At 48.7% G+C, this 57,671-nt stretch carries 38 protein-coding genes (1 of these 38 running past the window's edge); 18 read left to right on the forward strand and 20 right to left on the reverse strand.

The features are described from left to right. Positions 1 to 212 precede the first annotated feature (212 nt). The 3 genes from ACN4EG_RS12170 to ACN4EG_RS12180 all read right to left on the reverse strand — a co-directional run bounded on the left by ACN4EG_RS12170 (position 213) and on the right by ACN4EG_RS12180 (position 3,421). Positions 213 to 674, reverse strand: a complete 462-nt coding sequence (locus ACN4EG_RS12170) for a TM2 domain-containing protein (RefSeq protein WP_431629763.1) — start codon at positions 672 to 674, stop codon at positions 213 to 215. A 186-nt stretch (positions 675 to 860) separates the two neighbouring features. After that, the gene (locus ACN4EG_RS12175) at positions 861 to 1,151 is read right to left on the reverse strand and encodes a hypothetical protein (protein ID WP_431629764.1); all 291 of its coding nucleotides are present in this window, start codon (positions 1,149 to 1,151) and stop codon (positions 861 to 863) included. Between the two features lie 95 nt (positions 1,152 to 1,246). Then, positions 1,247 to 3,421, reverse strand: coding sequence for a protein kinase domain-containing protein (locus ACN4EG_RS12180; RefSeq protein WP_431629765.1), 2,175 nt, complete (start codon positions 3,419 to 3,421; stop codon positions 1,247 to 1,249). A 518-nt stretch (positions 3,422 to 3,939) separates the two neighbouring features. Here ACN4EG_RS12180 and ACN4EG_RS12185 point away from each other — a divergent pair. From ACN4EG_RS12185 to ACN4EG_RS12195, 3 genes are all read left to right on the forward strand, one after another. After that, entirely contained in the window at positions 3,940 to 4,254 is a 315-nt protein-coding gene (locus tag ACN4EG_RS12185) for a MoaD/ThiS family protein (protein WP_431629766.1), read from the forward strand. Between the two features lie 129 nt (positions 4,255 to 4,383). Next, positions 4,384 to 5,691: a threonine synthase gene (gene thrC, locus ACN4EG_RS12190; RefSeq protein ID WP_431629767.1), complete on the forward strand. Its 1,308-nt coding sequence runs from the start codon at positions 4,384 to 4,386 to the stop codon at positions 5,689 to 5,691. A 94-nt stretch (positions 5,692 to 5,785) separates the two neighbouring features. Further along, positions 5,786 to 6,061, forward strand: coding sequence for a MoaD/ThiS family protein (locus tag ACN4EG_RS12195; RefSeq protein ID WP_431629768.1), 276 nt, complete (start codon positions 5,786 to 5,788; stop codon positions 6,059 to 6,061). 330 nt (positions 6,062 to 6,391) lie between these two features. On the opposite strand, the gene ACN4EG_RS12200 is transcribed toward ACN4EG_RS12195, so the two are convergent. From ACN4EG_RS12200 to cysS, 3 genes are all read right to left on the reverse strand, one after another. Next, positions 6,392 to 7,774: a TldD/PmbA family protein gene (locus ACN4EG_RS12200; protein ID WP_431629770.1), complete on the reverse strand. Its 1,383-nt coding sequence runs from the start codon at positions 7,772 to 7,774 to the stop codon at positions 6,392 to 6,394. Beyond that, positions 7,771 to 9,210 carry a TldD/PmbA family protein gene (locus ACN4EG_RS12205; RefSeq protein ID WP_431629772.1) on the reverse strand — a complete coding sequence of 480 codons (1,440 nt, stop codon included), beginning with the start codon at positions 9,208 to 9,210 and terminating at the stop codon, positions 7,771 to 7,773. Before ACN4EG_RS12205 ends, ACN4EG_RS12200 begins: the two co-directional genes overlap by 4 nt. An 877-nt stretch (positions 9,211 to 10,087) precedes the next feature. Next, positions 10,088 to 11,551 carry a cysteine--tRNA ligase gene (gene cysS, locus ACN4EG_RS12210; RefSeq protein ID WP_431629773.1) on the reverse strand — a complete coding sequence of 488 codons (1,464 nt, stop codon included), beginning with the start codon at positions 11,549 to 11,551 and terminating at the stop codon, positions 10,088 to 10,090. A gap of 518 nt (positions 11,552 to 12,069) precedes the next feature. On the opposite strand from cysS, the gene ACN4EG_RS12215 reads away from it, so the two are divergent. From ACN4EG_RS12215 to dtd, 3 genes are all read left to right on the forward strand, one after another. After that, positions 12,070 to 13,299 (forward strand): CobW family GTP-binding protein, encoded by a 1,230-nt coding sequence (locus tag ACN4EG_RS12215; protein ID WP_431629775.1) that lies wholly within the window; start codon positions 12,070 to 12,072, stop codon positions 13,297 to 13,299. A gap of 91 nt (positions 13,300 to 13,390) precedes the next feature. Continuing rightward, the gene (locus ACN4EG_RS12220; protein WP_431629776.1) at positions 13,391 to 13,702 is read left to right on the forward strand and encodes a (2Fe-2S) ferredoxin domain-containing protein; all 312 of its coding nucleotides are present in this window, start codon (positions 13,391 to 13,393) and stop codon (positions 13,700 to 13,702) included. A gap of 98 nt (positions 13,703 to 13,800) precedes the next feature. Continuing rightward, complete coding sequence (dtd, locus tag ACN4EG_RS12225) at positions 13,801 to 14,268, forward strand: D-aminoacyl-tRNA deacylase (protein WP_431629777.1); 468 nt, start codon at positions 13,801 to 13,803, stop codon at positions 14,266 to 14,268. A 57-nt stretch (positions 14,269 to 14,325) separates the two neighbouring features. On the opposite strand, the gene cpdA is transcribed toward dtd, so the two are convergent. From cpdA to ACN4EG_RS12245, 4 genes are all read right to left on the reverse strand, one after another. Beyond that, positions 14,326 to 15,126, reverse strand: coding sequence for a 3',5'-cyclic-AMP phosphodiesterase (gene cpdA, locus ACN4EG_RS12230; RefSeq protein WP_431629778.1), 801 nt, complete (start codon positions 15,124 to 15,126; stop codon positions 14,326 to 14,328). Between the two features lie 886 nt (positions 15,127 to 16,012). Continuing rightward, positions 16,013 to 20,152, reverse strand: a complete 4,140-nt coding sequence (locus tag ACN4EG_RS12235; protein WP_431629780.1) for a CHAT domain-containing protein — start codon at positions 20,150 to 20,152, stop codon at positions 16,013 to 16,015. 71 nt (positions 20,153 to 20,223) lie between these two features. After that, a complete protein-coding gene (locus tag ACN4EG_RS12240) occupies positions 20,224 to 23,562 on the reverse strand; it encodes a hypothetical protein (protein ID WP_431629781.1) in 3,339 nt (1,112 codons plus the stop codon). A 116-nt stretch (positions 23,563 to 23,678) separates the two neighbouring features. Then, on the reverse strand, positions 23,679 to 24,098 hold the full coding sequence (locus ACN4EG_RS12245) for a hypothetical protein (RefSeq protein WP_431629783.1): 420 nt from the start codon (positions 24,096 to 24,098) through the stop codon (positions 23,679 to 23,681). Positions 24,099 to 24,517: 419 nt separating this feature from the next. Between ACN4EG_RS12245 and ACN4EG_RS12250 the strand changes: the two genes are divergently transcribed. The 3 genes from ACN4EG_RS12250 (at position 24,518) to ACN4EG_RS12260 (ending at position 29,286) form a co-directional block, all read left to right on the forward strand. Continuing rightward, on the forward strand, positions 24,518 to 26,125 hold the full coding sequence (locus ACN4EG_RS12250; RefSeq protein WP_431629784.1) for a ShlB/FhaC/HecB family hemolysin secretion/activation protein: 1,608 nt from the start codon (positions 24,518 to 24,520) through the stop codon (positions 26,123 to 26,125). Positions 26,126 to 26,543: 418 nt separating this feature from the next. Next, entirely contained in the window at positions 26,544 to 28,466 is a 1,923-nt protein-coding gene (locus tag ACN4EG_RS12255) for a CHASE2 domain-containing protein (protein WP_431629786.1), read from the forward strand. Between the two features lie 115 nt (positions 28,467 to 28,581). Next, positions 28,582 to 29,286 (forward strand): DUF928 domain-containing protein, encoded by a 705-nt coding sequence (locus ACN4EG_RS12260; RefSeq protein ID WP_431629787.1) that lies wholly within the window; start codon positions 28,582 to 28,584, stop codon positions 29,284 to 29,286. Between the two features lie 40 nt (positions 29,287 to 29,326). On the opposite strand, the gene ACN4EG_RS12265 is transcribed toward ACN4EG_RS12260, so the two are convergent. Both ACN4EG_RS12265 and ACN4EG_RS12270 read right to left on the reverse strand, forming a co-directional pair. Next, positions 29,327 to 30,427: a hypothetical protein gene (locus ACN4EG_RS12265; protein WP_431629788.1), complete on the reverse strand. Its 1,101-nt coding sequence runs from the start codon at positions 30,425 to 30,427 to the stop codon at positions 29,327 to 29,329. Positions 30,428 to 30,561: 134 nt separating this feature from the next. Next, entirely contained in the window at positions 30,562 to 31,275 is a 714-nt protein-coding gene (locus ACN4EG_RS12270) for a Crp/Fnr family transcriptional regulator (RefSeq protein WP_431629790.1), read from the reverse strand. 518 nt (positions 31,276 to 31,793) lie between these two features. Between ACN4EG_RS12270 and ACN4EG_RS12275 the strand changes: the two genes are divergently transcribed. Further along, positions 31,794 to 32,687: a hypothetical protein gene (locus ACN4EG_RS12275; protein ID WP_431629791.1), complete on the forward strand. Its 894-nt coding sequence runs from the start codon at positions 31,794 to 31,796 to the stop codon at positions 32,685 to 32,687. Between the two features lie 242 nt (positions 32,688 to 32,929). On the opposite strand, the gene ACN4EG_RS12280 is transcribed toward ACN4EG_RS12275, so the two are convergent. From ACN4EG_RS12280 to ACN4EG_RS12290, 3 genes are all read right to left on the reverse strand, one after another. Further along, positions 32,930 to 33,799: a Cof-type HAD-IIB family hydrolase gene (locus ACN4EG_RS12280; RefSeq protein WP_431629792.1), complete on the reverse strand. Its 870-nt coding sequence runs from the start codon at positions 33,797 to 33,799 to the stop codon at positions 32,930 to 32,932. 78 nt (positions 33,800 to 33,877) lie between these two features. Continuing rightward, on the reverse strand, positions 33,878 to 34,726 hold the full coding sequence (locus ACN4EG_RS12285) for a DUF928 domain-containing protein (RefSeq protein WP_431629793.1): 849 nt from the start codon (positions 34,724 to 34,726) through the stop codon (positions 33,878 to 33,880). Positions 34,727 to 34,902: 176 nt separating this feature from the next. Continuing rightward, entirely contained in the window at positions 34,903 to 36,012 is a 1,110-nt protein-coding gene (locus ACN4EG_RS12290; protein ID WP_431629795.1) for a hypothetical protein, read from the reverse strand. Between the two features lie 110 nt (positions 36,013 to 36,122). Between ACN4EG_RS12290 and ACN4EG_RS12295 the strand changes: the two genes are divergently transcribed. Both ACN4EG_RS12295 and ACN4EG_RS12300 read left to right on the forward strand, forming a co-directional pair. Continuing rightward, positions 36,123 to 37,034, forward strand: a complete 912-nt coding sequence (locus ACN4EG_RS12295) for a metallophosphoesterase family protein (RefSeq protein WP_431629797.1) — start codon at positions 36,123 to 36,125, stop codon at positions 37,032 to 37,034. 757 nt (positions 37,035 to 37,791) lie between these two features. Next, complete coding sequence (locus tag ACN4EG_RS12300; protein WP_431629799.1) at positions 37,792 to 39,936, forward strand: lectin-like protein; 2,145 nt, start codon at positions 37,792 to 37,794, stop codon at positions 39,934 to 39,936. Positions 39,937 to 40,189: 253 nt separating this feature from the next. Here the strand turns inward: ACN4EG_RS12300 and ACN4EG_RS12305 are convergent, their stop codons facing one another. Beyond that, the gene (locus ACN4EG_RS12305) at positions 40,190 to 40,642 is read right to left on the reverse strand and encodes a single-stranded DNA-binding protein (RefSeq protein WP_431629800.1); all 453 of its coding nucleotides are present in this window, start codon (positions 40,640 to 40,642) and stop codon (positions 40,190 to 40,192) included. 251 nt (positions 40,643 to 40,893) lie between these two features. Next, positions 40,894 to 42,279: a phosphomethylpyrimidine synthase gene (gene thiC, locus ACN4EG_RS12310; RefSeq protein ID WP_431629802.1), complete on the reverse strand. Its 1,386-nt coding sequence runs from the start codon at positions 42,277 to 42,279 to the stop codon at positions 40,894 to 40,896. Between the two features lie 430 nt (positions 42,280 to 42,709). On the opposite strand from thiC, the gene ACN4EG_RS12315 reads away from it, so the two are divergent. From ACN4EG_RS12315 to ACN4EG_RS12325, 3 genes are all read left to right on the forward strand, one after another. Continuing rightward, positions 42,710 to 43,081, forward strand: coding sequence for a VanZ family protein (locus ACN4EG_RS12315; protein WP_431629803.1), 372 nt, complete (start codon positions 42,710 to 42,712; stop codon positions 43,079 to 43,081). A 128-nt stretch (positions 43,082 to 43,209) separates the two neighbouring features. Then, a complete protein-coding gene (locus ACN4EG_RS12320; RefSeq protein ID WP_431629805.1) occupies positions 43,210 to 45,336 on the forward strand; it encodes a DEAD/DEAH box helicase in 2,127 nt (708 codons plus the stop codon). A 3-nt stretch (positions 45,337 to 45,339) separates the two neighbouring features. Further along, the gene (locus ACN4EG_RS12325; protein WP_431629807.1) at positions 45,340 to 45,999 is read left to right on the forward strand and encodes a DUF2290 domain-containing protein; all 660 of its coding nucleotides are present in this window, start codon (positions 45,340 to 45,342) and stop codon (positions 45,997 to 45,999) included. Between the two features lie 178 nt (positions 46,000 to 46,177). Here the strand turns inward: ACN4EG_RS12325 and ACN4EG_RS12330 are convergent, their stop codons facing one another. From ACN4EG_RS12330 to ACN4EG_RS12340, 3 genes are all read right to left on the reverse strand, one after another. Then, positions 46,178 to 47,464 carry a hypothetical protein gene (locus tag ACN4EG_RS12330; protein ID WP_431629808.1) on the reverse strand — a complete coding sequence of 429 codons (1,287 nt, stop codon included), beginning with the start codon at positions 47,462 to 47,464 and terminating at the stop codon, positions 46,178 to 46,180. A 70-nt stretch (positions 47,465 to 47,534) separates the two neighbouring features. Further along, the gene (locus tag ACN4EG_RS12335) at positions 47,535 to 50,111 is read right to left on the reverse strand and encodes a hypothetical protein (protein ID WP_431629809.1); all 2,577 of its coding nucleotides are present in this window, start codon (positions 50,109 to 50,111) and stop codon (positions 47,535 to 47,537) included. Between the two features lie 209 nt (positions 50,112 to 50,320). Then, positions 50,321 to 50,899 (reverse strand): hypothetical protein, encoded by a 579-nt coding sequence (locus ACN4EG_RS12340; RefSeq protein ID WP_431629810.1) that lies wholly within the window; start codon positions 50,897 to 50,899, stop codon positions 50,321 to 50,323. 630 nt (positions 50,900 to 51,529) lie between these two features. Here ACN4EG_RS12340 and ACN4EG_RS12345 point away from each other — a divergent pair. From ACN4EG_RS12345 to ACN4EG_RS12355, 3 genes are all read left to right on the forward strand, one after another. Continuing rightward, complete coding sequence (locus tag ACN4EG_RS12345; protein ID WP_431629811.1) at positions 51,530 to 52,003, forward strand: hypothetical protein; 474 nt, start codon at positions 51,530 to 51,532, stop codon at positions 52,001 to 52,003. A gap of 84 nt (positions 52,004 to 52,087) precedes the next feature. Continuing rightward, positions 52,088 to 53,956, forward strand: coding sequence for a PhoX family protein (locus ACN4EG_RS12350; RefSeq protein WP_431629812.1), 1,869 nt, complete (start codon positions 52,088 to 52,090; stop codon positions 53,954 to 53,956). 119 nt (positions 53,957 to 54,075) lie between these two features. After that, positions 54,076 to 57,671: the 5' portion of an esterase-like activity of phytase family protein gene (locus ACN4EG_RS12355; RefSeq protein WP_431629814.1), read on the forward strand. It continues 481 nt past the right edge of the window; the window shows 3,596 of its 4,077 coding nt (coding positions 1–3,596); it begins with the start codon at positions 54,076 to 54,078; its stop codon lies beyond the right edge, outside the window.

The raw sequence follows: 57,671 nt of genomic DNA on the forward strand, positions 1-57,671 counted from the left end.
CCAGTTCTTGCTCGGCCATCGTTTGTCCGCCAATGCCTAATCCTTGCACCACTTTTGCCATGAATTGACGTCGGGCACTGCCCTGTAACTGCTCGGATGTTTCCTTGAACAGCGATTTGAGTGCTGCCGTCAGTTGAATGCTGCCTGCTTCCATTGCTTGCTTTTGGGAACTCGCCCTCTATATTATAGGATGATTTATTCCGTGGAATGCTCTAAATGTCAAAGTGATAGCGAATCGCGCCTGTTTGTGGATCATTAGCAATCTCCGCACAACCCACCCGCACCGCTTCCAGCAACAGTTCCTTGACCTGTTCCGGCTCTAGCTCGGTATAAATCGCAGCTTGGGCGATCGACAGTTGGCCTTGGTGATGTTTTGCAGCTTGTAGAAGCTTCTGCATAGGCGTGACCATGGGCACAGCGGGTTGAACTGCCCGCTCTAGCTCATGGGCGACTAAATGCCGAATTTTTTGCTGTTGAAGCACAGCGTTGCGATCGGCCACTAATTTGGGAATCAAGACGAGATCAACCAATTGCCCAATACCAAATAGCCCGAAGGTGAACAAATAAATTAATCCACTAATCGGACGGTTGGTATAGAACCGCTGTACACCACAGATCCCTAAAAAACAAAGGAGCCAGAGTAAATAAGCGGTTCCTGAATTCACGGTTTCCATAGACTCACCTTCCCATCTCACCTAGTGGCTGATCTCGGGTCACGATCGTTCCGTTACCTCATCCGATCGGCCCATTACCAAATCGTCCCAGTACAGTCCTAACGCACTGCAATGATCTACATCAGTCCAACCCCTCAATTCGCAATTAATCTTTGAAGTTGTTGATTGCAATTGTTGCTTGAAGCTTTACAGATCTGCTTGCCAATCGGGACAGGAAGAATTCTGTTGCCAACCCATGGGATGGAAACCACAGACCAACAACGATCGCTGCGCCCGATCCAAGCCATAGGCCACACCGTGGTAGTGCATGCAACCTTGACAGACGATCGGCTGCACAAAAAACGTCGGCGACTCCGGGTCTGGATCCTGGGAAAATCCCTGCTGCGATCGTAAAATGTGCTGCTGGCGATAGTGTCGAGCCCAGGCTCGATAGCCAGAGCGACGATAAAGATAGTCAAACGAACGAGCGGCGTTCATAGCACCTCCAGGAAATTCAATCCCTTTTTGGGTGAGGTCGTTTGGGTGAGGTCGTTGTGGGTGAGGTTGTTGTGGGTGAGGTCGTTGACTCAATCCTAAAACTTCATCGACCAAATCCGCACCGTACTATCCGAACCCGCCGAGGCAAACCAGCGTTGATTGGGACTAATGGCGATGGCATTCACGGGACTAGTATGATCCATCAACGTCACCACAGGATCCCCCGTCGATAATCGCCACACTCGCACGCTTTTATCACTACTACCACTGATTAAAAATCGTCCATCGGGACTCATGGCAACTGCATTGACCGTATCCATATTGCCTTGCAGCGATCGAATTAACTCCCCAGTTTGCGTATTCCAAATTTTGATCGATCGATCCTTACTACCACTGGCCAAAAATCGCCCATTTTCGCTCATCGTGACCGAAATAACGGAATTCACATGTCCGGTGAGGGTTTGCACCAGCGTCCCTGCATTCAAATTCCAGACTTTAATTTGATTATCCAGTCCTCCACTAGCAATGAATTGACCATTGGCACTAATGCAAACAGATTTCACCATGGCCGCAACCCCTGGAAAACTCCGCAGCAGTTCCCCCGTACTCAGTCGCCAAATACAGACAGTGCGATCCTCAGAACCACTGGCAATAAATTGACCATTGGGACTCACCGCAATTGAGGTCACATCCCGGATATGCCCCTTTAAGACCCGCAGCAACCGACCGGACGAGGTATCCCATAATTTAATCGTCGTATCATCACTACAACTAACGATCGTTTTGCCATCGGGGGTAAAGGCTAAGCCATTGACGGGTTTGTGATGCCCTTCCAGCACCATCATTTGGTTGCCACTCACCAAATCCCAAACAATAATGCGATTGTCTAACCCAGCACTAACCAAGACCTGTCCATTGGGACTCGCGGCTAGGGCCAAAATCCAGGAGGAATGCCCCTTCAGCACATTAATGCACAATGAATCGCTATCTCCCCCCGTCGCCCGAGGGCCAGAAGCAGCCTGGGCATTCGAAAATCGCTCCGGCAGAGATTGAGGCGACTTGGGTACACCAGACGGTCGGCTCGGAGGAATTGAGGGACTGTTAGACGGGAGATTGGATAGGGGGGGGCCGCTACTAATCCGTTGGAAAGATGGGGGCGTTCCTGAGACACCTGTCGTTCCCGGTTGCGAAGGAGAACCAGTCAGGGGATGAACACGAAACCCCGTCGTTGGTAGATCACTAATACTATCCGAGAGAAGATCGCCGGAAGTTGGTTGCCCACTCGAGGCTTGTTGGGAAAGGGGCAACTGCGTCACATTTGACGAGGATTGGGAGGTCGATGACCTTTTCTCAGAATTAATCAAGGGTTGAGAAAGCGCGACCCGCAAGTCTTGCATCACTTCTGCAGCGGATTGGTATCGCTCTCCTACGAGATCCTTCAGCATGCGATCGAGGATGCGCCCAATCCCTTCGGTAAAGGTGACGCCCCGCTGTTCCAAACTCTCCCGCCATAGCCATCGCCCCCGCAGGGGATCGTAGAGTTCCTCTGGCTTGGTTTGGGTCATCAAATATAGGCAAGTTGCACCCAAGCTGTAGATATCGCTGGCGGGATAGGCACAACCGCTGCGGAGTTGTTCGATCGGTGCATACCCTTCCGTGCCAATTTTGGTGCCGGGTTGAATAGAAGTCCCGCTCTCTTGCAGTAATTTAGCCACCCCAAAGTCAATCAGGACGAGGCGATGATCTAATTTTCGACGAATAATATTTGCGGGGGTAATGTCCCGGTGAATCACATTGCGATCGTGGACAAATTTTAAAATCGGCAGTAGCCCCGCTAGGACTTCCCGAATTTTCTGCTCGCCAAAGCACCCTGTTTTAGCTAACTCCTGAGCTAGGGTCGGCCCTTCAATGAATTGCTGAACTAAGTATAGGCGACTATCCTGCTCAAAGTAGGCCAACAGGGCAGGAATATGAGGATGTTCCCCCAACTCATAGAGACGCATCGCCTCCTGCTCGAACAACTGAATAGCCTTTTCCAGCGCCTTAGTCCCCTTAAGTTGGGGTGAAAACTGTTTAATGACACATTTTGCCTTGAGCCGATCCTCATCCACTGCCAAAAAGGTCTTACCAAATCCCCCCTGTCCTAAGGTACGCAAGACACGATAGCGGGCTCGAAGCAGAGGCACCAACTTCTTACCACAGCTTTCGCAGTGCTCAACACCGTCGGGATTGAGCGGTTGCTTACAGTCAGGATTCAAACAGTAAATCATAGGGAAGGAGCACTCTGGAAATCAGGAGAAGGACGGATTCAAAAAATCCGATCGGCAACGGTCAACAACAAGTTAGGGAACTACCCGTTATTGGCAACGGTCGGCAACGGTCAGCAACAAATTTCAGCAACAGATTAGGCACCATCTCTAGTCATTCTACTTCCGATACCTCCGACGATATTGAATGCCGCTACAGAAAACTGTGGAGAAGTTGAGGGGATGATGGACGATCGACTGAAAATAGTGTCAACCCCAGCATAGTATTAACCCCAGCTTTGCAGCTCTAGGGTACTGGGTAGAGATCTAGATGATGTAGATCTAGATTACTGGAGCACCAGCCTCCGTGGCTCAAGCACCCACAAATAGCCTACACAGGGCTCAAGCACGTGAGTCCATCACTGAAAGCATCGCGTAATCGATATCGCCCCCCTGAGCATCCTGGGACGAAGATCGCGTGACAATGAGAGCTAAGAGGTCAGACAAACTCAGAAATATCAAGGCATACCGAGAGGTTGATTATGCCTGAAATGAGTCAGTTTGAAACAAAACAGCCGAAAATTCACCCCGTTGAGACAGCAGACACTATGATTCACATCACGATTAAGCTCTTTGCGGTGTATCAAGAAGCCTACGGTTGTGCCGAACTCCATTGGCAGCTCCCGCAAGGTCTGACCGTGGGAGATCTGTTCGATCGTGTCCTTACCGAACAACCGCAGTTGGAAGCTTGGCGCAGCTTCACTCAATTTGGGGTAAATTGCGCCTTTGTTTCCCCAGAAACCTTGCTTCAGGAAGGTGACGAAGTGGTTCTCATCCCCCCCGTTAGTGGGGGTTAAGCAGACAGTCAAATCAATCCCGACCAAAAAAGTCGGCTATATTTGACGTGCGTAAAAACCCCGTGATACTATCAGTGCTCAAATACAGTGAAAAACCGCAAAGCCCTTACCTAACGGGAGTTTTAAGCCATGACCACCACCGTTTCCCTAAACAATACGCAAACCTTTACTGCGGCCTTTGAATCACTCAAGTGTAAAGAGTGCGGGGCTGAATACGAAGCCAAAGCAATTCACGTGTGCGAACTGTGCTTTGGCCCGTTGGAAGTGAAGTATGACTACGAAAAGCTCAAGCAGACCGTTAGCCGCGAAACGATCGAGGCTGGCCCCAACTCCATCTGGCGGTACCGGGCCTTTCTACCCGTGGCCACCGAGAACTACATTGATGTGGGAACGGGGATGACTCCTCTGCTAGAGGCGAACCGTCTTGCCCGTCGTTTGGGGTTGAAAAAGCTTTACATCAAGAACGATGCCGTCAACATGCCGACCCTCAGCTTCAAGGATCGGGTGGTTTCGGTAGCACTCTCCCGGGCTCGTGAATTGGGTTTCACCACGGTTTCCTGCGCCAGCACCGGAAACTTGGCTAACTCCACCGCTGCGATCGCAGCCCATGCCGGATTAGACTGCTGCGTCTTCATTCCTTCTGATCTGGAAGCGGGAAAGGTGTTGGGAACGCTGATTTATAACCCCACCGTGATGGCGGTGCATGGTAACTACGACCAGGTCAACCGTCTCTGCTCAGAAGTGGCCAATACCCACGGTTGGGGCTTTGTGAATATTAACCTGCGGCCCTACTACTCCGAAGGTTCTAAGACCCTGGGCTACGAAGTCATTGAGCAACTGGGTTGGCAACTGCCTGACCACATCGTCGCACCGTTGGCCTCGGGATCGCTCTACACCAAGATTTACAAAGGTTTCCGTGAGTTCGTAGAAGTGGGCTTAGTGGAGGACAAGCATGTTCGTTTCAGCGGGGCTCAGGCTGAGGGTTGCTCCCCCATTGCCAGCGCCTTCCGCGAGAACCGCGACTTCATTTCTCCGGTGAAACCTAACACCATTGCCAAATCCATTGCGATCGGGAATCCTGCTGATGGCGTTTATGCCCTTGATATTGCCAAGAAAACCAATGGCAACATCGAGTCGGTCACTGACGCCGAAGTGGTAGATGGCATCAAGCTGCTGGCAGAAACGGAAGGCATTTTCACGGAAACAGCGGGCGGTACCACGATCGCCACCCTGAAGAAGCTGGTAGAAGCAGGCAAAATTGATCCCGAAGAAGTCACGGTTGTCTACATTACGGGTAATGGCCTCAAGACCCAAGAGGCCGTTCAAGGCTACATCGGCGAACCCCTGACGATCGAACCCAAGTTAGATAGCTTTGAGCGTGCCCTGGAGCGGTCTCGCACCTTGGATCGTTTAGAGTGGCAGCAAGTTCTGGTGTAAGTTAAGAGGTTGAGTTTGAGGTTCTGGGTTCCACTACGGTTGCCCAGAATCTAAGTTTGTCCATCTATCCTTCCTAGCAGTAATTTTTCGAGACATGGCAATCAAGGTTCTAATTCCCACCCCTTTGCAAAAGTTTGTTGGCGACCAAGCCGCGATCGAATGTAATGCTGACACGATCGCTCAACTGGTTGATGAACTGGAAAGCAAGCATCCCGGCATCAAGGCTCGGCTGTGCGATGACAGCGGTAAGCTACGTCGCTTCGTCAACTTCTACCTCAACAGCGAAGATATTCGCTTTATGGAGAATGAAGAAACGGCTTTGAACGATGGCGATGAAGTGAGCATTGTTCCTGCGATCGCAGGGGGTTGACTCCCTGGCCAACGCTCAAGGGATGGGGTTTCGGAGTTAGGAGATTAGTCGATGCCTTCGAGCATTTCTATCGAGGCTCAGCTCCCCACCTCAGTTCAGCCCTAGGGTAACAACAGAATTAAAAGCTGCACGAACGCGGCACAACCGATGCATATCCGTTCAGCAGTTTATAACAAGTGGTTTTCACTGTACTTTAGGACTTGGAAGGTCATGCTTCCAGTCCTTTTTTTTATGAGGGGAGCAGGGCTGCTTCTGCCGACGGTTTGCCCGCTCCCCATAACCCATCCATCTAAGACATTTCCCCGCTTGCTGCTCCTTGCAGCCTCCGATCTATAACGTATAGGTCAGGTCTTCAATCAACATCCCCGGTGCCCAAGTGCCCCCCATCGATCGGTGCCCATAGGTACCCACTTCGGGCATATACAACTGATGCGCAGTCAGTGCCAGCAAATTATCTCCCCAAAACGTATAAAAACTATCGTCAAAGCGCAGATTTTCGATCGGAGCTACGAGTTCCCCCCCTTCAACCCAGAAACAGGCATAGCGGGTCATCCCCGTCATCCGGCCCGTGGGTCGATCGCTCCAGTTGAGATAGTGCAGGTTGGAAATATACAACCCCGTATCTAAGGCCGATAAAATTTGATCTTCTGCGAGATCCCCAGGAGCAATATCCGGCGATCGTAGATTTTCGCCCTCTGCTGCGCCATTGGCCACCAGTTGATACTCCTTAGCCGTTTTTGCAGAAATCAGCGTATTGGTCAACACCCCGTTCTGAATAATGGGAAGCACCGCTGGCGCAATTTCTCCAAATTCGTTAAAGCGAGGAACCGAGCCATGGGAGAAATTCTCCCGTAGTGTAAATTTTGGAGATAATCGCTTCTCGCCGCTGCGCATCACCCCAAAGCAACTATTGCCTTGTTGGATATCGGCTTCACTCACTCCTCCCCAGGACATCATATAGACCATTTCGGCGATCGCCGCAGGGGCTAAGTAGGTGCGATACTGCCCCCGATCGATCCGGCGGGGCGATCGGGAAAGGCGCTGGAGCTGACGCCGAGAATTTTGAATGGTTTCCCAATAGGCCGCTTGATCCCAATCCCGTCCCGCAAAGGTTCCCTTGACAGCCATGCCCGCTGCCGTAAACATCGAATAATCCAGGGAAAACGTTTCCGTCGCGAACCAATGGAACTGTCCCTGGGAATCCGCATAGGCCCGAACCATCAGCCCTCCAGCATAGATGCCTGCAAAATCCACCTCCGCAACGGCGGGCAGAATTTCCGTCACTAATTTCTGAATGGGTAAGACCGTTCCAAAGTGGACTTCATAGCTATGCTGATTCCCCTGAGGCAAAACGAGGTAGGGATTTTCGGGTAATTGGGGTAATTCCCAACGTAAAAACTCGAGGGTCGCTGAAACAGTTGCTTGATCGGTCAGCCAATCCCCAGTTAATGGAAATTCTCGAGAACTACTGCGTTGATTCGCGATCCAGCCCAGGCGAAGAATCGCATCCTCAACCTGACCTGTTTGTCGAACTTTCGCTTGATTAAACCGTGTAAATTGACTCTTTTCCGCAATTAATGTAAGGGTAAAGTGCTCCTGGCCTTGTCGCTGGTGGTTTAAATACTCGACAATCCGCTGAAAAGCAGTTTCCAAATTGTACGCAAGATCAATAGACTGACGCGACACTAGCCGCTGGGGCATTACCAAATTCATGCGCCTCCTCCAAACACCTCAACATTTGCAAACGCCGCTGCCGGAGAACCATGGCCAACGGAAATAATTTGATTGGGTTCTCCTTTGCCACAACTGGGAGTTCCATACATTTGCCAAGACTGCCGATCGCCCACTTGCACCAAACTGTTCCAAAATTGAGGCGTGATGCCTCGATAGTTGGGATTGCGCAGCGTTCTTGTGAATTGCCCATTTTCAATCAGCTTGGCATATTCACAACTGAACTGAAATTTGTGGCGTTGGTCATCGATAGACCACGATCGATTCGCTTCCATGTAAATGCCACGCTCAATTCTGGCAATCATATCGGCAAAGGCGGTTTCTCCTGGTTCTAGGTTGAGATTGGCCATCCGATCGATTGGAGGACGGTTCCAAGTACTCGCGCGGGCACAGGCAACCCCCGGTACACCAAGACGATTTTGACTTTCCAGACTGCCTAATCCCCGTTGTAAAATGCCATCCCGAATCAGGAATTCCCGCTCCGCAGGCACCCCAGTATCATCAAAGGCATAGCTGGCATATTCTCCAGCGATCGTGGGATCAAACGTAATATTCATCAACGGTGATCCATAGACCAAGTGACCAAAGTCCTCAGGCTTCACAAAACTGCCGCCTGCATAATTGCGTTCATCACCCAGAATACGATCGAGCTCCAACGGATGCCCCACACTCTCATGGATTTGCAATAGCATTTGGTCTGGTGCCAACACTAGCGTTGTCGTTTCCGTTGGACATTCTTCTGCCGTTAGCAATTCAATCGATTGCTCGCCAATACTTTGAACTCGTTGCCATAAGTCATCCTCGACAAAAAATTCTAACCCGCCTTGATAACACCGCGCAAACCAGCCATGATCCGATCGGCGCTGTACACACAGTCCCTCCTGAGCCGTGGCGGCATAATCGGTTCCCACACGAAAGAAGCGTTGATAAACTTGGGAACCATTGCTACTGACGAACCAGGCTTCGGTTTCCGTGGTCATGGTAGCGGCACTGGTTTGCACAACTTGGTCGCTGACCCGTAGCCGTTGGCAAATTTGCATCAGAACAGCATAGAGTTCGCTAGGAGCCAGCGCATCAAAGTCTGTGATTAAGGGTGACACATACTGCCCGACCACTTTTGGGCGAGCAGCAACTGTGATGGGATAAAGATTCCAGTCACTCGCCGCGATCGCCTGATAGTAGGCATCCCAAAGGGCCGATCTCACCCGATCGGGATGCAGGGAATTGGTTGCCGCATAGCCCAGTTGGCCTTTCACCAAAACTTCCACCATGATGCCTTGGCTCAAGGTGCTGCCATTGCTTTCTGGTAGGCCATCCCGAACGGTACGGGTGGTGATCGTTTCTTTAACCGATCGTAGACCTATCCAGTCCACGGGTAAATCAACGGATTGGATCAGAGATTCAAGTTCAGCAATCATGCCTGTGGTAGACGCTCACTGAGGTAACGATTTTCAGCTAGACTCGGATGCCAGTTTCCCTATCAAAAATTAATTGACAGGAATTTAATTCTAATCGCAGAATTACACAGGCGAGGTGGGTAGAAACTCGGCTTGTAGGTTGATTCATAGAATTGCTTCTCCTGCAAAGGCAGTGACACATACTATGAATCAAATCATTAACTTGACCAGCAATCGCCCGTCAAATTAAGACTGAGAAGTCTCCATATTCTACGCCAAACCCTTTCCTAGGCAAGCCTCTGTCGGTAGAATCTGGTATTTCGATCAACCAGAAGTGCAAAATTTTTCTGGCTAATAATTTAGAAAAAGCAGTGTAGAGATTAGTTTAAATTTAATTATTCGTTTAAAAGCATTCTAATTAACTTTTAAACAATGATTCCCCGATTTAAAAGGACTCAATCTTGTGCTTTTCATAATTTCTCTTGCCCGGTTGGTCAACTGGGATGGAGTTATTAACTTGCTAAGAAAGTCACTCGCGAAGAAAAGACCAAAGGCAGAAAGGCGTTGAAAATATTCAACAAGCCACCCGCCATCCCTTCGCTCCCAAGAAAAATCCTTCTTTTAACCAAAACGTTCTTGACATTCCAGAGACTCCTGTATAAATCCGCCTCACTACAATTTCACGATGTCGCTTTTCAGCATCATTGCTATACCTGTTCCATGGCTCTTCACTCCCCAACCCATTGGCTCTTGTAGCTGCTCTTGATAAAGCATCTCCCTCTCCATTAAGGGGGACAATCGAGGAAATAATTGGGGACAAAAGAAACTCCATGCAGACTGAGATTATTTAGACTTAGACTATTCAAACTTACACCATCGAGACTCAGACGACTTAGACCTATACCGTTCGGTGCCAACGAGTTTCCCCCCCCGGCTGATCGATCAAACTAACGCCTTGAGCTTGTAGTTCATTACGGATCCGATCTGCTTCGGCGAAATCCTTTACTTTTTTCGCTGCCGATCGCTGGGCAATGAGGGCTACGATAGCATCTTCCGACAAACCCGACTTTGCCTCCTCTTCTTTTGCGATCGGTTGCACCCCCAGCCCCAAGACATCCGCTAGAGCCACTAAGGTATGCCATTGTACCTCCAGTTGGTCGGACGCAGTTGCTGTCTGCCCTTGGTGAATCAGCAGATTCACTTCCCGCTGCAATTTTTTGGCAAGGTCAAATAAAACAGCGAGCGCCCCTGCGGTGTTGATATCGTCATCCATGGAGCTTTGGAATGCAGCGATCGCCTGGGGATCCAATTTATCCTGGGGCCAAGCAGTCGCCACATTCTGCCAACCCAATTGGGTACCCGCTTCGTAACCAAACAGTAGACCTTCCTTGAGGGTTTTCCAGCCATTATTAGCTGCCGCGATCGCCTCATCGGTGAAGTCGATCGGCTTGCGGTACTGAGCACCCAGCACGAATAAGCGCATCACCATGGGATCCACGCCCCCTTTATCCAGTAAATCGCGAATCGTGGTGAAGTTCCCCAGGGATTTGGACATTTTTTCGCCGCCAACGTTAACCATACCGTTGTGCAGCCAGTAATTAGCTAGGGGTTTCCCTGTGGCAGCTTCGGACTGGGCAATTTCATTTTCGTGGTGCGGAAAAATCAGATCACCTCCGCCGACGTGAATATCGATCGAATCTCCTAGGCGATCGCGCACCATGGCTGAGCATTCGATGTGCCAGCCGGGACGGCCCTTGCCCCAAGGCGATTCCCAAAAGGGTTCCCCCGGTTTGGCTGCCTTCCACAGGGCAAAGTCAAAGGGATCCTTCTTTTTCACCGCTTCCTCATCCACACGGCCACTGGCTCCGGCTTCCAAGTCCTCGAGCTTGCGACCGGACAGCTTACCGTAGTCCGCCTTAGATCGCACGGCGTAATAGACATCTCCATCGGTAGCATAGGCGATCCCCTTGGTTTCTAACTCGTGGATCAGGCGCTGAATGCCGTCTATTGTATGGGTGGCACGGGGATATTCGTCGGCACGGCGAATGTTCAGCCGATCCATGTCCTCAAAATAGGCCGCAATGTATTTCTCCGATACAGCGTCCATAGTGGATCCTTCTTCCCTAGCACGCCGTAAAATTTTGTCGTCAATGTCCGTAAAATTTTGCACATACTGCACTTGGTAGCCACGCCATTCCAGGTAGCGCCGCACCGTATCCCAGGCAATGTACGATCGGGCATGTCCCAGGTGGCAGTAGTCGTAAACCGTGACCCCGCAGCAATACATCTTTACCGTCCCTGGTTCCAAGGGCTGGAAGGCTTCTTTCCGACGGGTTAGGGTGTTATACAGGGTCAGGGACATAATTGATACTCAGCGATAGCAAAAACAGCGATAGCAAACAATGAGGAGAGGCTACTTCAATAAATATAGACAACGTAGACAACTCAGAATAGACAACTCAGATCGAGTTGCTGAATCTACAAACCCTACTACATCCCCAGCTACATCAGAGATGCTGGCTAGAGCGCTCATCGGTTCGTGATAGTCAAATATAGACAGAGATTGCTACCTTCGGTGAATCGATCGATTTCAGTTCAACCCCGATTCAGTGCATCCCTCAACGTAACAAGTTAAGGCGATCGTCTGGATCTCGCGATTGAGCTCGGAAAAATGATCATCCCTAGGCTCCAGCCCAGGACTGGATCCAAGTCAGATCCCGTAGGCAATTCACTTGAACTTTCACAACCTGACAGTTGCTTAAGGTAAGCTAGACCATGGGTAGGTGCGGTGACTTTGATAGCCCGATCGCACCGATCGCGTACAACGATCGCCCCAAAGTATATTCCAGTGTAACTACTTTCTGTTGCTGCAAACTTGCCATGTCTTCAGTTGCTGTTCTCGACACAATGGATACGCCTAAAACCGGGATGCCCGTCACCATCATTACCGGATTTTTGGGCAGCGGAAAAACCACCCTGCTGAACCATATTCTGTCGAACCAGCAAGGGCTGAGAACCGCTGTGTTAGTCAACGAGTTTGGCGAAATTGGCATTGATAACGAGCTGATTATTCAAACCGACGAAGACAATACAATGGTGGAACTCAGCAATGGTTGCATCTGCTGCACCATTAATGAGGATTTGGTCAATGCGGTCTATAACGTTCTGGAGCGATCGGACAAGATCGACTACCTCGTAGTGGAAACGACGGGTTTGGCCGATCCGCTACCCGTAGCCCTAACCTTTTTGGGATCGGAATTGCGGGATTTAACCCGGTTGGACTCCATTATTACTGTGGTGGATTCCGAAAACTTCAGTTTGGATTTGTTCAACAGCCAAGCAGCATACAGCCAATTGGCCTATGGCGATATTATCTTGCTCAACAAAGCAGATTTGGTAGATGAAGCAGATCTGGATTTGTTGGAAGTGCGGATCCGTGAAATGAAAGAAGGGGCCCGCATTCTCCGCACAACCAAGGGCAATGTGCCACTATCTTTACTCCTAAGCGTTGGGCTGTTTGCATCCGATCAGTATTTTGAGACTGAGTCCAACCAGTCGGAACACCACAGCCACGACCACAGCCACGACCATAGCCATGATCATCACGATCATTCCAATTGCGATCATGAGCATGGCCACTGTGAGCATGAACATCATGAACATGACCACGACCACGACCACAACCACGACCACGACCATTCCAACTGTGATCACGAGCATGGTCATTGCGAGCATGAGCACCACGGCCACCAGCACCACGGCCACCAGCACCACTCTGATCACCTAGAAATGGATGGCTTTACATCTTTGTCCTTCCAAAGCGATCGACCCTTTGCCATCAAGAAGTTTCAGCACTTCCTCGATAACCAATTACCCGAGAATGTGTTCCGTGCTAAAGGCATTCTGTGGTTTAGCGAAAGTCCAAAACGCCACATTTTCCACCTGAGTGGCAAGCGGTTCTCCCTAGATGATGATCAATGGAAAACCGACGATCGTAAAAACCAACTAGTTCTGATTGGTCAACAGCTTGATCACGAAACGCTACGGCAACAATTGAATGATTGTTTAACGACCGTGAGTCAGAGTCGTGGGAAAGGATTCGGGCGTTAATTCTTGTTGTTAACGCTAAAGTTTGCTCAGGGTTTCACTTGGTATTTGACTCAGTGCTTCAATCAGTGTTTCACCCAGTACTTTATTCAATATGACTATTCCTCGACGCCAAATCTTAGTCTGTCAATATCACAACTGCATGGCACGGGGTGCAGCAGAACTTTTGGATCAATGGCAAGCCCGATCGATTCCAGAAAATGTGCAAGTGGAGGCGAGTGGCTGCCTAGGCCAGTGTAATTTGGGGCCTTCAATGCAAGTTCTGCCGGATCAAATTTGGTATTGCGAGGTCAAGCCTCAGCATATTGAACAAATTGTCGAGCAACACCTGAAAAATAATCAGCCAGTTCGATCCCTGCTCAATCCCCGCTTTCACTTTGACTGGTCTCGCCTCCAAGAGTTATAAATCCTGCATTATCAATCCTGTTTGGGAAAACGGGACGACCTAGGGATGTAATAACTAGGGATGTAATAACTAGGGGCATAATAATATCGTCATCATCTATGAAAGTGATTGTGCAACGAGTATCTGCTTCCCAAGTCACGATCGCTGGAGAAGTGGTCGGCCAGATTGGGCGCGGACTCAATTTATTGGTGGGGATTACCGATAGCGATACCGAAGTCGAGTTGGATTGGATAGCGCAAAAATGTTTAGAACTGCGCATTTTTCCAGAGGGTGATGCAGGACGATTCGATCGCTCAGTACAGGATATTGCGGGAGAAATTCTCGTGGTTAGCCAATTTACCCTCTACGGCGATTGTCGCAAAGGCCGCCGCCCCTCCTTCGATCGAGCCGCTAGTCCAGGGTTGGCTGAAGGGCTCTACGATCGCTTTGTCGAAAAGTTGCGAGCCAGTGGCCTAAAGGTCGCAACCGGGAAATTTGGGGCCCAAATGCAGGTGACGATCGAGAATGATGGCCCAGTGACGTTAATCTTAGAACGTCATCATCCCAGTCTAGGAGTCTCCAACTGACTCACTTCAAGGCAAGCGGAGCGATCTTTGCATCACGACCTTTAATCCCCCCATGGCTTAGTAGCCGTCATGGCAAGCCATATCAACCTGGCGATCGTAGCTAACCCGATGCACGACACTCTGCCAAGACCCATCGGGGTAGAGATCCACAGACCGAAATCCTGGAGAGCAATCGTCCAGCGCAAAGGTCGCGCTCCCCTGCGCAAATTGGATACAAGTGGAAGGACAAGCTAAATAGGTCACTCCGTTACGCTCAATCTGAAACTCTTGATGAATATGTCCAAACAGAACGAGTTTGACCTGGGGATGACGATCGATGACCGCAAATAAATCATCGGGATTCTGTAGCGCACTATTATCTAGCCAGTCTGTCTCTAAGGAAAAGGGTGGATGGTGAAGAGAAAGGATCGTTGGGGTCTCGATAAATTGGCTGAGTTGGCGATCGAGCCAATCCAAGGTTTCCTGGGATAAATAGCCGGGAACGTCTCCTGGAATTTGAGAATTTAATAAAATGAATTGCCAATTGCCCCGCTGAAACTGCTTTTCTCCCAGAAAAGGAGCCTGGGTGAGGATTGGCAACATGTTTTCTAGACAATCATGATTGCCAGGGAGCCAGTAGATGGGCAAATCCAGCACCTTGAGGCTGGCATAAACATGTTCGTAGGAAACCAAGGAACCATCCTGGGAAACATCGCCCGTTAGCAAAATAAAGTCTGGCATTACGGGCAATTGCATGACCTGCCTAACGACATTGTCTAAGGACTCTGCCGTTGGAATACCAATTAAATTTTGATGACGCTCACGAAACAAGTGCGTATCCGTTAATTGGACGATTTTGAGGGGGGAAACAGGAACCATCAGTCATTTAAATCTATGGAACAGAGAAAAATATTGGCCACCAAGACATGAACCTATGAAAACTGACTTAAATTAGCCTTAAATTAGCTCAAAAGTTAACTCAGTGAGGAATCTGGCGCAGAAAATTGACCAAACCCAACCCCCACAATCACGAGCGCTCAGGATGGACAACCGCTAACGTCTGAACGTTGCAGTGAAAACCACCCTACATCAACCAAGTGACCTAAACCCAAAAACCCTCGAATAAGTGATTAATGAGTCAGATTTTTAGGGATTGGCAGCGTTTTTAACTGCTGTAGGACATTGAGTGAATCAGTCAGGAACAAGAAACTGAGTGAAGGTAGGCCGTGACGAACCTGATGAAGGTAATTGGCTCAACTCGTAGATTTTGGCTCAATTAGATTTTGGCTCAATAATGATAGGAGCCCCCGATCGGATCATCGGGTAATTGAATCAGATAGAGCACCTGAGATGATAATTGATTTTTTGTCATCAGTATAACGAGATGCCAGAAAAAATATAGAGATCAAACTCAAGCTCGTAATTGATCCATATCACAAATCCAAGTCAATGGGTCTCTTGTAAGTCAACAGGTATGCTTTAAGTACAGGTATGCTTTAAGTAAATAAGGGAACAGCGCATAAATAAAATCTCAATTGGGTAGGGGTAGGAGAGTAAAAGGGTAGGAGAGTAGGGGAATGAAGAGGGGATATTATTTCTTTGCAAATCCCTAAGCACTCCAATGTGATTTAGCAAAACGCACTGTGACTCAATCGCAGGAACCGATCGTAGGGAGTAGAGCCTAAGACATAGATCGCAGGGAGTAGAGCTTAGGAGATAGATCGCAGGGAATAGAAAGGGGAGAATCAGTCTGATCAGATTTTTCTCACCAAGGATTTCCAATCAGAGTGAATGCCGCCCAGTAATAGGGATGTCTAAAGTTAGAATCACTAGTTGCAAAGGAACTAGGAATGCTAATGCTGCTACCTGATGATAATCCCATAATTTTTCCATCTTCGAAGGTAATCATACCCTTCGCCATCGCAATTTGGGCCTGACGCAGCGCATCAGACTTCACAGGAAAGGTTTGCATGGAGTGGTAAAACTGACTAATCAGCGACATAGTAGCGGTGTCATTGACGTACCATAGGCTTGCAATGGCAGTCTTAACTCCCGTTTGAATGGAAAGTCCTGCTAGACCCAATTCAGCATCACGGTTCCCCAGGGCAGTTCGACAAGCACTGAGGACTAATAATTCAACGGGAGGATTGTTCCAATCCAGTTGACGAATTTGGTCTAGTTTCAATCGATCGTTCCAGAGTTGAATATAAGCATCCTTTGGCGAATCCGCAGTAAAGTTGGCATGGGTTGCCACATGGACAATTTGAAAATCCTGTTTCTGCCGTGCGGTTTTGAGTTGATTAAACGTAGCCTCCTGGTTGAGGTAGGTGGTTTGCTTTTTCCAGAGTTGGGAAATGGTTGCTAGCTCGGTTTTCACCATGGGCAATGGGAGTTGACCCTGGGTCACTTCCGAAATCCCGATCGCGAGTACCCGGCTCTGGCGCAAATCTAAGTAATTGGTTTGGGTTAATCCTAAACTGGGCATCAATCCCACACTGTATTGCTCAATTAAGAATTTCTCTCCATCATGGAGAGCGGCATAGGGCAAGGCTCGTAATCCCGCTTCTGGCAGAAAGACAACATTTGTGATTTCTTGATTATCTAGATCGGCCTTGAGGGGATTAATCATCCACTCATATAACTTCTTGGCACTGGCTAAATAGCTGGTACTGTGGGTTTTTAAAGGATTGGTAATTTCCCGTCGAAAGCTTTTCACGAGTTCTAATAAGCGATCTCGACTGACGGGAACCCGTTTCCGAAACCGCCCCCGTGCAGTGATTAACGTAAGTTCTAATTCATTTAATTGAGTGCGAACGTAAACCAGTGCAGGTCGAATTTTCAACTGCTTTTCAATTCGACGAGCTAACTCTGTACCATCCACAAACTTCGGCAGCTCGCCTCCAAACACAGAAATATATTCCTGACTGAGCTGGTTATCAATTCGTGTAGCTTCTTCTACAGAAACATTGGACAGTGAAGAATTTAAGTCCAGTGAAATTTTCGTGGTATTTAGGTTGGGACTAGCGGGTTCCTCCGTGGGGAGCAGCGGAGAGGAGAACAGGAGCGCAACCCGAGGAGCTGTTGCTAGGGCTTCTGCCGTGGGAAGCGTATCTAGAGCAACAACTTCAAACTGAGCAGGATCTCCACCCTGGGGAGGTGCAACATAAGTGAGTCGATCGGTGAGTCGGATCGGAGTTGTGTTGGTGATTAATCGTCCGCTCGCATCCAAGAGTTTTCCGATCGTCTGACGACTAGAATCCACTGGACGAATATAGAGGTTCACTTGATCGCGATCGGGGTCTACTGGAATCGTCAGTCCTAAATCTGCCAAGGTAAAAACTGAACGACTTCCCGGATCGACCGTTTTGGCAACGAGATTGGCTCCATCTAAATCGGGGAAATAGGGACTCTGGTTTTCCGCAGTTAGGGTAAAGTTGTTAAGCGGTTGATATTGAACAGTTTGGTTTTGCAGCGAAAACGTGCCTGTTTCCACCGCTTGACCTGCAACAACAATTTTGCGATTGCTGCCATTCAAACTGGCATCTCCAATAATGAAAGGTTGATTTCTAGGCCCCCCCCCTTGAGTAATTGTTAACGATTCACCCACTTTCAGACTGCTCGGTTCATAAATGGATTCCCCCTGACCATTTTTCCCGATTTCGTCGTAGCGGGCTCCCACAATGCGGACGCTGTCTCCTTGAATCTCTACATTGCCGCCCCTACTGCCGCCGTAGGCTTGGATGCTCTCTACCGTCACATCCCCTGAAGGATTGATTAAACGAATATTGCCTGCTCGACCTTGCCCCTGTCCATTGGATTCAAGATGGCGAGTTACCAGATCAGTATTGGCTTGTAATGTGATGTTGCCTGCCTGGGGAAATTGGTTAGTGATTCCAGCGGGGGTTGTCCAAATGATCCCTGTTTGAATACGATTCGCAGTCATTTGAACGGAGCCACCAAAGGTGATGACTGGCCCCACTTGAATTTGTCCTGTTGTTTGGTCTAAGCCACTGGTCAAAGTAACATCTTGCCCTTGGGTAATGACACCCGAAAGACTTAATTTTCGGGTTCCAGTGACCATAACTTTTCCAGTAGGCAACACTCTATCCGTAGCAGACGTTAAAATGAGGTTGCCGTTAATACGATCGGCATCAACAATAACGTTCTGACCAGGAGTAATAATATTCTGGAAATTGACTTGAGATGCTTTGACAGAATTAAATGAATTGCTTAACAAATCACTAGACGAATCGCTAGACGAATTAGCCAGCCCATCACTCGGCAAACCTTGCAAAGTGACCGATCCCTGGCGATTTTGAGCCAGGGTTGTATTAATGGCTTGTACTTGAATTTTAGGCGCTTGAATCAGCAGAGATCGCCCTTCACTCATCAACCCCACATCCGATCGAAACTCTGCACCTGCCCGAAAGGTAATCTGTCCACCGGATCCTAAGGAAACATTATTTTCAGCACTATTAGGGCTGGCTTGAAACCAAATACTACGATCGGCGGTGAGGGTTATATTTCCGGTAATTTGGGAGAGGGCATCGGGGCTAATCGTCCAAATGTCACCCGGAGAATCGGAATCGGGTAAGGTCTTACTTCCGGTTGGACTAATCAAAATATCGGTGGGATCTAACAAAACCTGTCCCAAAGCTCCTTGCGGTGCGCCAGCATCCAGGCTGCCTTCCATGCGCAATCGCTGCTTACCCGAAACTTCTACAAAGCCGCCATCGCCTTGCTGTTGGCCACCCCGTGCTTGGATGGTTCCGGAAAATTGCGTATCCCGATCGGCCCACACAATCACTTGGCCCCCATTGCCCTGTTGAAGCGCGTTAGCCGTGATCACACTTTGCCAATCGACCTGGGTTTCAGTTGCATTAATTCTCCGGCCCTGTCCTTGTTTTTCCCCACCTACCAGGATGGAGCCTGCGCCTAAATCACCATCGGCTTGAATCTTAGCCTGGGCCACTTGAACCCGATCGCCCAAAATTTCCACCCGGCCCCCCTGTTGATCAGAAGTCGTGTCCAAGGTGCCCGAGGCTAATACCGTTCCAGGAGTTGGCGCAATGGTCACACTGGAGCCTTTCAAGTGAATTTTGCCGTCAGGGGTCGTTTCCAATTGCGTGGCGTGATGAATATTTTGGGTTTTGGTGAGGAGTTGCCCGATCGTTTCCGGCGTCCACTGGGCGATCGGCTGCTGGGTAGACAGTTCCAACCCCATGACGCTACCCGTTTGGCTCAAACGCACCTGCTGACCACCGGGAACTGCCGTCAGGGTAATTTGCCCTCCAGGAGCCTGTAACGTGCCTGTATTGACGATCGTGCCCGCCGAAAGATGAATCCCTTGCCCCGGTTGTACCGCGAGATTACCCCCATTGACGATCGCGCCGGGTTTCGACAGGGCAAAGCTGAGAGATGTGGGGGCACCCGTTAACTGGTCTGGAGACTCGTTGGATTGCATATCCCAGCGTCCCTGGTCAAACCCAATCCCCGTGGCCGTTGTTGCCGAAAACATAGCGGGTAAGTTGAGACGGGCATTGGAGCCGAAGAGAATTCCCGCCGGATTCATTAAGTACAAATTGGCTGAACCACCACTCAGTTTCAGTAAGCCATCAATGATGGAGGCCTCTCCGCCTCGGACTCTCGCAAAGACATTGCGGGTCGCCGCATCAACTTGAAAATTTGCGGTTTGGCTGGCATTAAGGTTAAAGCGATCGAAGCTGTGAAATAAGTTACTGCCATTGCGCGATCGGGAACCCCCTTGAATGTCGATTTGGTTACCAGTGGTCTTAACCTGGGTACCCAAACCATCGGGAATTACTTGGGCAACTGCGGGTATACCAGCCCATCCAAGCAAGAAGCTCCCCACGACAACAGTCATCAAACCAGTCCGGTATCCCATAGCACCCTCTTAGGCAAAGCGTGATCGGGTAGATCAACCCATTCCCTAACATGCCCCAAACCACAACTTGCCTAAAACCGAAAATCCCCTTGAAGTTGAAATTCCCAATCTTCCCGTTGTCGTCCGATTCTCAATTGCCAAGTACTTCCCTTGCGGCTACGTCGCTGAAGAATAACACCCACCTGGGAGCCGTCTAGACGACGGTTTAAGCCCGTGCGCGTTTGATAATTCTGGTAGTACATCCCCACAGCCCAGCGGGGACTGATCGTCTGCATCGCTTCTAGGGTCAAATAGCCACGATCGCTCAGTTCCAAGGATGCATTCGCATTGAATCCAGAGGCGAAGTTAAATTGACTGGTCAAAAAATTAGTCAACGTCACTGATTTTTCCCCTTTTTCCGCCCGAGAATTCGCCGCTAGAAATACCCCCGCACTGAGGGTGTAATTCACCGCAGGAGTTTGGTGCAAATAGACATAGCTGAAGTTCGCATAGGCTGGATTGTTACGAGTTTGGGCACTATTCCAAGACAGTTGTAGCGTGGCAATGTTATTCGTAACTGCAACAATCTTTTTATCCGCATTAAGCTTGACTTGGGGATTAGCCCAGTTCACAACAGCATTGGCATACATTCCAAATCCTGGTTCTGGGGTTCCAATATCGTTTCGCACAACATTGGGTGCAACATTTTTACTAAAATTCAGCCACGCCCCAGCGGCTACCGCATAGTAAAATTTTCCATGGGATTTTTGCCAAACGGCTTCCATTGCAGGCAGTTGAAGATAGCCTTCAAAACTTTGTAATTCAGTGGTGACATAACCAATTTGGGAGAGTTCAATCCGATCGAAGGTCATATCGAAGAGTCGAATACCAATGGGAACAGCAACCAAATTTAAGTCATCCGATAATTCAAATTGAACCGTCTGTTTATCATTCGCGACAATCGTTTTGACCGCAGTGGTACGATTCTTATCGATCGAAGTCAATTTCGTAGGCACTGGTAGACCGATCGTCGCCAAAGGGCCAAAGGTCTGATCCGATAATCGTAATTTAGAAATATAAATTTCGCTCGATCGTACAGATTGATCAGCTTGGATCAACTGCACAAAGCGACGGTGGGTGCCGGTGCGGACTTGAAATAAATGAGATTGCGTTGGAGTAATGGGACTGGGGTAGGTAAAGGAGCCAGAGACAATATGTAAGCCAGAACTTAACTGAGCAATATTGAGAGATTGGTTAATCCGGACGTTAATCTGCTTGCGCTGTTCTGATGTGGTGTTGGTTCTGAGGGGGGCAAACGGTTCTTCGCGCTTCCGGCGCAAATCCGCTTCCCAGAGACTTTTTTCTAACCGATAGGGATGCACAAATGTAAACACCCCGCCTAGTAGATAACCTAAACTGGTATTAATACTCTGGGCTTGGTGAAACTCATTGGCATCTTTGGAAAACGCCACCGCCACCCCAGGATTGATAAACAGATTATAGTAAGTCGCTCGTCCCGGTTGTTTCTCGTATTGCAGAAGAGTTCGATTATGGGGCCGAGTCAGCCGAGCAAGATACCAGTCTTCCGCATTTTTAGTCACCGCTGTATCTAGAATCCTAGGCTTCCGGAGTCCCAGGGAAACCCAGTAGAGCGAATTAAGATAATACAACTGCCGTTGCTTGTCACTAATAAATGGATTAGATAAAACATTCAGCAAGTCATAATTATCAAATTGATCTCGCTGCAAAGTTTTGATCCCCGGCAGCGATGTGGTTTCTGGATTAAATGCAAATCCTTCTCCGGTAAAAGGATTACCAAAACTGATACCAGCTCTTTCTAATAATGCTGCATCGATCTGGGCTCCTTCAAACAATCCATCGCCTTCTAGCAGTACCTGTAAGTTAGTACTGGGAAAGGCTTGCAGAATTCTAGGGGTATTAACTGGTAGCAGTGAATCAAATAGTGAACCGCCGCCTTCAGGATTATAGGTGGAGGCTTCTCCTGGGCGGGGCGGGCGAACGATAATAGGTGCGTTGCGATTAGCAGTTTGACCCACAGTTTGGCCAGACAAAAAACCATTAGCATCAAGATCGATCGAGGAGACATTGGCACCGTCTAAATTATTCACTTCTCCCGAGATCGATAGAATACTGTTATTTTCTGCACCTTCTTGATCAATTAAATCAATCAAAGGCTGAGGCAACATCCAAACCGCCTGCATTCCCCATAATGCCTGGGTAACTTTGAATTTCTGTTCAATCACAGTATCCGTAGCCCGTCCCAAGTAGTCAAAATCGCCTACCCATCCCTGGGTTTCCATGACAATGCGATTTCCTGGCAGAATCCAATACAACTGCTGATCCGGTGCAAAGGATGTCATAGAAAAATCCTTAACGGTGAGTTGCTGACCGACCAAGGACGTACTAAAGCTCACTGCGTTACTTTTTTTGCGTTGCTCCCACCAATTCAATCGAGGCTGCGATCGCCCATAGGGATTAACTAAAGCCGGATAGCGTTGGGAGCTATTGGACAAAGCATTAAACACCTGGTTTTTCTGGGCTTCCTCTGGGGAAACGATCGCCTCTGCGCCGGGTGCTGTTTTGGGCACCAGTTGCACGCGCCCATCCTGGACGGTCGATTCTAAGGTAGGAACCGTTTCAACCGAATTAATGGGTTGACTGGCGATCGTTGGAGCAGAGGGGGAAACTTCCGACGGGCGAGACTGCGTAGCCCCTAATGCACGGGTTGCCTCAGTAATGGATGCGTTATTAGTAGATGCGTTATTAATAGATGCGTTATTAATAGATGCGTTATTAATAGATGCGTTATTAGTAGATGCGTTATTAATAGATGCGTTATTAATAGATGCGTTATTAATAGATGCGTTATTAATAGATGCGTTATTAGTAGATACGCTTTTAGAAGAAACGATCTGATCCGCAGATTGGGCCGGACTCACAGGTGGAGAAGTCGGATTAGTCAGCCCTGTATCCGATGCCAACCAGGAATTGGAAACGTTGAGTGGCACGGGATCAACCGAGATTACCTGCCCTACAAACGGATCAGGATTGAGAAAGTCCGTTGAAAGTTCGATCGAATGGCTATTCTCCAGCGATTCTGATTCGAGTTCCAGCAAGCTAGCCGAAGATTTTCCTTGCTGATCAAGAACTGTATTTAAAGATGCGGGCTGATTATACGTGATTGGATAGGGATTGGAATTAGCATTGACCGATTTGTTCACTGCTCCTTGCGAAGGCTTTACTGGCAAAGACTCTACAGAAGAAGGTTGGGGTACGGAAACTTCCCCCGCAAGCACTTGCTGTGCACAAGCCCAACTGACGATTGACGCGCTAATTGATGCACTAATTGATAACCAATAACGCATGGGGGGAATACCTGCGTCCAAGACAGCAAACTGAAAAAGGGGCATCGTCTAGAGTGCCCCTTTCTGTTGCAGTTCTCATGATTTGGCGTAATTAGAAATCTCTCTACCCGAGAATCCTGCTTACATGAGGTGAATTTGCGCTCGGTGAGTTTTCGATCGCCCTATTCCAACCCATCGGTACCAGCCGCTGCTTTCAAAATCGCGGTGTAGGAATCTAGACCTTCCTTCGTGGAGACATCTAACGTCCCTAGAGTGGTCAGCACATTTTCTTTCAAGGTATCACCAGCGGTGGAACCCGTGACAACAGTGCCCATTGTACTGTCTAGCGTCATACCAGAGGGTGTACCGTCTGCTCCGCCAGGAATCGCAGTAACCGTTACTGCACCATTAAAGCCATAGCCTGTGGGGGCCACTTTTTCAGCAGAGAAGGAAGTAGTATATCCTGCGGGAGTCGTGTAGCTAACAGAACCACTGACGGACGCATTATCAGCCAATGCCGAACCTGCAGCTAAAGCAATTGCACCCATCATTCCAACAGAAGCCTGTGCGATGACCCAAGAGGATTGAACAAACCGTTGCATAAACTATGTCCTAGAGATGAATACCTGACAAATTTCTCTGCTCTTTCCCAGATGAATGGAAGAGATGATGCGCTTATAGTGACCGAAAATTTTTAGGTTTAACGACCGCAACTTTACGGAAATCATTGATGATGACGATTAGCAATACTGATTTTCGGCGATGAGTGACCCGAGGTAAGGGATTTGCAAAGAAATAATATCCCCTCTTCATTCCCCTACCCTCCTACCCTTTTACGCTCCTACCCCTACCCAATTGGGATTTTATTTATGCGCTGTTCCCTAATTCGAGATTTCTCGATCGCAATGATCTTTCCTCAGTCAATTTCGGGCAGTCTGTAGTCTAGGACTCCAGCAATTAATAGGTTTTCTTTTAGACATTAAGCGAGTCCTGTCAGCAACCAGTCATCTGGGCAACAACCATGGATGGGCCGTCATTAATTTCTCGTATGCAACCCGTGATTGGAGGATTGGGGTTCTTGTGCACGATCGGGGTATCGACGACTTCCTGCTTAGCCCAAACCGCTGGCCCCCCAACGGAGTTACATCCCTCTGCGTCAAGCCCAGAAGTTGCCTCCAAAGAATCACCCATTATTCAAGTACGGCAGTTTGCAGTCAAAGGCAGTACAGTGTTCCGGCCTTGGGAATTGGCAAATGTCACACAACCCTATGAAGATCAAGCCCTGAAGCTAGAGGACTTGCAGAAAGCAGCGGATGCTGTTACCCGATATTACCTTGATCATGGGTATCTCACTTCGCGGGCGATTTTAGCAGATCAAACGATCGAAAATGGCACAGTCACCATTCAGGTTATTGAAGGTCGTTTAGAGAAAATTGAAATTGAAGGCACCCAAAAAATTCATCCCAATTACATTCGCAAACGCATTGAACGGGCGGGAATGCTTCCCTTAAACCAAGAAGCCCTAGAAAATCACCTTCGACTGCTGCGTGCCGATCCGTTATTGGAAAATATTGAGGCTTCCCTTAAGGAAGGCAGCAGCGTTGGCAATAGTATTCTCAGCATTCGTATCAAAGAGGCCCCTTCTACCTTTGGACAGTTCGCGATCAATAATCACAATGCCCCCAGCGTTGGTCGCACAAGTTTAGGGATTGTAGCAGGCAGTCGCAATCTTTTAGGAATGGGAGATAGAGTGGTCGTGAGCTTAGATCGATCGACCACAGGCGGCTCAACCCTCGCCAATTTAATTTATCAATATCCACTCAACAGCAAGCAGGGAACGGTTTTCTTTCGACTGTCCCCCAACCAATTCCAACTTACTGATCCGGCACTCAAAGCCTTAGACATTACTGGAAGTTCCCACTTGACGGAAATTACCATTCGACAGCCCATTGTACGAATTCCTTCGGAGGAAGTGGCTCTCTCCCTGGGTGTTGTCCATCGTCGCGGCAAGACTTTAGTTGCAGATATTCTGTCTAGCGAAAGTCAGACTAAAATGTTGCGTTTTGGGCAGGAGGTGACTAAGCGAGATAGTCATGGGTTTTGGCAGCTGAATTCCCAGTTCAATTTAGGCAGTACTCAGACAGAATCGACCGCTGGAGCTACTAGTTTCTTAACTTGGACAGGTCAATTTCAACGTCAACTCCTTTTAGGCAAAAATCATGCCCTACTGGCTGAACTTAACTGGCAATTGGCTTCTACGGAATTACATCCCTCCCAACGGTTTAGTTCAGGAGGCGCAACTTCTTTAAGGGGGTACCCCTATAACTTTTTCAATACCGATAATGGAGTTACCTTTTCGCTCTCCAATCAATGGGTCTTTCAACGAAATGCCAAAGGTCGATCGGTTCTCACGGCCTCACCTTTCCTGGATTTAGGCGTTGCTTGGAACCATTCAGGAATCATTGCTAACGATGCCAAGGGGTTAATGAGCAGTGCTGGAATTGGCTTACTTTGGCAGCCATCAAACAAGGTATCCCTTCAATTAGATGTTGCATTTCCTCTTAGATCGATCGGTTCGGTAAAATCGTTCTCTCCAGCGTTTTATTTTAATTCTGCCTATGAATTCTAATAACAGTGAATGATCATTATTGACCGTTGTTGACTATTATTGACACTTGGTTACTGTCAAGAGTTCATATTAGAGCTTTAGCGGTTCAACCCTAGTTCAACAAGTTGTGCACTTTTTTGAGAGATACAGAAAGAAAATCCATTAGACGATCGCTGTATGAAACATATCCAGGATGATAGGCAGCAAAACTTTCAGATTTAATTTCTATGGAACCAAGTTTCTAATGAATCGATTCTACAGCTCTCAGTGTAAGATTTCTCCGGGCATTGCTGAATAACACTATGATTTCGTCAGATTGGGGACAGATCCGCAAGGCTTTCACCAACTGTTTCATAGCCCGGTTCAGCAATGCCATTTCTCCGTGCACAAGTGTGACTACTGTTACTCCTTAATCTAAATTGCTATCTGGATTGCTATCATGCGACGTTCTCTCAATCAACTGTTAGACAAACCCCTCTTAAAAGCAAGTTTGCTGAGTCTGAGTATTATTGGTGGCATTCTATTGATGGAGCAAAAGGGTGTCTTGGAACCCTTGGAACTCCGAGCCTACGACCTCATGGTGCGACTGCGCCCTGGACAAGAACCGGACTCTCGCTTGCTGGTTGTAGGCGTAACCGAAACTGATCTACGCCGCCTGAACATAGCAACCCCCAGCGATCGTACCCTCGCTGAGGCATTATCCATTCTGCAAGCTTCCAAACCTCGGGCGATCGGATTGGACTTCTATCGAGATTTACCTCAAGGAGATGGGCAGAAAGCACTGATTCAACAACTCCAAGCCAAAAATGTAGTAGCTATTCATCGCATTTCCAACATTGCGGATGAACAGATTCCACCACCACCCGGCATGCCCCCGGAGCAAATTGGCTTTAATGACATTTCCATCGATCGCGATGGTGTTGTTCGGCGAACCCTAATTTTCGCCCAGGAAGAAACCTCCTTTGCAATGCAATTAGCGTTTACCTATTTAGAAAAAGATGGCGTGATGGCGGAGGAAAGTCCTGAAGAAGCAGGGATTTTAAAACTGGGGCAGAGCACATTTTGGCCGATTGGAAGTAGCTCCGGAGCCTACCGAACAGCCGATACTCGTGGGCACCAAATTCTTCTGAATTACCGTAACTTACAAGTTGGTCGTCGAGTCACCTTATCCCAACTGCTCGATCGACAGGTTCCTGCCGATTGGATTCGTAACAAAATCATTCTGATTGGTAATGTGGCTACTAGTAGTAAAGATTTTTTCTACACACCCTATAGCCCCGGCCAAAAAAATGAGCACCAAATGAGCGGGGTGGAAGTCCACGGCCAAGTCATCAGCCAAATTTTGGATGCTGCCAGTGGTAAACGGCCTTTAATCTGGTCTCTTTCCAATCATACTGAACGGGTTTGGATTGCCATCTGGGGAATCATGAGTGCAATTATTGCTTGGCGAATGCGCAGAATTTTCCCCTGGGCGATCGTCCAAGCATCTATTCTCGCAGCCTCTTCCAGTCTGGGCTTCGTCGCCTTGATGCAAGGACTATGGATTCCTGTAGTAGCCCCGATTGTAAGCGCGATCGCCGGGGGAGGATGCGTAATTGCCTATCGAGCACAAATGTTACAACGCCAAAATCGCATGGCCATGACGTTGCTGGGGCAAAACACTTCACCTAAAGTGGCACAAACCCTGTGGGAAAATCGCCATGACTTAATTCAATCCGGTCATTTAACAGGGCAGCAGGTCATAGCAACAATGTTATTTTCGGATCTGCGGGGCTTTAGCGGCATTTCTGAAAATCTCACACCGCCCGATCTGATGCGATGGTTGAATGAATATCTCAGCACCATGACCGCTGCAATTCATCACCATCAAGGGGTGGTGAATAAGTTTATGGGAGATGGAATTTTTGCTGTATTTGGAGTACCGATCGCCCGCACAACAACGGAAGAAATTGCAGCCGATGCAGAAGATGCCGTCAACTGCGCGGTCGAAATGGCACAACGATTAGAGCAATTAAATCAAGAATGGGGAGAACGAGGATTTGGCCCAATCCAGATGCGAGTGGGAATTTGTACAGGAACAGTAGTAGTTGGCACCTTGGGAAATCGGGATCACTTGGAATATGGTGTGATTGGAGATGCAGTGAATACCGCTTCTCGCTTGGAAAGTTGTGAAAAGCATCGACAACCTGATCCCTGCCGTATTCTGATTAGTGAATCAACCCAACAATATTTGGGCGAAAAGTTCGCTTTGGAAGCTTGGGGAATGATTGGATTAGCTGGAAAACAACAACAGGTTAATGTATACCGAGTGATTAATCATCAACTTACCGAAGTGAATACTGAGGCAATCTCAGTTCCGTAGCTCTACTTGGGCAACTCAACACTTCCATCTATTTTTCCGGACATTCTCGGATTGATAAATGAGGTCTATCCCAAACAATCAAGATATCGATCATTGTCTTGGTGAGTTAGTTCTTATGGGTTTTCTGCGTTCAGGTTTGCTCTGCCTTGTAGCTGCAACAGTGGTAACAGTGAGTTTAGCGGACATTGCCTCTGCCCAGCGATTTACACCTAAAAATCGGGGGTTACCGGGGCGTCGGGAAGGGGGCGGAACCCGTGGAGCTTGTCCCACGTTGCAGACAGATCAGCGGACTCTGCAAGATTCCGTCGTGGCGATCGTGCCCCAAGATAATGTTATTACAACTGCATCTGACCACCCCACCCTAATGTGGCATGTGCCCAAAACCAGTGCAACTTCAGCATCTTTCATTTTGCTGAATGAGAAGGGTGAAGAATTATATGCCCAAGATTTTGCATTGAGCGGAAAAGCTGGAATGATTCGCTTAAGCGTGCCTGAGACAGCTCAGCCGTTGCAAGTTGGGAAAACCTATCAATGGAAGTTTGCGCTGGTCTGTGATGCAGACGATCGATCGGGCGATATAGTCACAGAAGGATGGATAGAGCGGGTGAACCTACCAGAGGATGTACAGCGCAAGTTACAAGCCCTGCCAGTAAAAGACCATTCCAGCGTCTATGCAGAATCTGGGATTTGGCAGGAAGCATTGAACAGTCTTGCGGATCTGCGGTTACAAAATCCAGACCCTGCTGTACAACGTGACTGGAAGAGCTTACTTCAATCCGTTGATTTGGGAGATCTCGCACAGGATCCTGATATGAAATAAGAGTCTTGCGCTTTGGCATAATCTTATGCACCGGGGGTCACTAGGACTCATTATCCCAGGTACCCAGATCGGCAGGCAGGTTGATTGGGGCCCCCTCTCCTAAGGATTCTTCAGCGATCGTCAGTCGAATCGTACGGGAAAATCCTTGTCCATTGGGATCACCCAAAGTCACTTCCACCACGTCACCGGCCAGGGTATCCAACCGACTCAACAAACTGCGCAGATGGGGCGTACTGGCTCCCGTATCTACATACAGCCGTTCGGACAGCTGATTAATCCGTCGCCAAGTGGTATACAGCTTGGCGATCGTGCTTTCCAATGACGCCGCTTGATTGACTAATTCCGCCGTCGAATTGAGGACTCCCACCCGCAGTGCCTCTTCCAAGGCCAGTTCTAAGTCAACATTCGACTCGCTCAGCGCCTGCACTTGGTTAGCCGACTCTAAATACCGCGCTAAATAACGGGCTTCAGCGGTCACCTGTTTGAGCGTCTCCACGTCAGGGCTATCGGCCACAGCATCACGGATGGTCACTTGGTGCACTTCCGGCAAACGTTCCATCTGCTTAACCAACGGAGCCAAATATTTCGGTGGAATCGTTTGATCCGCCGCCTTGGCCCGCACCTCATCCGGCAGCAGGTCAGAGGTCATGGCCGTCCACTCATCCGAGAGTTGTCGCACTTCCCGCCGCGTAATTTTGTTGCCCTGTTTAGCAGAATCCGCAATCATCTGTTGTACTTCCGGAGCCGATTGGGCGGTAGCAACAAAGGCGCGTTTAGTGAATTGATTGACATCCTCTGCCTCCAAATAGCCCTGCTCTAACAAGTGGTCAGCGCTATTGGCAAGATCGATTAAGTTATAAGCATGACTACGACTAATTTCTCGATCTTTCAACCAGTTGAGAAAGCCCGCACTGCGCCCTTCTCCCAAGTGCTTCTCCCGATCGCGGATCGTGCGTAGAATTCGTCCTCGCCAGATATCAGTCTGCAAATCAAAACGATCGCAGACCTGCCAAGCAATTTCAATTTTCTGCTGAAACTCAACCTCGGAAATTGCATCATCCTCTGGATCTGGAAGCTGGAAGTTAAATCCATCCTTCACAACTTCCATGAGTTCCATTGAGAGATCGAACAACTGTGACATCGGGATGATCGGGTAAGAAGCCAACGCAATATTATTGCATGCCCTCGGGCCTATCGGATTGGTCTGCGTCGGTCACCCAACCCTTCCTCCAAACCGTGCGCTAAATCACCATCACCCTGCTCGGAATCGGTCGCTCAATAGGTATAGGAACGCATCCGATCGCGCAACATAGATTCCGCAGGAAGGCAAAGCAAATTATCGTCCTGGGTAATAATCATGCCCTTCTGACGCAATTTACCCATGAGCCGCGTCACGGTGACCCGAGTAGACCCGATCGCGCTCCCAATTTGTGCATGGGTCAGGGGAAAGGGCAAACAATAGCCTTCGTCGGTAGGCTCTCCATATTCTTCAATGAGCAGGGTCAGAAACCCAAAGAGCCGATCGATCGTACGACGTTGACCGAGGGTACTCAACCACAACAATTTTCGTTGATGTTGATACCGAAATGCATCCAACACTTCTCGTCGAAAGTGAGGCCAGTTATCCAAATCATTCCAGTACATCCAGATCACTGCCGTTTGTTCGACGTGGGCAAAACTTTGGAGGGTAAAGGGAGACTGCGCAACCACTTCAAAGGGCTGCCCTGCGCCTACAAAGCCCAAAAACGCTTCCTCTGGTGCCATACGAGCCAAGCGTGAACTTGTACTCGTACCAGTAGCATTCATTTGAGCCGTCCCAACCAAGCGCACCGCACCTCGTTGAACTAGATAGAGCAGTCCCGGTCGGGTAATGATTCTTTCATCTTTGCTAAAAGTACGACAGCGGTAGTGCTCCTGAGCCCAGTCAATGATGCGTTGCCAAGTCAAAAAGGGGCGAGATGAATCTGGGGCTTGTGATACTGAGTACATAGTGATAGGAGTTGTGAGAAAACAACTATTGTTTCTAAATATGAAGTTAGCGTTTGCTGTGTCACTAGAGATAAAGACTGTAATACCAGCCTTAAAAATTCCAAACAACCACTAAATATCCAACGGCTGTAACTAGTATTGATTCAAGTCAATTCAATTGGGAGAAGTAAGAATAGTAACTCGCTCGATGTCCAATCCTAGCAAGCTAGATTAAGGCTGCATGAAGAAAAAATACAATGTATTAATAAGGGATTATTAATAACATGTATCAATAACAACTAACTTAACTGATTTGCTCTAACAACTCCACCCTGATGCTGTGAATCACCAAGAATCACCAAGAATCACCAACTTTTAGCTAGCGTAGTCTACTTGAGATGTTCCTCTATAGTTTGCGTACATTGTTACGGGTTCGACTTTATACAGCCATCTACCCATGGATTGATCTTTGTGATGCTGAATTTGTACAGCGTTCACCGACTACTGTATTAGCAGTTTTGGCACAAAAAGTGCATCCCATGAACTTGCCAATTAAGCGGATTGAGCGAACTGGTTGCCTAGGTTATCGCTCTACGATCGCAATGCAAATCTCGGCTAAAACCCAACAGTCTGCCACCAGCATTGCCCAAACGATCGTAGAGCACTTCAACTGTCCCACGGACTTATGGCGTGCATCATTAGATACTTCGGAGGACACTTCAGACAAGTTGTGCTTACAGGATGAGCCAAACTTGGCACCCCTCTGGATGAACATTCCGGCGCAATGGGATGAAAGGGGAGGAATTGTGCTGGAAATCAATGACCGTGTCCTAGCCCATTGGTTAGCCCTGCTGCTACAGAATCCCACTTCGACTTTCAGAGCGATCGGTGAGGCCAGTGATGCTTCACTTCGGCTGCCGGATTCGCTGCCGGAATTTTGTTTGCCTCAAGAGATTCCCTGGCTTGTTCATTGGGTTCATGCCCGGTGTCATCAACTGCTACGTGCAGGCATTTCCCAAGGGTTGCCCCAGTTCCTTCCTAATGCAACCCAACCAGGGGACAGGTTAGATTGCCAAAGAAAGATGATTCCTGATCTAGGGATAGCGCAGGAAGAGAGGGTAACATTTCTGAATCATCTAACTGCCCTGGCAGAAGGTTCCTTGCAATTTCCAAAAATAGCCGATTTACTTTTACAGCCTTTGGTGGATAGCTGGGATAACTGGGAAGTTGATTTGCCCTTAAAAAAGCGGCTCAAAGGAATAGATAACCTCTGCCAAGCCTTCCACCGCTTCGATCGGGTTTACCAAGTGGCAAATCATCAAACCGCAAGTCCCGATCGCGCGTTCGAACGCCAATTTTTACATCTTTTGGTTTATTGGATCCAGGCGACCCTCCATCTTTACGTGGGTGAGCCACTGGTGGAATTTCTCTAGGGTGATAACTGATACAGATACAGGAAATAAGAGATTCTTATTTTTCAAACTAGTGACAATCCTGTGAACCTCAGTTATATTATGGAGGTGTGAGGAGCGAACCAGAAAGGGCACCGAGACGAAACACGGCCAGTCGTCGGTGCCCTTACTGATTTTTAAGGGGTTGATTGTGACCTCTGTCAATAGTCTGAGTAAATGGTCTACGCTGTATCCCCTGGGCCTAATACGGCAAGCGTATAATCTTACTCAAGCAAGAATTTTTGAATCGCGATCGCTGCACCATCTGCTTCAACCGTCGGTGCAACCCAATTTGCCGAAGACTTAACAATGTCAGGCGCGTCACCCATTGCAATTCCAAGTCCTGCATACTGGAGCATTTCTAGGTCATTACAGTTATCCCCGATCGCCATCACTTGTTCAGGTTGCAGATGCAAATCTTCTGCAAGACGTTGGACAGCGTGACCTTTAGTGGCGTGGGGATGGGTCGCTTCTACAAACGTGGCGACAGAGGTTGTGATATGTAAATCCTTAGGATTTGTGCTGGCTTGAAGATCAACTAAGACCGTTTGCATCAATTCAGTCTCTGCGCTGAGTGCTAGAACTTTGGTAGGAGAGCGATCGAGAACGGATCGCAAATCTCCAACGGCGATCGGTGCAATGCCTGAGCGCTGAACATAGGCTTCGGTGTCGGGGGTAATTTCTCGGACGTAGAGATCATCATCAATATAAAAATGTACAGAGAGACGATGGCGCAGATCCCCTTGTTCTAGATAGGCTAATAAGTCCAGAGCCTGGGACGGAGTGACTGGAGTGTGCCAAGACCGTTGATTGGTAGCTGGATCTTGGATCCAAGCTCCTTGATAGGCAATTAGGGGCAGTTGCAAATTTAAGGCTTGGTGAAATCGCAGGGCGGCTCGGTACATTCGACCTGTGGCGATCGCGACAGCAACCCCTTGGTCTTGGACTGCTGCGACTGCATCTACAATCGGTTGACTGAGTTGGTTCGATTTGCCAGCAATGGTGCCATCAATATCGAGAACTAACAGTCGAATCTTCTGGGTATCTCGGGCATCGGTCTGCGATCGAGGATTTTCAGAACGGAGAATGGACACAAAAAAATTCCTCCACAGGTTGCATACCTCTTTCGATGAGATTATGCCCTATAGAGGACTACTTCAAGTGTAATCTTGCTAGCTGAGCGGTTTAGAGAAGGTTGGGTTTTCCTGTTCCCACTCGATCACTTGGGATAAGCCAACTTGATTGAATAGGGAAAATAGTGAATTCAAGGGTTGTTGATCGTGAGGGGTTGTGTGAAGAGATTGGATATATTCAGTTAATGCGTCGTACCAGAGACCCGCTTCCGCTAAGAAGTTAGCCCGCTCCATCGGCGATCGAATGGCCATAAGTTGCTTCGATTGAGCAGGAGCCAGTTCAACTCGCTCAATCCAGCCCCGTGTAACAATGTTGCTGACTGAGTGATCGGAAGGATTCACCATAAACACCGTCCAGCGATAGAGATGTCCTGGCTTCAGTTCCGCTACATGATCTGGTATGTGAACTTGATTAAGACCAGCGTTCAATTTGGGGAGTTGAGCCACCCAAATGGGTTTGCTGACACCGGGCTCCACTAAGGCAATTTGAATCGGTTGATCGCTGGCGTGGGATGCATACCAATTCAAGACAGGACGGGCACTTGCGGTTAAGCCAATATGATCGGTGGGAACTAAGGCCGTTAGTGAAAGGGTACAATCCTCTCTACCAGTAGCAAAAATTTGGCAACCTCGTGATCCCCCCCCTTGAGTCCGTTTTGGCATGCCCCGTCGTTTAGGTGGAATGTAACGAGGGGCCTTTGCCAGCGCTACTCCAGAGCCGCTCCATTGCTGAAAAAATTGGCCTACAGGCGAAGTCGATTCCGCGATCGAACCACTGAGTTGAAGCGATAAAATGGCCAGCGTTCCTAACAAAGCCGTAGCTAATCGACAGCCATGCTTGTAGGCAGTGGGCTGATTGAGGATGGGAATATGAGTGGTTTGCGCCATCGGTCTTGTCCTGCTGCAAAAGATCCCAAAACCAGAGTATTGAAATCTTTTTCAGGTAGGCGACCGCGCATCCCGTAGAGTTTCTATGAAATTACAGCAAAGCTACAACAATTCGCCATGAAGCCAGGACAATGGCTGACAAGCACTGTAAGACAGCCGTTACACTTTCGGGCTGGCTAGCGGCGTTGCAGAATCACCATTTCCGATCCTACGATCGGACTCCGAGCTAAGACAGCCCCTTCTGAATCGATGAGTTCTAGTTCCGTCAAGTTTTTTTGTTGAGCTTGCTGAAGCATTGTGTTGGCTAGTCGATCCTGATTGTCTGTGCTTAGGGATCGCCAAGTATCACCCATGACGAGTTGAAGCCCCTCCGTTGTCGCTTGAGGTTTAACAGCCATCACCACTTTAGCCAGATCAGGATTCTGTTTTTGGAGAGGTTCTTGCAGAAACACCAACAATTTTTGCTCTGGGGATAGGGGAACAGAGGAGAGGGTTCCCGCTAAGGGAGTTGGTGAGGGCGCTGGAGCGATCGCGCTAGAGGGGCTAGGGTATGCCAAGCTAGACCGACGATCGGGGGCCGTTAGGCTTTGGGGCACCGGTTGGGACTGGCCACGGGAGCTCTCGATCGATCTAACCCCGCTAGTTGCAGAAGACTTTGGTGCAGACCGGCTGATGGCGGGGGCAGGCGCAGAGGGAGTCGGTGCAGGGGTGGCTTTGCCGGAGGGAATGGCGGAGAGCAACCACAGTAGCAATAACAAGGTTCCCAATACCACCCCTGAGAGTGCTCGATCGGACAAGGGCTTTAACGGCTCAGGCAGGCGAGGACGCAATTGGTCGATCGCGAATCTCCAAACGGGATAGAGCTTTTCCCAAACAGATTGGGTGGTGCGAACAACTGGTGTGAAATCGATCGGATCCACTTTATTAGGATCCGCTTCCACCTGAGCCTCTAATTCTGTAGTCAACTTTTGGAGTTGTTTCGTTACGCCACGTAAGCCTTGGATTGCCGTTGGTCGCACCTTAACCCAAGTGGTTTGGGCAATTTGTTGAGAGGTTTGCAAAACTTGCGCAACGCGATCGGAATTACCCCCAACAACGGTAGCGTTATTCGAGGGCTTGGGGGCAACGCTCGGGGGCGTGTCGAAGTCCTCCATGGCAGGGGAACCAGTAGAGGATGCAGCAGCGGGCGCTGGACTCGGTGAACTGGATAGTGGAGTCAAGTCTTGCGGGGCAGAATCTTCCGGGGGTTGAGCAGGGGGAGTGGGCGGGGTGGGCTGATCAGACATGAATCTCTCCTCATTTTGGCAGCACAACCTCAACAGAAAGCGCTACAGTCTTAAACGTGCTACCCTCCAGCATCAAATCTACCCCAAATTCCATCGCATTGCGCACTCCTATGAGCTTTAAACGTCGTCGATTTTTGATCCTTGGTGGTCTGAGTGGCTTAGGTCTAGCGATTCTTGGGAAACAGGCCCTACGTCCGGGGCAAACCACCACAGCTACGACGCCAGAAGTCGCGCCCCTCCAAGTTGCCACACCAACGGGGCAACCCTTGCTGCGATTTGCTGCGATCGCCGATACAGGATCCGGAGATCGCAACCAATTTGCGGTGGGTCAGGCAATGGCGAAGTACCGCGATCGGAATCCCTACGACTTAGTAGTTTTAGCGGGAGATAACATTTACAACAGCGGCGAAATGAGTCGCATTCAAGTGGCCTTTGAAGAACCGTATCAGCAACTGTTACAAGCAGGCGTTAAGTTTCGAGCTGGCCTAGGAAACCATGATATCCGCACCGAGAATGGGGATCCCCAGGTTCGTTACGCTGGTTTCAATATGCAAGGTCGCTTTTATTCCTATGTTGCTGAAGCTGCACAGTTTTTTGTCCTCGATACCAATGGCAATGCAGATTGGAAGGGGCAAATGGCTTGGTTAGAACAAGAGTTAAGCAAAAGTCAAGCCCAATGGAAAGTGGTTTATGGGCACCATCCCATTTATTCGTCGGGACACTATGGTACTGATTCAGAATTTGTGAAGTTGTTTACGCCTCTATTTAAAAAATATCGAGTACAGCTTTACATCAATGGGCATGAACACGATTACGAACGATCTCAACCCATTGATGGAACGACTTACTTAGTGACTGGGATTGGAGGCGCAAGCCTGCGGCCTGTTGGGAAATCGAAATGGACTGCGGCCTCAACGTCGCGTTTTGGATTTTCCGCGATCGAACTTCATCGCGATCACCTTGTGATTCAAGGCATTGGTACCGACAATACAGTGTTTGATAGGGGAAAGATACCGGTTTGATCAGAGAATTGAGTCAGTATTGAACAGATCGTATCCTCGCCTGATATGTTCTGCATATCTCTAGACGCATCACTGATAGCAATCCGATCTGTTTAGGAACAGAATTCGGCTCAAAGCTTTTCAGCCCCTGGATACCTTTCTCACGATTCCCATCGAGTTGTTTGCTGTAGTATCTTCCGCTGATCATTCAGGATTGACTGCTAGCGAGAAAGGAGAGAGCAATTTAGGCAACGATTAGGCATACATACAGCGGATGCGTCACGAAAAGGATCAGATACAACGCCTGCATCCTGTTCTGCTATGGGCTGCTGTGAGGAATTGAGTTTCAGATTGAGTCCTAGAAATTGAATGCTAGCTGGAGATTGAGTGCTAGAAAGTTGAGCTAGACATTATACGAAGGGACTCGTAATTACTGAGCAAGTTCAGCAAAACCTTACAAAGCCTCTCTAAAGACCGTAATTTTGCTTACAGGTCTAAATTTTTGGTGAAGAACCAGCCGAATATTACGGATGTGTAGCTTAATCTTCTTAGAACCATCGCCAAGTTACCTGGGGGAAACCCAAAATCTCCGTGTAACTCCAAGGAAGATGCTTAGGAACAGTGAACGCGCAATCTATCTTTCAGTAGATTCTCTAGATGGTTAGGTTGTTTCTTAAAGTCAGCAAGGACATAAAAAACCTTGATTCCCTAAATCCAAATCTGGAATGGGAGTAACTGACTTCATTGTCGGATTGAGAAATACGGTTGGAAATACATCATGAATTCATATGAGACTTTCGCTGGAACTACGACCTTGGGGGAATCTCCCTTCAATGTTGTGTCCGTTAATGCGCGTTCTACAGCGACCAATCCTGTCCTGTCCTTCTCTCGCCCCTCCACTAGCTTAAGTGGCAGCAGTGCCATCACCCTAGATAGTCAAGCAACCATTACGCAACAGGGCGATGCCACAGGTAGCTCGACGATCGATGGAATTCAGTTTGTTCTACGCAATGTTTCAGCGGGTGCCCTCGCTGCTGCGGGTACTGCTAACACTGCCAATTCTGATGGCATTACCTGGAACTACAACGCCACAACCGGGCGTCTGAGCCTGACTGGAACAGCGTCGATCGCAGCTTACCAGTCCCTCCTGCGAACAGTTGCCTACACGCCAACAGGTGGAAACCAAACAACAACTCAGGCGATCGATATCAACCTAGGTCGGCCCGTTTATCGCTTTGAAAATGGCCACTACTATGAATTTGTCAGCTTTAGTGACCTGGGGATTAATCCAGATAGCACTTCAACCAATGGCACCGATCCGACTGTTCCGAGTTGGAATACAGCGAAAACCCTTGCAGCAGGACGCACCTTATTAGGCCTGCAAGGCTACCTAGCCACCATTACCTCCGCTGCCGAAGACAGCTTTGTGCAACAGCGTCTTCAAGGACAGGGCTGGATTGGTGCATCTGATGCAGCAGTCGAAGGTGCTTGGCGCTGGGTCACTGGCCCTGAAGGATTGGAGAACAGCGGAGCAGGACGGCAGTTTTGGCAAGGGAATGGATCTGGTAGTGTGACGGGTCCTGATAACTATGCCAATTGGAATAGTGGTGAACCGAATAACTTTATTCTCAGTGTCACCGATGAAGATTATGGCCATTACCTCGCAACCGGGAAGTGGAATGACTACGAGAACACGCCTCGCAGCCGTAGTTCCGATCAAAAGGTTGATGGATTTGTGGTGGAGTATGGCGGTTTTGCGAATGATGCGGATCTTTCTAGAACTCGTGTAACGTTTACCCTAGGGGTCCCTTCTGTTCCCACGTCCGATTTTCTATTCCGAGACACCAGCAGTGGTTTAACTGTAGTCATTAATCTCAATGAGAATCAAGTGATTGGCGGAGGGGCGACTCGCTTTGCAGGCACTACAGGTAGCGCAGGTGTAATCGCGCCGGATACTAACTGGAAAATCTTGGGAACCTTCGATTTGAATGGTGATACCCGCCGAGACATTGTTTGGCATCACACCCTTTCGGCTGAAACCTATGTTTGGTTTATGGGCGGAGCTAGTGGAGAAGAAATCCAAGCAGGAGCCCCTGTGGTTGTAGGCAACGCCACGACAGCCTTCCAGCCGATCGGCTGGAAGCCGCTATTGTTTGCAGATTTGTTGGGGAATAGTAGACCTGAGATTATGTGGGTCAATGAGGCACAAGGGGCCGTGACCATTTGGGATCTGAACGTGGCTCAAACAAATTTCCCGACGACGATCACCTTTAATAGCACAGATGTAACGCGCCAGGGTTCCTCGACACCTTTTGCGTTACCTAAAGGTTGGCAGCCTTACTATGGCAATTTTGATGGTAATGCTGCAACCAAGGAACTGTTCTGGCACAATCCGCTGACGGGCGATGTGAGTTACTGGACGTTAAATGGAGCTGCCTTTACCTCAACGACGATCGATGGCGGCGTTGGTTTCCAGCAAAATATTCTGACGTACAAGCCTGTGCAGATTGGTGATGTCGATCGCGATGGCAAGGATGACATTATCTTCCAGTCTGGTCAATTTGTAGCAGCTTGGAAGATGAACGGATCGACGATCGCTGCTCGGCCCACTCTGCTGAAAAATAATGACTTAGGGTCGCCTTTAAACCCGATTAAAGGGCTAGTTGACATTGATTTAGACGGCACTCTAGATGTGGTTATTGAGGCACCGGCGAGCGCTTCGTTAGGTATTCAAGGCAAATACTATGGTGTGATTCTGCTAGATTCCCAAACCTTTAGTCAGCGGATTACGGATGGTTTCCGGTTCATTAGTTTGGGGACATCGATCTACGACACTGGCAGTTCGACGATCAACCTAGAGGCTACGGTAGACTTTGACCTGCTGAACAACGGTATTCCTAAGGCGGGATATTTCGTCGGTTAGTAGATTCTTTCCAGTTGCTTGTTAATGAAAAACCCTCCCTTGGGTCTAGCTTGGACGCTAAATTCAGTGGGAGGTTTTTTCGGCATTGCTGAACTGGGCTATGAAACAGTTAGTGACAGCTTTGCGGCTTTGTCGCCAATCTGACGAAATCATAGTGTTATTCAGCAATGCTGTTTTTTCAATTAGAGGTTCAAGCTAACGAAGTACAACGATCGGCCTGAAGCTAAAGACTTACAGAACGGCATCTAGATTTTTAGAACGGAATGTCATCGAAATCGGTTTCGTTATTAGCAGACGGTGGCGTAGCTGCCTTGGGGGCTTTTGAGCGAGTGGAAGTGGGTTTGGGTGCGGCGGCTTCGGGGGACGCATCTGGGCTGGGGGCTGCCACCCCGAGGTCAGCAGTTGCGCCGAGGCTGTAGATTTTAGAAATGGTTAACTCGGCTTGTTTTTCCTTGAAGCCTTCCGGGCGTTCCACCGTGTTCATAGATAGCCGACCTTCAATCACCACCCGATCTCCGACGTGATATTGCTGATGAACTTCCTGCGCAAGATTGCCCCAACCAAGGACTTTGAGGTTGGAAGGGGGATCTTCAGGCCGCAGACCAGGAAACTGCACCCGCATTTCCGCGATCGCCATTTGATTGTCTGGGGTGTAGCGCAGTTGCGGCTCTTGGGTAATTTCGGCCATTAGGATGCAACTGTTCATGGGAGAGGCTCCGTGTACTGAGGCTATGTAGATTGTGGGCCGTCGATGACTGGCATTACTTGGCTATTGTAGACATTTTTGATCGATCTCGAACCATCGATCGCAAACATGGGAATTGCGAGGAATGCGGCTCTATGCTTCGGCGGCCCGATCGTCCCCATAAGCAGTCTGAAGACCTGCAAAAAAGGAGTAAGAAACTAAACTCGTTTCCTACTCCCAATTCTCGATCGTCGTGATTCATCAACTGGCTATCAGACAGTGGCTTTCACCCGATCGCCGTCTTTTTCCAAAAAGGCTTGCAACTCAGCGATCTGTTCATCTTCGATCTTGGTTTGCATGGGGCAGAATTTGGGGCCACACATAGAGCAAAATTCTGCTTGCTTGTAGATGTCCTCCGGCAAGGTTTCGTCGTGGTATTCCTTCGCCCGCTCCGGATCCAGAGACAACTCAAACTGCTTGTTCCAGTCGAAGTTGTAGCGGGCGCGGGACAGTTCATCATCGCGATCGCGGGCTCCCGGACGGTGGCGGGCAATATCCGCAGCGTGGGCGGCAATCTTGTAGGCGATCAGGCCATTGCGCACGTCTTCCGCGTTGGGCAAGCCGAGGTGCTCCTTGGGTGTGACATAACACAGCATTGCTGTCCCATACCAACCCGCCATGGCCGCCCCGATCGCGCTAGTAATGTGGTCATAGCCCGGTGCGATATCCGTCACCAGCGGCCCCAACACATAGAACGGCGCTTCTGAGCACTCTTCCATCTGCTTGCGGACGTTGAATTCGATCTGATCTATGGGAACGTGGCCGGGGCCTTCCACCATCACTTGCACATCCTGTTCCCAAGCCCGACGGGTGAGTTGGCCGAGGGTTTTCAGTTCAGACAACTGGGCCGCATCGGAGGCATCGTGGGTACAACCGGGACGCAGGGAATCCCCCAAGCTGAAGGAGACATCGTACTTCTTGAAGATTTCGATGATGTCGTTGTAGCGGGTGTAGAGGGGATTTTGCCGCTTGTGGTGCAGCATCCACTTGGCGATAATGCCGCCGCCACGTGAGACGATACCAGTGATGCGACTGCGGGTTAGGGGCAGGTATTCGATCAACAGCCCTGCGTGGATCGTCATGTAGTCCACACCCTGTTGGGCGTGTTTTTCGATGATGTGCAGGAAATCGTCTTCGGTGAAGTTGTCGAAGTTGCCGTGGACGCTTTCCAAGGCTTGGTAGATGGGGACGGTGCCGATCGGCACGGGCGAGGCGTTAATAATAGCGGTGCGGATTTCGTCCAAGTTGCCGCCGCCGGTGGAGAGATCCATGACCGTATCCGCACCGTATTTCACGGCTTGGTGCAGCTTGGCGAGTTCTTCGTTGATATCCGAGGAGTTGGGAGAAGCCCCGATGTTGGCGTTGACTTTGCACTTGGAGGCGATGCCGATCGCCATGGGTTCCAGGTTGGGGTGGTTGATGTTGGCAGGAATGATCATCCGGCCCCGAGCCACTTCATCCCGAACCAAGTCTGCCGGCAGGTTTTCCCGCTTAGCGACATAATCCATTTCTTCGGTAATCAAGCCTTGGCGAGCGTAGTGCATCTGAGACACATTGCTGTGACCCTTGCGCTTGGCGATCCAGTCTGAACGCAACATATTCGTTTCCTCAAGATAAACAGCTTCCCTGCGCTGGTATTACCCAGAAGACGATTTCACGGGTTTGGCTAACGCGAATCCGTCTGTTTCAGGTTCTAAGGGTGTTTCTCAGCCCATGTCTTTAGGCACCCCTAGCTGATTGCAGATCGTACCACCTCTAGCTAGAGATGGGGCAGGAAGGGCTGGAGAACGGCTGCTGGTGCGGCGATCGACGATGTTGCGAACAATCAATTACTGTGCAATCAAAGGTTAAAATCTTTGATAATTATTGATTAAAGTAGATGATTTAGGACGATCGACGGCGTGAGTTCCGGGTTTGCATGGGTTGTCGGAATGGAGAGACATCAGCCTGTAGTTCCAGAGAATTTAGTTCCAGAGAATTTGATTCCAGGAAATTTATTCTAAAAAATTTGCGGATAGTGGGTCGTTTATGTTTTCTTCTCGGCAAAGCTGGTATGTGTTGGGGATCGCCTACGGGTTGACATTTGGGTTGATTTTGTACTTGGCCTATCAGGGATTGTTGCCAACGTATCTGACCCAGAATGATAAGCTGGCCCATTTTGTTTTGTATGGATTGATGACGTTTGTAGGGCAGCGGGTGACAAACGATCGCCGCATCCGGTTAGGTCAGATCCGAATGCCGTTGTTTACGATCGGATTTTTCCTGTTTACCACGATCGAAGAAGCTTGTCAGGGGTTGTCGCCTAATCGCAGTTTGGATGCGGGGGATTTGGTGATGAGTTATTTAGGCATTGTGGCGGGATTTTGGTTCGATCGTTGGCTACGACGGCGACAACGTTAGTAAAGCGGAATCCAAGCAGACCGAAATCAAGAGGTGGCAAGAGGAGATGTCGCTCCTAAAGTATAGAGATTGTTTGAATTTTGGCATAATAGAATGTGCTAAGTACATTACGTAAAAAGACTTAAGTCATGCTGAATGTTGTCCGAGGAGATGTTTCTAAGCCTGTTTCATCTAAAAGGCTAGCTGACTATTTTGAGGGCAAAGGTGACATTGATGGCAGTCTATATTTGGGGTACCCAATCATAGGAACTGCTCAAGGAGGATATCAGATTGATGCTCTTTTAATCTCGAGAGAGCATGGTTTAGTCATATTCAACATCATAGAAGGGTGCGAAAGCATAACTGATTTAGAAGATACACAAGATGAAAGTGTAAACAAAATTCAATCAAAGCTCCTTCAACATAAATCTCTTACTAACAGAAGAAAATTAATGGTTGAAGTTGGAGTTGTAACTTTTGCACCAGCTTTGAGCCATAGACCTACAGGGATTTCAGCTGATTACCCTGTTGTTCTGAATGAGAACGAGTTGACAAACTTTTTACAGTCTCAGATATGGGAGCATAATGAATATTTTGAAAGTTTAAACTCGGTAATCCAAGCAATTACTTCCATACGAAAAAGAAAACAGCGTAACTATATCCAAAAAGAAGATTCTAGAGGGGCAAAATTAAGTAAGCTGGAAGATTCAATTGCAAATCTAGATCGTAATCAGAGTGCTGCTGTAATTGAAACCGTAGAAGGTGTACAGAGAATCAGAGGGCTTGCTGGTTCAGGCAAAACAATCGTATTGGCATTAAAGGTTGCGTATTTGCATGCAAAGCACCCTGATTGGAACATAGCAGTAACTTTCAATACGCGCTCGCTCAAAGGTCAGTTTAAGCAGTTGATCAATATGTTTTCCATTGAACATACAAATGAGGAGCCTGATTGGGAAAAAGTTCGAATTATCCATGCATGGGGAAGTCCATCTATGAATGGAATCTACTATGAGATTTGTAAGAGGCATAATATAGAGTATCGGGATCTTGATGCTGCTAAAAAGATTGCTAGTACTTACGGTTTAGAGTTTGATGCCGTGTGTGAGGAAGCCCTTGGCAAAGTAAAAAAATTTGAAAAGTATTATGATGTTATTCTTGTTGATGAAGCACAAGACTTTTCTAAAGATTTTCTGCGGCTGTGTTACGAAATTTTGAAAGAGCCGAAAAGATTGGTTTATGCTTACGATGAGTTGCAAAGCTTGAACCGGAAAGTGATGGAATCACCTGAGTCAATCTTTGGCGAAGATAATCATGGTAGCCCTCGTGTTCAACTCCACAACCTTCCTGGTGAGCCAAAACAAGACATTATTTTAGAGAAATGTTATAGGAACTCTCGTCCAATTTTGGCTTCTGCTCATGCCCTGGGGTTTGGAGTGTATAGAGAAAATGGGCTAGTTCAAATGTTTGAGTATTCTGAGTTGTGGAGAGATATTGGTTACGGTGTGGAAGAAGGCGTATTGAGAGATGGACAATTTGTAAAACTTGCTAGAAATGCTAATACAAGTCCAAAATTTCTTGAAACTCACTCTCCTATAGATGATCTGATTGTATTCAAGTCATTTAACAGTAATGAAGAACAAATTGAATGGCTTGTGAGCCAAATTGAAATTAACTTGAAAGAGGATGAGCTAAAGCATGACGACATCATGGTTATTCATACAAATCCTTTGACCACTCGAGAGGCTGTTGGAAAAGCTAGAGCTTTGCTATTTGAAAAAGGCATTAATTCTAGCTTGGCTGGGGTGACTACTTCTCCTGATGATTTCTTTAGTGAAGACTCCATTGTTTTTACTAGTATTAACAGAGCTAAGGGCAATGAAGCAGCTATGATCTATGTGATCAATGCTCAATCATGCTTTTCTGGTTATGAACTTGCTAGAAAAAGAAATATTTTATTTACAGCAATGACTCGAAGTAAAGCTTGGCTTAGAGTTATTGGGTATGGTGATCGAATGAAAGACCTAGAGGCTGAATATGAAGCGGTAAAGTGTAAAGATTTTGCTCTTGAATTTATTTATCCTAATGAAGAAGAGCGCAGAAGGATGAACATCCTTAATAGAGATATGAGTCCTAGAGAACGTGAGCTCTTGAAAAAAAGTAAACAAGGAAACTTCAATGAAGTTCTTGAGGCTCTTTTGAAGGGTGAAATTCATGAAGAGGATTTACCAGTAGAAACTCAAGAAATGTTAAAACGTCTTAGGGAAAAAGGCTCTTAGAAAATGACGGATTATCGCAATATTTACAGGCAAATTGAGACAATTACTCACAAGTTAGTAACTGTCGGTTTAGCAGATAAGCTAAATTTCCCTTCTTGTAACTCTGTTGCAAAGGATAGTTATGAAATTGCATACTCTGGCCAGCAAGATATTTCAGTTGCTCTGAAAAATGTCGAGTATGCAGAAGTATATAAGGAGTTAGATATCCACCGTAATTACAATATAAAAATGATTGATGGTGCGTTAATCCAAATCTTATATTCTTATAAACAATCTATTCTAAGTTCACATCGATTAGCTTTTTTCCCATCACCATTCCTACATGAATTTCAGAATGAACCCGAAATATATCAAGAAGATGAAATATATGCAGATATAATTGCAAAGAATATATTGCCAGTTCCGGTAAGATTTGATTATGATCCAGAAAATTATAGTGAATTAGATCACCCTAAATGTCATTTAACTCTGGGGCAGTTTAAGAACTGTCGAATCCCTGTTTGTTCTCCAATTACACCTAATGCTTTCATGGATTTTATTCTGCGCAGTTTTTACAATACTGCGTTTAGAAGATTTACAGATGAGTTCAATTTTCATGGTGATTTATTTGGTGAAACTATATCTCCTATGGAGAAGAAAATAATGCATTTAGCTATCTACTAGTAAACATTTATTTTATGCATAGTAATGTGTGTTGACTATGAAACGAATAGATGTGTTGAATTACTGATTCTGAAAGACAGGTCAAGGTCATAACTCACAGCCAAGAGCTGGGAACCTGATTGATCACTAATGGTATCCCCCATTGTAAAACAGTAGGTTTTGGCTGAATTGGATGCGATTAAGGTTGGATGGTGAACACTTGCTGAGGGGATTGGAGGAGAGTTTTGCCATCGGAGCCGATCGCGGTGACCTGCCATTGCAGGGTTTTGCCGACCTGTTCCTTCAGCAAAGGCGGTGCTGAATAGCTTGTCGTGTTGGCGTCGAGCAAAGCGGAAAGCACCAACTGTTCTCCTTGATGAATGGCAAGGCGATAGAACTTGGCATTGGCGATCGGCCCCCAGCGAAATTGTAGCCCCTGGGAAATGGGGAGGCTTGCGTTGGCTAGCGGTTGCAAGAGGCGTAATTCCTGCTTGGACTGGGATGAATTGGGGGGATTGCCCACGTAATACCGCAAAACTGGCAACGAAAAGCCCGCGACTCCCCCGGTTTTGACCGTGCCAATCCCCGTTTCAGAATCCCCTTCCTTGTCATCCGTCGCTTCCACCCGAAATAGAATCAGGTGTAGCCCATCTGTTCCTCGGGGAATCTTGCGCGGATCAGGCCCCGGAATCACAGCACGCCCCGTAGGCATCAGATAGGTTTCAAAGCGATCGATGACCGAATATCGCTGTTGCAAAGCCCGTTGCTCGATCGGCAGGGTGGCCTCGGTCAGCAAATCGTCCTGCGTTGGGGGAATGTCCCCTGGTAGTACTACTTCCCAACGCCCCTTTAGCCGTCCTGTACCGTTATAGGTCAGTTCGGCGTGGAATGGGGGGAGCGGCTGGTTGCGATCGATCACCGGAATGGGCTGTTCAGGCCGAGCCGTCTCAAACCGGAGACGCACATTAGTTAATGCGAGAGGCACCCGCGCCCCGCCGCCCGCCAAGCGGCAAGTCACCGCGATAAACTGATCGGGCAAGCCAGAACGACTGACAAACCGCCGAACATAGAAAAACTCCGAAGAGGAGCCCTTGACGGCATCTTGGTAAGCTTTGCGAGCGATCGATGGGGGAATGGTCATAATGTCAGTGTAATTATTACTGCCACTGAGACGACCGCGATCGCTGCGTTTAGGTAAGCGTCCGTAAACCGTTCCAGGAACGCAGGACTGATCCGCATTGATGTCACCGCACCAAATTGCTTCAACTGGACTATAGTCATTCAAACTAATATAGGTCAGAAAAACAGTTGTTGCACCAAAGGTATTGATATTAACGCCGCTGGGACTCACAGTGAGCGCTTGAGCTGAGGGTAAAGACGAGAGCGCAACCGGTATTGTAGCCAATCCCATGAGAACCGTTTTCCAACAGTGGCGCGACAACTGGGAAATAGATTGCATCAAGTTGAGGTTAATGGAAGGTTTCATAAACTCACTCACACATAGAAATTTCTAAGGAATCAGAGCTAGCCAATGATCAATATTACGAAAATAGTGCTTAAAAGCTCAGACTTAATCCTGCATTAACCACATGAATCGTTGCATCGGTATTCAAATTAAAAACTCGATCTTGGTTCCGCGTAGATTGTAAACTGTAACGAATAAAAAACGTTCCCGGCAGTTCCCGCTGAGCTGCTAGCACCTTGAATTTCCAAGTCAAGATGGATTCTAGACTATCACTCCGATTCAAGTTTTGGTCGATCGAGTCGGTATTATCCGTCCGATTAAAATTAAATGTCCAAGTGAGGTCACGGACAAACTCCCAAGTAATCCCTAGGGTGGGTGAAGTGGTGAATTGGGTTACATTGGTTTCAAAGTTTTTGGCACTAGTGAGGTTTAATCCTAGACTAATTTGTAGGGTGGGCGAAGCTTGCCAACTGGCATTAATTTGATTGGAAATATTGAGAAAATCACTGGTTTCCCGACCCAGTTGACGGTTATCTTGTAAGGTGTTGCTGTGTTGAAAAGATAGACTCAAACTATCGATCGTCCAACTGGCTCCCAATTGGTGGCTTGTGGTCACTTGGTTGGGAATTTCACTAGCATCAAACTCCGATAGTTCGGGAATGGGAACATTCGCTCCAAACTGGCGATTCAACTGATAGGAATAGGTCAAAGTCGGCAAAAAAACGTTCGTAGTTTTGAGGACGGTTTGCAACGGGACGGTGAGATTAAAACTCGTTGCCCGATTTTTGGTTTTGAGAATGGTGGGGATATTGGCTAGGTTATCCTCACTTTCGGTATGTTGAATCTGGAATGTGGCCCCAGCCAGCGAACCGTTTAAGGCCAATTGGGTTTGCATCTGGTCAGCACCAATGGCGGCTCCCAGACTTTTGTAGAGGGGATTGATGCGCTCATGGCGACCACTGAGGCTGAGGGAAAAAGTCCGATCGCCCCCGATCGGGACTTCTTTCAACAACTCATAACTGGCTTCCAAATAGTAGGCATCTTTCGTCACCGGCTCCACTTCTACAACATTCAACCCATCGGTTAACTCTGGATCAGGTTCACTGGGATTGGTAAACGTGCTTAAAGCGTAGCCCAGATCAAACTTAAAACGGTTGCTATTATCATTGCCAGTCAGTCGCAATCCAAAGCCCCGACTCTTTTCCGCATCAACGACTTGGCCTTCATTAAAATTTCCTTCCGCTAGTTTAGACCCATCCATAAAGGTGGCCTCAAACCGCACCCCTCCCCCCGCTTCAGATTTAAGAATTTGATATCCTAACGTGATCGCGTTCGTGTTGTTGTCTGAGTTTTCTAGACCAAAGAAATTATCAAACCCAACAATGCTTTCCGATCGTAGTGAACTGAGATCTAAACTCAGGCGATCGGTCAATTGCGTTTTAATCACTAATCCACGGCTACAGGCGTTGTTCAGTAGGAACGGGTGGTTGCCGTGGCAGGTATGCCCTAACAGCGCTTGCACAGGCCCCCAAGTGGTATCTAAGAGATATTCACTCAGATCAACGGGAGGCGCGTTTTCACCTAATTCTCCGAACCGCAGTGCCTCATTTTGGAAGGTGCTGCCAACGAAGGCAAAGTTACTTTTGCTGATAAACGTTCCAGCGGTAAAGGTGGTGGAGAATCCTCCTTGAAACGTGAGATCGGTAAAAGTCGGGCGATCGGGCACTCCTGCATCAGGGGTACGGCGTTCTAGGAATTGGGATTTGAGATTTAAGTTAACCGTGGGTTGAAGTAGAAAGGCTGCTTGATTAAACGGTGCTGCTTCTATGGGTTGTTCGGCTGGCTTTTCGGTCGGCTGCTCTGCTGGTTTCTCAGTGGATGATTCTGTGGGGTTTTCCGTTGGCTTTTCGGTTGGTTGTTCTGTTGGTTTCTCTGTGGATTGTTCTACAGGTTTCTCAGCTGATGGTTCATTCGGTATTGTTTCTGCTTGAGCTAGCTTGGAGTCCAGTGACGGTTGGGAGATGGGAGTTTTTTCAGAACTGCCCTGAGCGATTGCAGAGTCTTCTGTGACAGTTAAAGAAAGTTGGGTCAGAATTTGCCAATCGATCGGACTTTTGACGAGGTAGACCACAACTTCAACATCCCCCAACGGTAAAGGAATAGCGTCGGGCTGATACACTAAATCGCGATCGATCAGTTTTACCTGGGAGGTCACATCGGTGATACCCACCAGTACGGCCAGGGATTGACCCGCTTCTAGGGTTGGGAATGGATTAAGGGGAATGCGAAGGGTCTCGGTAGGCTTGACGGTTTGACGAGTGGGAACGGTAGGCGTGGCTGTGGGTACTGGGGTAGGCGGGGGAACAGGCGGGGGTGTGACGGGGGATGGGGAATTCGTAGATGCTTGGGCCACGACGATCGTTTCTGGGCGAACGTTCGTAATGGGGAAGGATTGACGGTGGGTCTGAGTATCTGTAGAACGATCGGAAGTCGGGTACTTAGAAGGTGGTTGGGCAGATGAATTGAGAAATCTGGGCAGTCGTGTGGTGATGGATGAATCGAATGCTGAATGGGCGGATGGATGGGCTGCGATCGCGCTCTTTGGAAACCAACTAGCAATGAGTAAACAGATGGAAATGGGTGGAATGACTAACTGTAACCGTAACATACGTTAATCCCAATGCATTTTGCAAATTCAAAAGGCGCGTCACAATAACCCAATGCTGAAGTTAATGATTAGTAAACACTGGAGGAAACTTAGCGAAGGGAAAGCAGAAATGGACGAGTCAAATCATACCGTTGACTTTTGAATTCCCTGCTTCCCCGCTCATTCCTCTTCAGGTTTTAGCTAAATTCAGGTTTTAGCCAGAGTACAACCTACTGAGCATTCAGCTTAAACTTCATGGTTTGTACCGCACTGCCAATACCATTCAGTTGAATTTGTAGAATTTTATCCTTAGCACCTGTCACAGTCAGATTCTTGCTAACAGCATCCCGTGAGCCATCTTCAATCTCAATTTCGCCTAGCTTAGTGGTACCATTGGCATCGGTGGCGCAAATCACAGCAGCGACTCCACCTTTACCGCCCGTTTTATCAAGGGAAATTTTGACAGAATCCTTATCAACGGTTTTGAGGGTTGTGAAGCGGGGATTGCCAGCAGCGGAGAATCGCCCGGATTCCGGAGTTCCCAAGGTGAGCCAGTTATTACCCACCGTAACGCCTAAATCTGACAGCGTGGTTTTAATTTTCGCGATCGCATTGACAATTTTTCCAGCTTTACCACAGGCAGATAGACTACCGATAGAAGCAGTTTGACAAGCGGCTTGAAATTCAGTGAAGACTTTGCGAGCTAAGCCCTTATCATCCCGGCAGGGAGCAGCCATGGAAGGAGCCGCGATCGCGAGGGAAAGAACGGTAACTGCAATGGTGGTGGAAGCTGCTTTCTTGATAGACATGGTCGTAAAACTCCAAAAAGATAATGTATGCGATGTTGTTAGGAAACAGAGGTGGAATCCCTAAATGACTGAGAAGGAGATTGCCGTAGCTCCTTGCCTTAACTTGATGAATTACACGGAGCAGCCTTGGAGTTTATGCAAGCCTGCCTAAAAGATGTATAGAGTTCTAGCTCGCCTCTTGCGAATTGGCACCATTGATGGCTTGGGCTGCAAGGAACCCCCAACACGTCTCTAGGGGCGAGTTACCAAGGAGTCATTAATCTGCATTGGCTGTCCGCCTAGTGAAAGATGGCGGTCGGATCAAGCGCGATCGAAATTTCACTAAAAGATTTCCGTTGCTTTAGATGGATTTAACCTGCTTTTTACTTCGATGAACTACTATTTCGATGTTGCTTTGATCTAGGAACTCCCAGTTTTTTAACCGATATTTTGATTCTGACTCTGCTGATAGCGAAAATGATTGATTAAAAATTGCACTCAGTATTTTGAAGACTAATTCCAACTGTTGGCTACACCATTCCCTGCGCTGAAGCTAGATGATTTTCGCTAATCTTTGCCCTCATTCTGTGAGTTTCTGTGAGTTACAGTGTATTTGCTAGATTCTATAGACATTTTTGGCTCGCGATCGTTGTGAGTGCTGTGTCATTGGCCTCACTGAACGAATCGGCGAAAGCAGCACAGGTAGGACGTTTTACCTTTGAACTTCCGGTTTATCGTGATACTGCTCACCCGGATCTGGTGCAACAGGTGGAGCCATTTCTGACCCAGCAAGTGAACCAGCGGTTTCAGCAAAACCCCCAGTTAGATCGTCTGGAAATTCAGATTACGGTGAATCGCCAGGGGGATGTCCTGCCATTGCTCACCACAACGGTGTCCCGTCAGCAGTGGCAGCGATCTCCGCAGATTCGGCTGTGGAGTCAGTATCACGGTGCCTACGCAGGCTTTCAGCGGCCTCAACCGCCGTTGAATCAGCCCCCGATCGTGGCTAGGCGGCGGAGCGAACTGCCGAACTGGCCCGCGATCTCCAATGCGATCGATGAAGCCCGCGATCGGCGTCAACTTGCTGGTTCCTTGGCTCAGCAATATTTGAGCCATTTAGACTAGCGATCGCTTTTCCATGGAGCCTATCTCCGGGAAAAGCATTCCGAAAAAATAGAACAACCGTTGCCCCATTGAGAGGAGACACCCATGGTTCAGAATCTTGACGATAACCAAATTAGTAATCATTCCGGTAATCGAACCTTTGAAGATGTCTTGCGGGTTGGGATGTCACGGCGGCACCTGTTGGCACGCAGCGCCGCCCTATCCGCAACCGGATTTCTGGCTTCAATGGTCAGCCATAACGGCAATGGTTGGGGAACGTTAACGGCAATGGCCCAAGCTAAGCCTGCCAATCGTCCCACAATTAATTTCCAGCCCGTGCTTGCCAAAGATGGAACGGGAGCTGTACCCAATATTTCTGCGGATTATCAATACACTGTTCTGATTCCCTGGGGCACACCGATCAAAGATGGGGTTCCAGAGTATGATGGCAACCCCGCGACCCGTCCTACCGCCGTCCAGCAGGCCCAGCAAATTGGGATTGGCCACGATGGGATGTGGTTCTTCCCCATGGGCAACAGCAACACTAGCGGCGTGCTCGCAATTAACCATGAATTTGGCGGCAACACCCACATTCTGGGCAAGGAAGCCCCAACGAGTTTAGAAGATGTGCGCCTTTCCCAACATGCCCATGGAGTTGCCGTTGTAGAACTCAAAAAGCAAAACGGCAAGTGGGATGTTGTACGCAACAGCAAGAAAAATCGCCGCATCCATGTCAACACGCCAGTGAAGTTTACAGGCCCTGTGGCGAATAGCGATTTGCTGAAAACTCCTGCAGGTAATGCCCCGCTTGGGACAGTGAATAACTGCGCCAATGGGAAAACACCTTGGGGAACCTACCTGACCTGTGAAGAGAATTTCAACGGGTACTTTGGCGATAAGGCCGGGACTTGGACGGCGACCCCAGAGCAAGCCCGCTATGGCTTTAGCAAAGCAGGTTTCGGATATGGTTGGGAGAAATTTGACGATCGCTTTGACTTGTCCAATGCCCAATACAAGAACGAGGAAAACCGTTTTGGTTGGGTCGTTGAGATTGATCCGATGGATGCTTCCCAGACGCCGGTGAAGCGCACAGCCCTGGGTCGCTTTAAGCACGAAAACGCTGAATTGGTTGTGGGTAAAGGCGGTCGCGCCGTGGTCTACATGGGAGATGACGAGCGGTTTGACTACATCTACAAGTTTGTGTCGGAAGCCAACTGGCGATCGATGCAGGCGCGGGGAATCAGCCCCTTGGATCGCGGCAAACTTTACGTTGCCAAGTTCAATGATGATTTCACGGGTGAATGGTTGGAACTGTCGATTAACAATCCCAAACTCAAGGCACGATTCAAGACCCAAGCCGAAGTCTTAACCTATGCGCGGATTGCGGGGGATTTACTCGGGGCCACCAAAATGGATCGGCCAGAGTGGGTCGCCACGGCTCCCAATGGCGATGTCTACTGCACATTGACGAACAATAGCCGCCGGACTGCAGCCCAGGTTGATAAGGCCAATCCACTGGGGCCAAACCCCGATGGCCATATCATCAAATGGCGCGATGCCGATAACCATGTGGGACTAACCTTCAAATGGGATATTTACGTGCTGTCGCAGGATACCCATGGAGCCACTGATGAACGGACCTTCAGCAGTCCCGATGGTTTGTGGGCTGATCCCGATGGGCGCTTGTTTATCGAAACCGATGGCGAGCAGAAGAAGGGTCTGAACGATCAATTATTAGTCGCTGATCCCAATGACAATCGCGTGATTCGACGCCTATTTGCAGGGGTGACGGGCTGTGAGGTGACGGGGTTAACCGTAACACCCGATCGCCGCACGATGTTTGTCAATCTTCAGCATCCCGGCGATGGCGATCCCACCAAAACCAATTTCCCAGCCGCCCAGGGCAGTGGCAAAGTGCCACGCGATTGCACGATCGTCATCACCCGCAAGGATGGCGGCATCATTGGTTCTTAATTAGTTACTGCGTTGCTTGGGGCTTCTGACGAAGCCCCTTTTTGTATTGCCAGTTTAGTGATCAGTCGGTTCTTCCGTCTGATGCTTCAGCCTGACCGTTCATTACAAAGAAATCGATCATGAACATTGCAAAGACACAGGAATTTGGGGTCCAGTATACGGGCTTCTGGGATGACAGCGCTGTTGTTAAGGGTGTTGTCTCCGCAACTGATGCAGCAATTGCCGACGGTGTGATCAGCCTTGATGAAATGTTGACCTGGAAATTCACTTGGACAGGAAATTCTGCGGTTACTGGATTCACGATCGCCTCCCAGGATGGCACTGCATCTGCCTTGACGCCACCGGGGGGCTTTCTGATTAATCGCAGCAATACCCCGTTTGACGCCCAATTCCAGGATGCCGATGGCGTTGATCAAGGGATTTACCAATCCGCAAATAGCGATCGACTAATTGACCTTGGGGCACTGTTGATTGAAAATCTTGCCGCCGGAACCACCGCAACGGGGAACGCGACCAAGGGCAGTATTTCGGTCAGTCCGATCGTGGATTTTGCCGTCAGCTACAAGGGCTTTTGGTCGAATGATGGCGGTGGGGCCATTCAGGGCATTCTCTCGGCCAGTGAAGCGGATGCTGCCGATGGTGTGATTTCGCTGGATGAAGTTGTGTCTTGGCGGTGGAACTGGAAAGGCAATGATGTCGTGGCACCGTTTACCCTAACGTCCCAGGAGGGCACCGTCAGCACCTTAATGCCGCCAGGGGGCTTCAAAATTGGTGGAGGCAATACCCCCGTCAATCTGAACTTGATCGATGCTGATGGTCTGGATCAAGGATTATTTGAATCGGCTACTGGCGATCGCGTCCTTGATCTGGGAGCCTTAATTGTCGAAAATTTCACAGCGGGAACCACGACGATCGGGGATGCTAGCGCCAACGGCACGATCGATGTCAGCCGTATCCTGAACTTCAACACTGAATTTCGGGGCTACTGGAAACAGGACGGCGGTGGTGCCATTAAAGGTCAATTCTCCGCCAGTGAAGCGGATGCTGCCGATGGTGTCATTACGATCGATGAACTGATTAGCTGGAACTGGCAGTGGACAGGCAACCGTCAAGTAGGTTCCTTCTCCGTCAGTTCTGACGCAGGTAGCGCGATCGCCCTGCTGCCCGCCAATGGCTTCCGGATAAGCGGCAATCAAGTATTACCCGTTGACTTCAATGATCCCAACAAGCTGGATCTAGGACTGTACGAATCGAGCGATGGCAACCGGATCATCGACATCGGCGCACTGCTGATTGAAAACCTGGGCACGGGCAAACTCTCCCAGGGCATTGTACCGCCTCCGGTCAAACCCGCCGAACTGGTTGGCTTTGCAGCGCTACCAGCCGACACCTTTGCCGCTGGCCCCAACGCCGGTTCAGGCATTACGGGCAATGGACGCACTGGCCCCTTTGCGGGACAACCCGTGCAAGGGTTTAGTGGAGTGCAGTTTGCGCCGGGGGGCAAGGGCGATAACTACTGGTTCCTCTCGGATAACGGGTTTGGGGCAAAAACCAATAGCGCCGACTATTTACTACGGTTGTACCAAGTCGATCCCAGCTTTGCCGGCAGCGAGCAGGGCGATCGCAGTGTGGCCGTTCAGGGTTTTGTGCAACTGCGCGATCCCGATCGCCGCATTCCCTTTGCGATTCAAAATGAGAATACCGCCGATCGCAATCTCACCGGGGCAGACTTCGATGTGGAATCCTTTGTAATTGATGCCAAGGGTGACATTTGGATTGGCGAAGAGTTTGGGCCATATTTGCTGCACTTTGACGCAACGGGTAAGTTGCTGGAAGCGCCGATCGCCACGCCGAACATCACCAGCTTTAAGACCCTGAATGGTGAAGCCCCGATCGTGATTGGGCACCGGGGAGCCAGCGGCAGCCGCCCAGAGCATACCCTAGAAGCCTATAAACTGGCGATCGAGCAAGGTGCCAGCTTTATTGAACCGGATTTGGTCGTTACGAAAGATGGCGTTTTGGTGGCTCGCCATGAAAACGAAATTTCTGGAACCAGTGATGTTGCAACTCGTCCAGAATTTGCCGATCGTAAAACCACGAAAACGATCGATGGCGTTGCCTACACGGGTTGGTTTGTCGAAGACTTTACCCTGGCGGAACTCAAGACCCTGCGCGCTAAAGAACGGATTCCCGCGACCCGTCCCGGCAATACGGCTTTCGATGGTCAATTTGAAATTCCGACCCTGACGGAAATCATTGACTTGGTTAAACAAGTGGAAGCGCAGACGGGTAAGAAAATCGGCATCTACCCCGAAACCAAGCACCCCACGTTCCTTGCCAAGGAAGGGAAATTCCTGGATGGTACGTCGATTAATCTTGACACCAGTCAATTGCTGGTGGATACCTTGATTGCGGAAGGATTTACCGACCCCAGCCGAATTTTCATTCAATCCTTTGAGTTCCAGAACCTGATCGAAATTCAGCAGCGCCTGAATCAGGAAGGCATTGGGAATATCCCCTTAGTCCAACTCTACGGTGATACGACCCGCTCCGCCGATCCCCAGGATTCCTTCTCCTTCCCCTACGACATTCGCTATAACGTCAGTCAAGGCAACGACCTCAAAGCCATCTACGGTCAGGCGTTTCTGGATGCCGCTGAAAAACCGTTGTCCGCTAATACGGTTTATGCCGATCTCGATAGTCCGGCGATGTTGCAAGTCATGCGAGATCTGTACGCCGAAGGGGCTGGGCCTTGGAAGAACAATATTCTGTTGCGGGAACCCCTCACCACCAAGGTGGATGGCAATGGGGATGGGAAGGCCGAAATTGGGTCGCAGCTCACGGGCGAAATTACGTCGTTTATCGACGATGCCCATGCCGCTGGATTGCAGGTGCATCCCTACACCCTACGCAACGAAGAAACCTTCCTCACGCTCAACCCGGATGGCACGCCCCAAACCCCAGAGCAAGAGTTGGTGCAGTTAACCCAAATTGGTGCGGATGGCTTCTTTACCGATTTTCCGGGAACGGGAGCCAAGGTCATCAAACAGGTAGCGGCGGATTTTGTTTACTCACCGGATCATCCGGGGGTGCTAGCAGGGGATTTGGCGGCAAATCTAGGCCGATCGCGCGGTTATGAGGGCATGGCCTTTAGCCTCGATCGTAAAACCCTCTACCCACTGTTGGAGGGCACTGTCCTGGGCGATCCGGAGGGTTCTCTACGGATTTATCAATTTGACACCACGAGCAGTTCGTTCAAAGGCTTGGCGGGACTGTATCAGATGGAATCTCCCAGCCATGCGATCGGGGATTTCACACCGATTAATGCCACCGAATTTCTCGTGATTGAGCGGGATAACAATCAAGGGGCTGCCGCTGCCTTCAAGAAAATCTTCAAAATTGATTTGGCCAAAACCGACGCCAATGGATTTGTCCAAAAAACGGAAGTTGTTGATTTACTGAATATTGCTGACCCCAAAGATTTGAATGGGGATGGCAGTACGAAGTTTAGCTTTCCGTTTGTGACGATCGAAAATATTTTGGTGTTGGACAAGGACACGATTCTGGTGGCCAATGACAATAACTATCCTTTCTCGATCGGTCGGGATTTTTCGGGTCGGGCGATCGACAATAACGAAATCATTCAAATCAAGCTGGGTGAGTCGCTGAACCTCGATGCCAGCCTGGGTAAAGCGGCAATCCAGCCCCCGATCGA

This window comes from Alkalinema pantanalense CENA528, assembly GCF_050753345.1.
Taxonomy (GTDB): domain Bacteria; phylum Cyanobacteriota; class Cyanobacteriia; order Leptolyngbyales; family Leptolyngbyaceae; genus Alkalinema; species Alkalinema pantanalense.

What these genes read in the sequence shown, in the direction of transcription:
- ACN4EG_RS12215 (WP_431629775.1), top strand. Translation starts at nt 12,070, where the DNA reads ATGTCTTCAGTTGCTGTTCTCGACACAATGGATACGCCTAAAACCGGG.
- ACN4EG_RS12295 (WP_431629797.1), top strand. Translation starts at nt 36,123, where the DNA reads ATGAGCTTTAAACGTCGTCGATTTTTGATCCTTGGTGGTCTGAGTGGC.
- ACN4EG_RS12305 (WP_431629800.1), bottom strand. Translation starts at nt 40,642, where the DNA reads ATGAACAGTTGCATCCTAATGGCCGAAATTACCCAAGAGCCGCAACTG.
- thrC (WP_431629767.1), top strand. Translation starts at nt 4,384, where the DNA reads ATGACCACCACCGTTTCCCTAAACAATACGCAAACCTTTACTGCGGCC.
- ACN4EG_RS12260 (WP_431629787.1), top strand. Translation starts at nt 28,582, where the DNA reads ATGGGTTTTCTGCGTTCAGGTTTGCTCTGCCTTGTAGCTGCAACAGTG.
- ACN4EG_RS12335 (WP_431629809.1), bottom strand. Translation starts at nt 50,111, where the DNA reads ATGTTACGGTTACAGTTAGTCATTCCACCCATTTCCATCTGTTTACTC.
- ACN4EG_RS12265 (WP_431629788.1), bottom strand. Translation starts at nt 30,427, where the DNA reads ATGTCACAGTTGTTCGATCTCTCAATGGAACTCATGGAAGTTGTGAAG.
- dtd (WP_431629777.1), top strand. Translation starts at nt 13,801, where the DNA reads ATGAAAGTGATTGTGCAACGAGTATCTGCTTCCCAAGTCACGATCGCT.
- ACN4EG_RS12320 (WP_431629805.1), top strand. Translation starts at nt 43,210, where the DNA reads ATGCTGAATGTTGTCCGAGGAGATGTTTCTAAGCCTGTTTCATCTAAA.
- ACN4EG_RS12330 (WP_431629808.1), bottom strand. Translation starts at nt 47,464, where the DNA reads ATGAAACCTTCCATTAACCTCAACTTGATGCAATCTATTTCCCAGTTG.
- ACN4EG_RS12350 (WP_431629812.1), top strand. Translation starts at nt 52,088, where the DNA reads ATGGTTCAGAATCTTGACGATAACCAAATTAGTAATCATTCCGGTAAT.
- ACN4EG_RS12285 (WP_431629793.1), bottom strand. Translation starts at nt 34,726, where the DNA reads ATGGCGCAAACCACTCATATTCCCATCCTCAATCAGCCCACTGCCTAC.
- ACN4EG_RS12300 (WP_431629799.1), top strand. Translation starts at nt 37,792, where the DNA reads ATGAATTCATATGAGACTTTCGCTGGAACTACGACCTTGGGGGAATCT.
- ACN4EG_RS12270 (WP_431629790.1), bottom strand. Translation starts at nt 31,275, where the DNA reads ATGTACTCAGTATCACAAGCCCCAGATTCATCTCGCCCCTTTTTGACT.
- thiC (WP_431629802.1), bottom strand. Translation starts at nt 42,279, where the DNA reads ATGTTGCGTTCAGACTGGATCGCCAAGCGCAAGGGTCACAGCAATGTG.
- ACN4EG_RS12275 (WP_431629791.1), top strand. Translation starts at nt 31,794, where the DNA reads ATGAACTTGCCAATTAAGCGGATTGAGCGAACTGGTTGCCTAGGTTAT.
- ACN4EG_RS12325 (WP_431629807.1), top strand. Translation starts at nt 45,340, where the DNA reads ATGACGGATTATCGCAATATTTACAGGCAAATTGAGACAATTACTCAC.
- ACN4EG_RS12315 (WP_431629803.1), top strand. Translation starts at nt 42,710, where the DNA reads ATGTTTTCTTCTCGGCAAAGCTGGTATGTGTTGGGGATCGCCTACGGG.
- ACN4EG_RS12170 (WP_431629763.1), bottom strand. Translation starts at nt 674, where the DNA reads ATGGAAACCGTGAATTCAGGAACCGCTTATTTACTCTGGCTCCTTTGT.
- ACN4EG_RS12205 (WP_431629772.1), bottom strand. Translation starts at nt 9,210, where the DNA reads ATGATTGCTGAACTTGAATCTCTGATCCAATCCGTTGATTTACCCGTG.
- ACN4EG_RS12180 (WP_431629765.1), bottom strand. Translation starts at nt 3,421, where the DNA reads ATGATTTACTGTTTGAATCCTGACTGTAAGCAACCGCTCAATCCCGAC.
- ACN4EG_RS12220 (WP_431629776.1), top strand. Translation starts at nt 13,391, where the DNA reads ATGACTATTCCTCGACGCCAAATCTTAGTCTGTCAATATCACAACTGC.
- ACN4EG_RS12255 (WP_431629786.1), top strand. Translation starts at nt 26,544, where the DNA reads ATGCGACGTTCTCTCAATCAACTGTTAGACAAACCCCTCTTAAAAGCA.
- ACN4EG_RS12235 (WP_431629780.1), bottom strand. Translation starts at nt 20,152, where the DNA reads ATGGGATACCGGACTGGTTTGATGACTGTTGTCGTGGGGAGCTTCTTG.
- cysS (WP_431629773.1), bottom strand. Translation starts at nt 11,551, where the DNA reads ATGTCCCTGACCCTGTATAACACCCTAACCCGTCGGAAAGAAGCCTTC.
- ACN4EG_RS12245 (WP_431629783.1), bottom strand. Translation starts at nt 24,098, where the DNA reads ATGCAACGGTTTGTTCAATCCTCTTGGGTCATCGCACAGGCTTCTGTT.
- ACN4EG_RS12340 (WP_431629810.1), bottom strand. Translation starts at nt 50,899, where the DNA reads ATGTCTATCAAGAAAGCAGCTTCCACCACCATTGCAGTTACCGTTCTT.
- ACN4EG_RS12200 (WP_431629770.1), bottom strand. Translation starts at nt 7,774, where the DNA reads ATGAATTTGGTAATGCCCCAGCGGCTAGTGTCGCGTCAGTCTATTGAT.
- ACN4EG_RS12195 (WP_431629768.1), top strand. Translation starts at nt 5,786, where the DNA reads ATGGCAATCAAGGTTCTAATTCCCACCCCTTTGCAAAAGTTTGTTGGC.
- ACN4EG_RS12175 (WP_431629764.1), bottom strand. Translation starts at nt 1,151, where the DNA reads ATGAACGCCGCTCGTTCGTTTGACTATCTTTATCGTCGCTCTGGCTAT.
- ACN4EG_RS12250 (WP_431629784.1), top strand. Translation starts at nt 24,518, where the DNA reads ATGGATGGGCCGTCATTAATTTCTCGTATGCAACCCGTGATTGGAGGA.
- ACN4EG_RS12290 (WP_431629795.1), bottom strand. Translation starts at nt 36,012, where the DNA reads ATGTCTGATCAGCCCACCCCGCCCACTCCCCCTGCTCAACCCCCGGAA.
- ACN4EG_RS12240 (WP_431629781.1), bottom strand. Translation starts at nt 23,562, where the DNA reads ATGCCCCTTTTTCAGTTTGCTGTCTTGGACGCAGGTATTCCCCCCATG.
- ACN4EG_RS12185 (WP_431629766.1), top strand. Translation starts at nt 3,940, where the DNA reads ATGCCTGAAATGAGTCAGTTTGAAACAAAACAGCCGAAAATTCACCCC.
- cpdA (WP_431629778.1), bottom strand. Translation starts at nt 15,126, where the DNA reads ATGGTTCCTGTTTCCCCCCTCAAAATCGTCCAATTAACGGATACGCAC.